We start from the raw sequence: 57671 nt of genomic DNA on the forward strand, positions 1-57671 counted from the left end.
TATCAGCTATCAGCTATCAGCTATCAGCTATCAGCTATCAGCTATCAGCTATCAGCTATCAGCTATCAGCTATCAGCTATCAGCTATCAAAAGCTTAAAAAAATCGAGAAATGAATGTAAAGCTACTTCAGTTTATTAACACAAATAACTGAACCTTCATCTTGATCAGCTAAAAACTGACGGCTGAAAGCTGAAAGCGCTAAAACAAAAAACCGCTGTAGAGACCAAGCAACTACAGCGGTTTTTATGAAATCAAAGCCGTTTAGAATTAATGCTCTTCATTAACGATATTGAGATTGTACTTTGGTATTTCAACCACTAAGTCTTCATCTCTAATAACTGCTTGGCATCCTAAGCGTGATTCTGGCTCTAAGCCCCATGCTTTATCTAACATGTCGTCTTCTAGCTCGTCGCTTTCATCTAGTGAGTCAAAGCCTTCGCGAATTACTAAGTGGCACGTGGTACATGCACACGATTTTTCACATGCATGGGGAATACTAATGCCATTTTTAAGGGCCACATCAAGGACTGTTTCGCCCTGTGGCGCTTCTAGTGCTGCACCGTCAGGACATAATTCCGGATGGGGAAGAAAAATAATTTGTGGCATTCTAACCTCTTTAAACGTTGTCTACTGACTGCCCTGTAAGGGCTTTTTTAATTGATGCATCCATTCTGCGCGAGGCAAAATCGCTGCTAGCGTTATCTACTTTTTCAATTGCGGCTTTAATATCACTTGGTTGTGTCGCTGTTTCGCGCACCTTAGCAAGCTCGCTTATTTCAGCTCTTAAATTTGCAAGCTGAATATCATCAAGCAAATCACCATCCGTCGCAAGTGATGCTTCTAGCGCTTCTATAACACGAAGAGCTTCAACTTGCTGCTCTTTAAGCATGCGTGCTTGCATATCGTCTTTAGCATTGCTCATTGACTCTTTTAGCATGTTAGCCACTTGGTCATCAGATAAGCCAAACGAAGGTTTAACTTGTATTTCAGCTTGCACACCTGTTGATTTTTCCATTGCTGATACACTCAGCAAGCCATCGGCATCCACTTTAAAGGTAACACGAATATGTGCAGCACCTGCAGCCATAGCCGGTATGCCTTTTAAACTAAATTTAGCGAGCGAGCGGCAATCGTCAACCAGTTCGCGTTCACCTTGAAGTACGTGTAAAGACATAGCTGTTTGGCCATCTTTAAACGTAGTAAATTCTTGTGCTCGAGCCACAGGAATAGTGGTATTACGCGGAATTATTTTTTCAACTAACCCACCCATCGTTTCAAGTCCAAGCGACAGTGGCAATACATCAAGTAATAGCATGTCAGAATCAGGCTTGTTGCCCACTAATACATCAGCTTGTAATGCGGCACCTAATGCCACAACGCGATCAGGGTCGATAGATGTAAGCGGTTCTTTTTCAAAAAAGCTTTCCACTTGGCTGCGAACCAGTGGCATACGTGTTGAGCCACCTACCATTACAACCTGCAGCACTTCTTCGTTTTCAATGCCAGCATCTTTTACCGCACGGCGACACGAACGAAGCGTTTTTTTAACAAGCGGCATAGCCAACTCGTCAAAAGTCTCGCGTGTAACTTCTACGGTGTGTTTTTGCTCGTCAAATTCAAGTACTACATTCACTTTTGCGTACTGGCTCAGTGCTTCTTTACAGGCTTTTGCTTTATTTATAAATAAGCGCAGCACAGAAGGCGATAATGTAGAAATACCGGTTTGCTGCTTAAAGTAGTCCACCAATAACGCATCGAAATCATCACCGCCTAAGCTTGAGTCACCGCCGGTAGCCATTACTTCAAACACACCTTGGTGCAAACGAAGTATTGAAATATCAAAGGTGCCTCCACCTAAATCATAAACAGCGATAATGCCTTCTTGGCCTGAATCTAAACCATAGGCAACTGCCGCAGCGGTTGGCTCGTTTAATAAGCGCAATACGTTAATGCCCGCAAGCTCGGCTGCATCTTTAGTGCTTTGACGTTGTGCATCATCAAAGTAAGCCGGTACGGTTATGACAGCACCTAAAATGTCTTGGTTACCAAAACTTTGCTCTGCACGTGCTTTTAATGCTGATAAAATATGGCTAGAAGCTGTTACAGGGCTTATTTTTCCAGCTTCTGTTTGAATAGCTAGTGAACCGTTGTCTTCACAAAATTGATAAGGTAGCTGGCCATAACTTTGTTCAATTTCAGCTTGGGTTTTACCTAAAAAACGTTTAACTGAAATTAGGGTGTTTGCTGGGTCTTGTGTTGCTGCTTGTGCAGCTTCAGTACCGACTGTTATACCACCGGCTTGATAGCGTACAACCGATGGCAGCATGGCAGCACCAAGCTCATCTGTTAATGTACGGGCTTCGCCACTTTGTACCGTTGCTACCAATGAATTTGTGGTGCCTAGGTCAATTCCTATAGCTAATTTATGTTCATGTGGTGCCGCGCTCTGCCCCGGCTCAGCAATTTGCAATAATGCCATAATGCTCTTTTAACTCGTGTTGCTCGCTTTACAGCAAGTAATTAATCGTCAAATAAACTGTCTTCAATGCGCTCAAGCTCGTCTTTCAGTTTATATACAAACTTTAATTTGCGAATATTATCAGCAGCTTGTTGATATTGCGCCTCATCGTTACTTGCAAGTTGCTCGGCAAGTTCATTACTGTACTGGGCTTTTAATTGTTTTATTTGTGATTCAAAATTAGCAATTGCGGTATCAGGGTCACTCGCCGATGCAAGCTCTTCAAGCTCTTCACGCAGCTCCATTTGCTGCATTAAAAACATTGGATCTTGCAGTGTTTGCTGCTCTGCACGAATATCAACACCTAACTCACTTAGCATATATTCGGCCCGTTTAACTGGGTGCTTAAGTGTTTGTAGGGCATCGTTAATTTCAGCCGTGCTTTGTACAGCCATCAACTTATCGCGACTACTCGCATTAGCCTGACGATCAGGGTGCACTGCGCGTTGCAGCTCAAGGTAGTGCTTATTTATTGTGGCCATGTCGATATTATAATCAACAGGTATCGCAAATAACTCAAAATAACGCATAACTTCAACCAATATAATTCACAAATAATAAAGCCCTACAATTACTGGCAGGGCTTATAAATACTACAAAGGTAGTTGAGCTTAAACGGTAAAACTTTCGCCACAACCACACTCATCGGCTTGGTTAGGGTTATTAAATTTAAACCCTTCATTTAAACCTTCTTTGGTGTAGTCAAGCTCTGTGCCATCGATATAAACCAAGCTTTTAGCATCCACAATTAATGTAACGCCTTTAGCTTTAAAGGTTTCATCGTCTTCGTTTAGCTCATCAACAAACTCAAGTACATAAGCAAGACCTGAACAGCCCGTCGTTTTAATGCCAACGCGCAGGCCTAAACCCTTACCGCGGTTTGCTAAAAATGATTGTACGCGGTTTGCTGCCGCATCTGTCAATGTCACTGCCATGAGTATCTCTTACTTCGCTTGTTTGCTTTTGTAATCAGCAATTGCTGCTTGAATTGCATCTTCAGCTAAAATTGAACAGTGAATTTTCACTGGTGGTAATTCAAGCTCTGCACTGATATCAGTGTTTTTAATGGTTGCTGCTTCGTCTAGTGTTTTACCTTTCACCCACTCTGTTACCAGTGACGATGAAGCAATTGCACTACCACAACCGTATGTTTTAAATTTAGCATCTTCAATAACGCCTTCAGACGATACTTTAATTTGCAATTTCATTACGTCACCACATGCTGGTGCGCCAACCATACCCGTTGCCACTGACGGATCGTTTTTGTCAAGAACGCCCACGTTACGTGGGTTTTCTACGTGGTCGATTACTTTATCACTATAAGCCATAATTCTATCCTCATTACCTGCTACGGTAGATGCTCACACGTATTAGTGGTGAGCCCATTCAACTGAATCTAAATCAATACCTTCTTGATGCATTTCCCACAAAGGAGACATCTCGCGTAGGCGACCGATAGAGTTTTTAATTAATTCAACGGTGTAATCAATTTCTTCTTCGGTAGTGAAACGACCAATACTGAAGCGAATTGAACTGTGTGCTAGTTCGTCGTTGCGACCAAGTGCGCGCAATACATATGAAGGCTCTAAACTTGCTGATGTACACGCAGAACCAGACGATACCGCTATATCTTTTACTGCCATAAGTAGCGACTCACCTTCAACAAAGTTAAAGCTGATATTCACAATACCTGGAACAGATTGGTCTTGTGCGCCGTTAAAGTATACTTCGTCCATATCAGCCATAATGCCATCAATTAGGCGCTTACGTAATGCACTGATATGTGCGTGATCTTTTTCAAAATCTTGCTTAGCAATTCTAAATGCTGCACCCATACCTACTAGCTGATGCGTTGCAAGTGTACCTGAACGCATACCACGTTCGTGACCGCCACCGTGCATTTGCGCTTCTAAGCGAGCACGTGGTTTACGACGCACATAAAGTGCACCAATACCTTTAGGACCGTATACTTTGTGAGCAGAGAACGACATAAAGTCAACTTTAAGTTGTTGCACATCGATTAGTACTTTACCTGCGCTTTGTGCTGCGTCTACGTGGAACATTATCTTACGTTCACGACACATTTCACCAATGGTGTTAATGTCTTGAATTACACCTAGCTCGTTATTTACGTGCATAATGCTTACAAGTACAGTGTCTTCACGCATTGTTTCTTCAAGCTTTTTAAGATCTAGTAGGCCGTTCTCTTCAACGTCCATGTAGGTTACTTCAAAGCCTTGACGCTCGAGCTCACGACACGTGTCGATTACTGCTTTGTGCTCAGTTTTAGCGGTAATAACGTGCTTACCTTTCTTTTTGTAAAACTGCGCTGCACCTTTAATTGCAAGGTTATTTGATTCTGTAGCGCCCGAGGTGAAAACAATTTCACGTGGGTCGGCATTAATTAAATCGGCAATGTCAGTACGCGCTTGGTCAACTACTTCTTCAGCTTGCCAACCAAAACGGTGCGAACGTGACGCAGGATTACCAAAATTACCGTCCATTGTCAGGCATTGCATCATTTCTTTTGCAACACGCTCATCAACAGGCGTGGTCGCTGCGTAATCTAAATAAATCGGTAACTTCATTTCTCTCTCCGCTGCAGGTCAACTTTATAGTTGACAGCTTACTTGAATGTTTTCCAACTGCTTAATTGCATTATTGATGCTGTTATCTTGGCGAGATGCAATTTCTTTTACATCTGACTTTTCCACCAATTCAGCTAAGGTAATATTATTTAAAAACTCTTCGATGCGTGCGCTTAAATCAGACCATAAGCTGTGAGTTAAACACCGCATACCACTTTGACACCCGGTATCGGCACCTTGGCAGCGTGTTGCATCTACCGATTCGTCTACAGCGCTAATAACGTCGCCAACAGAGATAACCGTGGCTTCTCGACCTAGCAAATACCCCCCGCCAGGACCACGAACCGAGCTCACTAGGCCATTCTTACGTAAACGGGCAAATAATTGCTCAAGGTAAGACAAAGAAATTTCTTGTCTTTGTGAAATATCAGCAAGGGCTACAGGGCCTACACTCGCATGTAGTGCAACATCCAGCATAGCTGTTACGGCATATCTGCCTTTTGATGTTAACTTCATAACGCCCCCCGCACAAAAGAGTGCAAATTTTAATTACCAGAGTAAAATAGTCAAGTATTATCACTTGATAAAAATTTGATTAAGAACCTTGTTCTATTAACAAATTTTTAATACTTGACCTTTTTGGTCAAGTATTAGGTGTATTGTAATTACCTGAGTGTTTTAGTCAAGTATTAGCTCGTTATTTACCCGCAGGTTTTTATAACCAAATGCTATACCTTACTTAGGAATAGATTTATTAATTGAGGTAAGAATACCGCGCAGTATGTTTAGCTCAGCCTCTTCTGGGCGAGCTCGGTTAAACAAACGACGTAGCTTAGTCATCACTAAACCTGGGTGCTGCTTAATAATAAAACCAGTGTTATCAAGCGTCTGTTCTAAATGCTCGTAAAATAACTCTGTTTGTTTTGAACTAGGATAAGCAGTCTCATCGTCTGCTTGCTCTGCCTTTGGCTGCTGATTTAAAAACGCCATACGCGTTTCGTAGCTTAGTGTTTGCACGGCCATAGCTAAATTAAGCGAGCTATATTCAGGATTTGCAGGAATGCATACATGGTAGTTACACAGTTGTAGCTCTTCGTTGGTCAATCCGCTATTTTCACGACCAAATACAAGTGCTACTGGGCCATTCGCCGCCTCAGCAACTAGCTTTTCACCGCACTCACGCGGCTCGACCATAGGCCAAGACAACGTGCGCGAGCGTGCGCTTGTGCCAATTGTTAATGCACAATCGGCAATGGCATCAGCCACGGTATCAACAATAACCGCATTGCCTAATACATCGGTAGCACCGGCTGCAAGCGCGCTTGCATGGCTATCTACTTCACAAGCAGGGTCTACTAAATAAAGCTTTGATAAGCCCATGGTTTTCATGGCGCGGGCCACCGAACCAATGTTGCCAGAGTGTGAGGTGTTAACTAAAACGATGCGAATATCATCTAAGATCATTGCTGTGCTACTTTTCTATGCCAAAAAATTGTGCGAATTCTAACATAAAACAGCAATAAGATCCTAGATCCTTAAAGCCCGATCAACACGCTAAATGCCGTTAAACCATGGCCGCTTTTACATACACATCAAAACGGTTCTTTTTTGTTTTAATTTGCATGCTGGGTGTTTTGTCATTTAAAAATGGGGCGTAATCGGGGCGCTTTACAACAACACGCTTACTAGCAAGTGGATAGGCAAAATCAAGTAGATCATCTGCGTCGGTGTCTGCGCCAACAAGCTCTTGAAATACGCGCATTTCTTTTTTAACTAGCGCTGATTTTTCACGGTGTGGAAACATAGGATCTAAATACACTACATCGGGCATGCTCTCGCATTGCTCTAACAATGTATGGCTTGAGCCAAACACTAAGCTCATATTTTGCTGCATCCAAGGGCCAATTTCAGCGTCGTCGTAGGCACGTTTTAAGCCATCAAACAATAAAGCAGCTACCACAGGGTGACGCTCGTGCAGTATTACTTTGCAACCAAGAGAGGCCAGCACAAAGCCATCTCGTCCAAGGCCTGCGGTGGCATCAAGTACAACAGGCGTTGCGCCTTTATTTAGGCCCACCGCTTTAGCTATAGATTGCCCTTTTCCGCCACCAAATTTTCGCCTGTGCGCCACAGCCCCCGTTACAAAGTCTACGTTTATAGCGCCGAGCTTAGGTTCATCAGTTTTTAGTAGGTTTAGGCCTGTTTCGTCAAAATATAGGCTAAAACCGCTACAACTTTGCGCCCATTGGGTTAAGTTAAAGCGCGTTTCTAGCTCATTTAAATACGGGCGACACTCTTTAAAAGCACACTGAATAACCACTACACTCTCCGACGAAAAATTTCGGCTGCAGTATAACAAGCGTTAACGCACTAAAATAGCTCTATATCGCTTTGATGCGCAAGACTATGTGAGCTGGCCTCTTCTACTTTACTACGCAGGTTACACAATAATTCGTTGCGGCTCTCGGTCACTTGTTTAAGCTGGTATTTTATAAACGCTAGATCACTATTTGCGGTTACTAACAGCTGCATCGTTTCGTCTAATTGAGACATGTATAAGGTTAAATCTGCAGGGTTTGCCTGTGCTTGTGTTTGTTTAATAGCGCAGTTTAGTTCATGCAGCTGCTCTATAAACTGCCTGGTGTAGTCATTTTGTACAACATTTTGGCTGGTAAGTTGCTTTACGATATCTTGCAAAGCAGTGCTAATTTGAGTGGCTTGCTCAAAGCTATTTTCGTTTCTTTCCATAGCAACGACCTTTTCGTTTGTCACCTCGAGTATGTGCGGGAATAAGTCTTTATAGCGGCCGTATAAAGCACGATTATCAGCCGGCATATTTTTAATTAATAAAGATATTTTGGGGTAGTTAATAATGGTGCTACTACCAATATCAACAAATCGATTAGCATTGCGATGCTGCTCTAAAAGCTCTTGCTCGAGTGGGCATACACCACTTTCTAAACTATAAAAATAGCTTCCCCCTTGATACCAAAATACAATGACCACATCTAAATTAAACGGGGTAAAAAAAGCAAGTAAGTGCTCGCTTAATGACTGAAAGTTATGACAGTGATAGCTTTGCCCTACAAACCTTACTATACGGCCCATGTCTCCCGATTCAGCTAAGGCCATTGCCGCTGTGTTTTGTGCTTTAGCGACATCATGTTTAAGTTTTACGCATTGCTGTCGGTACTCATAAAGCACTTTAATACGCGCCATAAGTTCTTCTGTATTAAAGGGTTTGATGATGTAGTCAGACGCGCCTACACTGTAGCCTTTTACTCTATCGTTAAGCTCCACCTTAGAGGACAAAAACATAATAGGTATATCGTGTGTTGACTCATCTGCTTTTAATGCTTGGCAAATTTCATAGCCTGATTTACCGGGCATTTCTATATCGAGTAAAACGATGTCGGGCGTGTGCTTTTTGGCTAGCTTAAATCCTTGTTCACCATCTTTAGCGTGAATAAGCTTACAAAAGCCTGCTAAAGCCTCTTCAATAATTCGATGAACATACAAATCGTCATCAATTGTCAGTACCAACTTGGCCATGCCCTAGTCCATTTTGCTATGTATATACAAAGCATAGTACGGGTGCTTAAAATTACTAAAAACAATTGTCCAATATATTAAAAAATATAAAAAAAGCGCCATATAGGCGCTTTATAAGGTTAACTAATTGTTTATGCAGCTATACCACTGTGACGCAGTAACGCATCAACGTTTGGCTCGCGCCCGCGGAACTTTTTAAATAACGCCATAGGCTCTTCACTGCCGCCTTTTTCTAAAATATTTTCTAAGAAGGCTTTGCCTGTCTCGGCATTAAAAATACCGTCTTCTTCAAATTTAGAAAATGCATCTGCAGAGAGTACTTCAGCCCACTTGTACGAGTAATAACCAGCACTGTAGCCGCCTGCAAAAATATGACTAAAGCCATGTTGAAAACGGTTGAATTCAGGCGGATTAACAACCGATGTACGGCTGCGAACGTCGTTTAAAATCGCTTGAATTTGGCACGCCTGATTTGCTTGGTAGTCGTGGTGAATTTTAAAATCGAACAATGAAAACTCAATTTGACGCAGCATTTGCATACCCGAATTATAGTTTTTAGCAGCCAGTAGTTTATCAAGTAATTCTTTTGGTAATGGCTCACCGGTTTCAAAGTGGCCTGAAATAAAGCTCAGTGCTTGTTCGTCGTAACACCAGTTTTCTAAAAATTGGCTTGGTAGCTCAACGGCATCCCATGCAACGCCGTTGATACCCGCAACAGGCGCGGCATCAACTTGGGTAAGCATGTGATGAATACCGTGGCCAAATTCGTGGAATAATGTGGTTACTTCATCATGTGTAAATAGCGCCGGTTTATCACCGACTGCTTTGTTAAAGTTACACACTAAATACGCCACTGGCGTTTGTAGCTCACCACTGGCTCGCACTTTGCGGCCCATGCAGTCGTCCATCCAAGCGCCGCCGCGTTTGCGTTCGCGTGCATATAAATCAAGGTAAAAACGACCGCGCAATGTATTGCTGCTATCAAAAATTTCAAAAAAGCGCACATCGCTATGGTAAGTGTCAAAATCGCTGACTTCTTTTACCTGAATACCAAAAAGGCGATTAACGGTTTCAAATAAACCACTCAGCACTTTGTCCGCAGGGAAGTAAGGGCGTAATACTTCATCTGAAATGGCGTATTTTTCTTGCTTAAGCTTTTCGCTGTAGTAACCAAAATCCCATGCTTCTAGTTCAGCTATACCATGCCTTTTCTCAGCATAGGCTTTTAACTCTGCTACTTCTTGCTCTGCTTGAGGTTTAGACTTAGCTGCTAAATCTTCTAAAAAAGAGAAAACTTGCGCAGGCGATTCTGCCATTTTAGTTGCTAATGATTTTTCAGCATAGTTATTAAACCCTAACAGCTGCGCTAGTTCATGGCGCAGCGCAAGCTCTTCTTTCATAATGTCTGAGTTATCAAACTCACCTGCATTAGGGCCTTGATCCGAAGCGCGCGTACAAAACGCCGTGTAGGTTTCTTTTCGTAGTTCACGATCATCTGCATAGGTCATTACCGGTAAGTAAGACGGAAAATCAAGCGTAAATACCCAGCCATCTAAACCTTTGCTTTTAGCTGTTTCGCTGGCAAGCGCCAAGGCCGACTCTGGCAAGCCTGCCAATTGGCTTTCATCGGTAATATGCTTATGCCATGCAAGCGTAGCATCCATTACATTATTACCAAATTTAGAGGCCAGTTCAGATAAACGCGTGCTAATTTCGCCGTAACGCTTTTTGTCATCTGCTGATAGGGCAATGCCTGAGAGTTTAAAATCACGTAGGGCGTTGGTAATGGTTTTTTGCTGTGCAGTGCTCAGTGTTTTAAATTCATCGCTGTTATAAAGTGTGTTATACGCATCGTACAGACCTTGATGCTGCCCTACAAACGTTGAGTACTCAGATATAAGTGGTAAACATTGCTCGTAGGCTTCACGTAATTCATCGTTATTCATGACTGAATTTAGGTGCGATACCGGTGAGAACATACGCGAGAGTTTATCGTCCGCTTCTTCAAGGGGTAATACTAAATCGTTCCATGTAAACGAGCCTTTCGCTAGCACCTCATCTATAGCTTTACGACATTGCTCTATACCGTGCTTTAGTGCCGGTACTACGTACGCTGGCTTTATTTTTGAAAACGGGGGTAAGCCTTCTAGGCCAATGAGTGGATTTGTTTGTGCTTCGCTCATGAATTTTCTCAATTTAAATGACTATGAATTTGAAGTTGGGGCAAAACGATGAAATACAAGCCTCCATTAATGGGTCTAATATAGCTTAGAATGAAACTGATCCGCATAATAAACAATTTCGTTTGTTGTATTTATCAGCTTTTTAGCGCGCCGCGCTGGGTGACTTGCACTTAGCATATGCTATCATCGGCACATTATAGTTAAATATTTTTTTGAGGATAAAACATGGCTCAGCATTTTGATTACATTGCGATTGGTGGTGGTAGTGGTGGTATTGCCTCTGCTAACCGTGCGGCAATGCGTGGCGCTAAAGTAGCACTTATCGAAGCAAAACATATGGGCGGCACCTGTGTTAATGTAGGTTGTGTGCCTAAAAAAGTAATGTGGCATGGCGCACAAGTTGCTGAAGCAATTAATTTATATGCACCTGATTACGGTTTTAACGTAGAAGTAAAAGACTTTAACTGGGGCAAACTCGTTGAAAGCCGCGAAGCCTACATTGGTCGCATTCATAAAGGGTACGACAACGGTTTAGCTAACAATGGCGTAACCGTAATTAACGGGTTTGCTAAATTTGTTGATAGCAAAACCGTAGAAGTAAACGGCGAGCATTACACGGCTGATCATATTTTGATTGCAGTAGGTGGCCGTCCTCACACACCTAATATACCCGGTGCAGAATACGGCATAGACTCAAATGGCTTTTTTGAATTAACAGAGCAACCTAAACGAGTTGCAGTTATTGGCGCAGGCTACATTGCTGTAGAGCTTGCCGGTGTATTGCATGGTCTGGGCACTGAAACCCATTTATTTGTACGTAAACATGCGCCACTTCGTAATTTTGATACGCTACTGGTTGATACCCTTGTAGAGATCATGAAAAAAGAAGGCCCGACACTGCATACTGAGTGCTCGCCTAAAGAAGTGGTTAAAGAAAGTGATGGTAGCTTAACCATACATTTTGAAAATGGTTACAGCCAAAACGTTGACCAAGTAATTTGGGCTATTGGCCGTGAGCCAAGCACTGATGTTATTAACATTGCAGCAGCAGGGGTTGAGCTAAATAGCTCTGGTTATGTAAAAGTAGATGAATATCAAAACACCAATGTACCTGGTATTTATGCTGTAGGCGATATTATTGAACACGGTATTGAACTTACACCTGTCGCTGTTAAAGCCGGCCGTACCCTATCAGAGCGCTTATTTAATAAAGATCTCCCTGATGATTTAAAAATGGATTACAGCCTTGTACCTACCGTGGTATTTAGCCATCCACCTATTGGCACTATTGGTGAAACCGAGCAAGAAGCCATTGCTCGCCACGGCGAAGAAAACGTGAAAGTGTACAAGTCGGGCTTTGCCGCTATGTACACAGCTGTTACGCAACATCGCCAACCGTGTGCAATGAAGCTGGTATGTGTAGGCCCTGAAGAAAAAGTTGTTGGCTTACACGGCATTGGCTTTGCTGTTGATGAGATGATTCAAGGCTTTGCAGTAGCAATGAAAATGGGCGCAACTAAAGCTGATTTTGATGCCGTGGTTGCGCTGCATCCGACAGGCTCTGAAGAGTTTGTAACAATGCGCTAGGCATATCCGGCCTATAACATTAAATGCCCTTACTCTGTTTGCGTAAGGGCTTTTTTATACTTGCATGCTTATACGTATATTGATCAATTAATCAACTCATAGCGTTACAAATAACACATCATAAATACACAAAACAAACATCCAACCCATTAATTTAACAGTAAAAAATTTAGACAGATAAATAACGTAAAAGTTTCGAGAATGCTTTGGCTTTTGTCCATTTTTGCAATTAAACTGCCGCGCATTGTTCTCAAATTAGGTTTTTATATGTTCTTATTGCGATCGTTTATTTACTTACTATGCTTAGCAGGTGTGGCTTTTTTAATTCAACTTGAAGGCTTTGATTTACAGCAAAACGCACTTTACAGTGAAGAAACCCTAACCGAACACATGCAAGATATTTTAACCTTGTTGAGTTGCCTGCTTTTCTTCTACGCCTCACGCATTCACTCTGAGCTTAAAATAGCCGCTTTGTTACTGGCTGCATTATCAGCTGCTATGTTTGTCAGAGAATTTGATACTTACCTAGATATGTATGTGTTTGATGGCGCGTGGCAAACTATCGTGTACACGCTGTTAGGGGGCGTAATATTCTATTTAAAAACCCAGCGAGGCTTTATCTACCGCTCCTTAAAAGCTTATGCGCAAACACCGAGCTATGGTATTTGCCTATCTGGCTTAGTGACCTTACTCGCATTTTCGAGAATGATGGGTAAGGGCGAGTTTTGGCACTCAGTGATGGGAGAACACTACGTTCGGGTGGTTAAAAACATTATTGAGGAAGGCATAGAAACCCTAGGATATACACTTATTTTTATCGCTGCTATTGAGCTTGTATTGTTTTGCCTAAAACACGCTAAACACGCGCAGGTCTCTATTACACAGCAAACAGCCTAGCTGCTAAGTATTAGCAACTAAATTAAATATTTAGTCATTTAGGCGTGCTAAATAAAGCGCTAACGGCATTATAAGTATCTTAAGTAGAGTAACTACATATTAAAATTTATGCCTGTTATCACGCTATTTGCCTGCTGCTATAAATGACTCATAACCTAACACAATTGGTATACGTTATTTTATGTAGGTTAAATTTGCTAATTGGATTGATTACTCAATATACTTAGCGTGCATATCCCTTCTCCTATTTGGACGTTATGATTAAAGACATACTCATGCACCCTTTTTTAGTGTCGCTATTCGTGCTTGCCATTGCCTTCGTACTTAAAGTACTGGTTGATAAACTGGCAAGAAACCGCGCTGAAAAAAAAGAAAAAGATATTCGTTACATCACTCATAATATTAAGCACTTTATTAATTTTGTTATGGTGTTGTCGCTGCTATTTGTATGGTCGACCGAAATACAAAATTTTGCGCTGTCTATTGCTGCGTTTGCGGTGGCTATAGTGCTTGCAACTCGCGAGTTTATACAGTGCGTTATCGGCTTTTTTTACCTTGTTACGACGCGCCCATTTAGAGTGGGTGACTGGATACAAGTAGGTGATTACTTTGGCGAAGTGGCCGAGACTGATTGGATAAAAACCACCTTACATGAAATTGATATTCACACTTATCAATTTTCACGTAAAACTATATACATCCCCAACAACAAGCTTATTACCAGCTCTATAATAAATTTAAACTTTGTAAAACGTTTTGCCACCCATCACTTTGCAATAGTAAGAAGAGAAAGTTTTAACCCTTACCCTATTCACGCACCACTCACCGAAAAAGCGAAGCAATACTGTGAAGAGTTTGAAGAAGTAGCAAGCCGTTACAACTCAATGATAGAGCGTAAGTTAGATGCTAAAATTTCAGGACCTGAACCTGTAATACATTTTAGCACTACAGAGCTTGGGGAGTTTAAAGCAAACTTTACGCTATTTTGCCCAACTAATAAGGCCCTTGAGATTGAGCATAAGTTAACTGAGAGCTTTATGGATTTGTGGTACGAAGAAGCGAAGAAAAATAAAGAAGATCAAAGCGAGACGTAAACCTCGCATTGCTAACCTATAAAGCGCGAATTGCTTCGCGCTTTATTGTTTTATGCGGTGCCACCTACTGTAAGTTGGTCTATTTTAAGGCTTGGTTGACCTACCCCTACAGGAACGCTTTGGCCATCTTTACCACAGACACCTACGCCTTTATCAAGGGCTAAATCGTTGCCTACCATAGAAATATGCTGCATAACCTCTGGGCCATTACCAATTAGCGTTGCGCCTTTAATTGGCTGGGTAATTTTACCGTTTTCAATTAAATACGCCTCTGATGCGCTAAATACAAACTTACCTGACGTAATATCTACTTGGCCGCCGCCAAAGTTTGGTGCAAATACCCCTTTTTTAACTGAGCTGATAATATCGGCTTGGCTATGCTCGCCCCCTAGCATGTAGGTGTTAGTCATACGTGGCATAGGTAAATGCGCATACGACTCACGACGTGCATTACCGGTTGGGTTTACGCCCATTAAACGCGCATTGAGCTTATCTTGCATGTAGCCTTTTAATATACCGTTTTCGATAAGTACGTTATAAGCTGCAGGTGTGCCTTCATCATCAACGTTAAGTGAACCACGGCGATCGGCCATGGTGCCATCATCAACTACAGTACACAGCTCAGACGCTACTTTTTGCCCCACTTTACCGCTAAATGCCGACGCGCCTTTACGGTTAAAGTCGCCTTCAAGACCATGCCCTACCGCTTCGTGTAGCAACACACCTGGCCAACCATTACCAAGTACAACTTCCATTGTGCCAGCCGGTGCATCAATTGCCTCTAGGTTTACTTTAGCCTGGCGTACGGCTTCTTCTGCAAAGCCCATCCAACGTGGCTTGCCTTCAACTAGCTCTTTAAAGTAACCATAATCTAAACGTGCACCGCCCCCTGCGCCACCACGTTCACGGCGACCGTTTTTTTCAAGCAAAACGGAGCAGTTTAAACGAATAAGCGGGCGTATATCAGTAGCAAACGTGCCATCGCTGGCAGCAATTAATACCTCTTCATATACCGCCGACATTGAACTAATTACTTGCTGCGCATCAGGGGCGAGTTCGCGAATGTAGTTTTCAAGCTCACGCAATAAACTGACTTTATCGCTGTCACTCATGCTTGATATTGGCTGATGCGGGGCAAATTGCTCTTTTGCTTTCACATCACTAAATACTTTAATGGTTTTATCTTCGCCTGCATCGGCAATGCTACGAGCCGCCGTTGCGGCTTTGTTTAACGCTTCAAGGTTAATGGCATCAGAGTAAGAAAAACCTGTTTTTTCACCACTAACGGCACGTACACCTACGCCACGCTCTACATTGTAAGAGCCTTCTTTTACTAAGCCATCTTCAAGCACCCATGACTCATGATGGCTTGATTGAAAGTATAAATCGGCGTAATCCACTTTGTGCTGATGAATATACCCGAGCGTTTTTTCGAGTTCTTCTCGATTTAGCTGGCTGTCGTGTAATAAATGCTGTTCAACCGAATTCATAATAAATGCTCTCTAAATCGTTGATGAGATTGCACGGGCATATCTCTTCTAATTTTATTTAATTGGTTTAGGTCGGCGTAACCGCTTATAAACCCTACCCCACTTTTAAGCGTTGCTATTTGCTCGCCCCACGGTGAAATAATAATACTGTGGCCGTATGTTTGGCGGCCATTTTGATGCGTTCCATACTGCGCCGCTGCAATAACGTAACATTGCGTTTCTATTGCACGTGCCCTTAATAAGGGTTGCCAATGTGCTTGCCCGGTAGGGACTGTAAATGCACTGGGCACTAAAATTATTTCTGCCCCTTGGCGTACAACTGCGCTAAATAATCCACTAAAGCGCAAATCATAACACACTGTTAAGCCAATTTTACCAAACGGTGTAGCAACCACTACCACATCGTCGCCTGCCTGGGTAAAGTCTGACTCTCGGTAGCTAGCGGTTTTATCGGCCACATCAACATCAAATAAATGCATTTTATTATACGTGGCTACGCATTCACCTTGGCTATTAAATAAGTGCGAAGCCGCAAAGTATTTATCATTTTTATGTGGCTCGGGGATAGTGCCCGCATTTAACCAAATATTATGCTTTTTACACAATGCACTAAGTTGCTGCTTGTAGTGTGTAATGCGTTTAGCAACCGCTAGCGTATCATAGCCACTTTTACTAAATACTAAAAACGCCTCGGGTAAACACACAAGCATTGGTCTCGTTGCGGGTAGTTTATTTAAGGCATCAGCGAGGGTTGCTAAGTTTTCATCAGGGTTAGTGCCTGAGCACATTTGCAAAGCAACAATATTGGCGTTTAGTGTACTCATTGTGTTGCTGTTACCGCGGCATCTTTAAGCTTGAGCGTACTGGCTGCTTGGGGCTGATTTTGTGCAGCTTGCGGTAAGGTCACTTCTTTACTTTTACGATCAAGCTCTTGCACTACTGGATCGTTCATTTTACCGGTTACTTTAAAGTTAATTTCAGATATCACCCTTGCTGAGTGAATCACTTTATCTAGCGCGAGTGCAGCAAGCCCCGTAACAGGATTAACCATCCAAGCCACAATAACTGGAATGCTGGATGTTACTTGCGGTGCCACTGCTAAATCGTAATCTATTTCAAGGGTGTTTAAATTAGCATAGCCGTTAATCGTTAAATCGGCAGGCACGCCATCCATTTTGGTATTTTTAGTGTAGGCTATGCCTTTATCTAGCTGCATAGAGCCTTGTAAGCTGTTATAAAAAAAGCCTTTTGAGAATACGTCTCTAAAATCGAGTTTTAATTTACGCACTAGCGAGTCAAGGCTAAGTAACGAAAATACGCGCGCGCCCCCATCGCTTATTTCAGCAATGTGACCTTCGCCTAAATCCCATTTAACTTCACCGCCTAAACTTGGTATATCAAAGTCATACGGGGCACCTTGCCAAGCAAGATTATAGTTAATATCGGCTTTAGAATCTTTTATGGCGGTGGTGATATCAAATTCATCAAATAGCGCGCCTATATCGTCACTTTTAAGCTCACCATTAAATTGCGTAAAGCCACCTTGCCATTGCCCTTTGGTACGTAAAATATGATCGCCCTTATCAACCACAAGCTCAGAAATAGTAAGCTTGTCGCCTTCCCCGACCAACGAAGCGCTCACTTTATCAAGCTGGTAATTGGCCACTTTACAATCTGCACATTCAAATTCAATAGCAGGGACTGTGTTAAGCCACGCTAGGTTTTGCTCTGGCAGTACATCGGTGATCTCAAGATTGTCTTCTGCTTTAGGTGCAAAGTTAAGTCTTAAGTAATCGCTATTTATACGTATCGGCTGGCTTGGTTGAGAGCTGGGAATAAACACGCCAGCACGCAGCTCTTTGGCATTAAGCTTTAAATATAAGTCGTTTTGCTGGGGTGCTAAGCGCATTTCAAAATCGTTAAAAATAATGTCGCTAGCATTAACTTTGTCAATATGCGCAACCACTTCATTTAATGGCGGCATAATACCCTTAGACTGCTGGCCAGGCTCCGTTTGAGCAGCTTTAATTATTTGGTCTATTAATTCAAACCATGCTTCGAGTTGCGTTTGTTCAAGATTGATATTAACGCTTAAATCTTTTTGATTTAGCCCTAAATCTTGCTCGCCAAGTACAATATGCATATTACTAAATTGCGGCTGACCGTTTTCTAAAATCGCATTAAAATAGAGCTGCTGATTAGCATTAGCCGTAATAAGATTTGAAATATCATCGCCTTGCACAACGCCCGTTAACGGCCAAACCTGCTCACTTGTTTTGCCATAAGGCGCAGGTAATGTGCTCGTCAAGCCGCGTAGCTCTGAGCTAACCTGAGCGCGATAATTAAAGCCTTGCTCGGTAAAATTAAGGGAAAGGCCTATATCAACTTCACTTTGCCCACTTAGGTACCCTTTCAGCACGCCTTGCGCCTGGGTTGTTAGCGTATCTGCGTTTAACAGCGCCGTTATATCAATATTAGCGGCGTACTGCTGAGCTTCGCTTGCACTATTATAGTTAATGCTAAGCGGCATACCCAACCATGTAGCACTGGCGTTTTGCATGCTAATTGTATCGTTTTCAAAACTAAGCTCGCCGTTTAGTTTTTCAAGCGCAATACCTGGGGCTGCAATATAAACAGGTAAATCGTTTAGTTTAACTTTACCGCTTACACTCGCTCCACCTTTAAATTTAGAGCCAATTAAAAGTGTTACGCTTGCATCAGCTTGACCTTTACCCTGTACCACCTCAAAAATATTAGCCAGAGGGTTTGCAATCGGCGTGGCGGCAAAAAAGTCATGCAGTTTTTCCATTTGCGCGCGTTTATCTATTTGTACAATAAGCTCATCAGCATGCATTAAATCGGCAATACTAACGTGCACGCTATCGCCTACTTCTAAATTAACTAACTGGCCTTGCTGGCTGTAAATATCCATTCGCTCGTTAGCAAAATGCAGTTGCACATTAGCATTACTCACCGCTGGCCACTCAGGGTCAAACGCGTAGGTTGCATCGTCTATTTGCGCAAGTACATCAAACTGGCCGCTGCCATCAGTAAAAGGAAAGCCAGATAACGGGCCTGCAAATAATACTTGCGCTTTAGCTACTTCGCCCCCTTTTATTGCGCCGTTTAAGTAGCTTACAAGTTGAGAGCTCATAGCCTTTAAAGGAAAGTAGTGACCGGCTACTGTTGCATCCTCTGCATAGGCTTCTGCGTAAAGATCTAAACGCGGATCGTCGCTAAGGCTTAGATTAAGCTCCGCAGCTAAAGTAACTTCGTTATTATCAAACCAAATATTATTACTGCTTACAGACCAGTAATTATCTGTTTTTGCTAAATCCAGATCGATATTAATTTGGTTGTAATCAATGTTTTTACTGAAACTATCGCCGGTTATTAAAGTGCCGTTTTCGCCAAATAGCTGCACTCGCCCACGCTGCTGATTTATAAGCCCCGAGACTCTAAGTGCCTGCGCTGCGGGAATACCAGAGACTTCTTGCCAGCCAATTTTATTAGCTGAAAACCATAACTGCCATTGCTCATCAGGATTAAGTTCTAGGTAGGCTTGATCGATGAAACCACTTGGTTTGCGGTTTAAAAGTGGCTGTAATGCTTCAAAATTAGTTAACGACGCCAAGTTACTCAGTAAAGAAAGATCAACCTGCTGCAGCCACACCTTATTTTGCTTACCTAAGTTTGCCTCAAATTCTAGACTGGGCCAGGTTGTGTCGTTATTACTAAATGTCAGACCCGTGCTTTTTAAGTGCCAAGCATTTGCCTCAGGAAATAAATGAAATCCCCCTTCGCTTAAGCTCACTTGCTTGGCTTGCTGGTTATTTTGCCAGTGCACAAAACTCGGTAACCACTGCATTTTTACATCGCTGATAAACCCATTTTCGAGCTTAAGCCAAGACTTTAAGTTTATGTCGGTGTAAAGCTGTTGTTTTTCAGTATTAATATATTGCGCTAACCAGTTAGATACATCTACGCTATTTGCTTGTACGTAAATATCACCTGCAATCTGCTCTATAGTTTTGCCACTAAGCGCGATACGTGCGTCAAAGCTACCCACACTAATACCTGGCAAAGCCAGGCTGCCGCTGCCTAAGTGTTGTTCATCTTGGTTTTGCCATACTATGTTTTCGAGTAATAATTTACGCTCTCTACCATCTTCTAAAATAAAATTAATACTCGAATTTTCAATAGCGAAATGCCCTGTATCTCCTAAAAACAACTCTTCAATTAACTCTTTTTGCTCAAACGAGACGTCATCGTTGTTGGTGTTATTAAATAAATTTTGAATATTTACACTGGTATGAAAGCCATTAATAACAAAATAATTAGACTTTACCTGAAAGGCTTTAATGCTCTCCCATAAGTTAAGTTCTAGGCTTGTTTTGGCAATAGTAAGCGATATGGGCGCTGTTTCGTTATCCTTAAAGGACAGATCTTCTAATACCAAGGCTGGGCCTGCGCCATGCCAGCTGGCAGAGATTGCGCCTATAGAAAGACTAATGGCAAATTTATCGTGCAGGTAGGTTTCTATGTCGCCTTTGTAGTCGTTTGCATAAGGTAAGGTGTACTTTAAAATAGAAACAATTACGGCCAGTAATACTAAAATTATGGCGCAGGTTTGCCATAACTTTCTAAAACAAAAAAAACAGACCGCTTTTGTTTTCATTACATCATTACCACATCAAACTGCTCTTGGCTGTATAGGCTCTCTGTTTGGATATTGACCTGTTTACCAATGAATAGTTCAAGTTCGGCTAGGTTATGGTACTCATCGTTGAGTAAGGCTTCACTTACTGCAGGCGCTGCATACACCATAAATTTATCGGCATCATAGGCACGGTTAACACGCACTATTTCGCGCAGTATTTCATAGCATACGGTTTCAACTGTTTTTTGTGAGCCACGCCCAGAGCAAGCAGGACATACATCACACAGAATATGCTCAAGGCTTTCGCGAGTGCGCTTTCGGGTCATTTCTACTAGTCCTAATGCGCTTAAGCCATTTATGTTGGCTTTTGCACGGTCTTTTGATAACGCCGATTCTAGTGAATGTAATACTCTGCGTTTGTGATCTTCGCTGATCATATCGATAAAATCGATAATAATAATACCACCTAAGTTACGCAGTCGTAGCTGCCTAGCAATGGCTGATGTGGCCTCTACATTGGTGTTAAAAATAGTTTCTTCTAAATTACGATGCCCTACAAATGCGCCGGTATTTACATCAACTGTGGTCATCGCTTCGGTTTGGTCGATAATTAAATACCCCCCCGACTTGAGCGTAACCTTGCGGTGCAATGCTTTTTGAATTTCGGTTTCAACGTCAAATAAATCAAAAATAGGACGCTCACCAGGGTAGTACTCAAGTGCCTGCGAAAGCAAAGGTACAAATTCTTCAGTAAACAATTTTAGTTCTTGGTAGGTTAGCTTAGAGTCAACTCTTATGCGCTCCATATCCTCACCTACGTAGTCACGAAGAGTTCTAAATGCAAGCGTTAAGTCTTCATGTAATATACTGGCTTTATTAGTTTTTTGACGACGGGATACAATTTTTTGCCACAGTTTTTGTAAAAATTCAGCATCGTGTCTTAGCTCCGCTTCACTGGCCCCTTCAGCTGCAGTACGGACAATAAAGCTACCGTTGTCGTCGCCGTATTCTGCCACTATTTTTTTAAGCCGCGCACGTTCTTCTTCAGTTTCGATGCGTTGGCTTACACCTACATGCGTTGCATCTGGCATAAACACTAAATAGCGAGAAGGAATAGTGATATCGGTGGTAAGCCTGGCCCCTTTTGTACCTAGTGGATCTTTAACCACTTGCACCATAATGTATTGGCCTTGGCGTACTAGCTCACGTATGTCTTGAACCTTTTTAATTGGCTCGTCATCTACACCCTCAACGATAGAGGCGCTATTAACTATGTCTGATGCATGCAAAAAAGCAGCTTTTTCTAGGCCTATATCAACAAAAGCTGCTTGCATGCCTGGCAATACGCGGCTTATTTTTCCTAAGTATATGTTGCCAACAATTCCTAGGTTACCTATGCGCTCTAGTTGAATTTCTTGTAATACACCGTTTTCGATTAGGGCAACACGGCTTTCACTTGGCGTGACATTTATTAGTAATTCTGTACTCATGTTACCTTCTTAAGAATGCTTGTAATAATTGTTCGGTCTCGTATAAAGGTAAGCCTACAACAGCAAAATAGCTACCCGCAATGTGTGTAACAAAGCGACCACCTAAGCCTTGAATGCCATAACCGCCGGCTTTATCTTGTGGCTCACCAGATTCCCAATAGGCATTTATTTCTTCATCGCTGAGGGTTTTAAACGTTACATCGGTACTTACTACACAACTCAGTACATCTGTTTGTGTAGCAAAAGCAACCGCCGTTAGCACTTGATGTGTATTACCAGATAAACGTTTAAGCGTTGTAATAAAATCGTTTTTGTCGCGTGGTTTACCCAGCGATTCGTTATCAATAACAACTACAGTATCACTACCCAGCACTGGGCGGTCTGTGTAACCAAGCGCTACGCCTGTTTGCGCTTTTAAGCGGGCTAAGCGCTCAACCAATGCATGAGGCTGCTCATTTGCAAGTGGGGTTTCGTCTGCATCTACACTAAATTGTTCAAACTCAATGCCTAACTGACTCAATAACTCTTTACGTCGAGGGGAAGCCGATGCCAAATATACTGCGGTTGTCATTACCTGATCCTAAAATGTCTACGGTATTTTCGAAGAAGTAAAAAGACCCAAAACCAACTAACCATACCGGTTGCCACTGGCCACAGGTATTGTGGATTAAAGTAAACACCTAATAAAAAGTGGTTTAGCCAAAATTGCATTAAGTGATACAAGGTTAAAAATAAACCCACTAATAAGCTTTGTTGCCAAAGCGAGAAGTTACGTATTTTTTGAAAGTTACTTGCAGTCACGAATATGCAAATAGAATACGTGAGTGAGTTTACTCCTAATGGCGAGCCTAAGGCTAAGTCCATTAATAAGCCAACAACCCACGCGGTACCAATATTTAATCTATGTGGCACTGCCAGCGACCAGTACATTAATACCAGTAACACCCAGTCGGGTCTGAAGGGTTCAAACGAAAAAGGCAATGGCATTAATGCCATAATTAAAGCAAAAAAGATGCTTAGGGCAATTAACAATGAATAACGATTAATCATCGCTGATTTGCTCCTGTTGATTGCGCCATAAAATAACCAACAATCGAATGCGGTCTAGCTGTGCAATTGGCTCGGCAAACACTTGGGCAAATGGGCGTCCTTCATCACGGTTTATCTCGGTGACAACCGCCACCGGATACCCTTCTGGAAACGTACCGCCAAGTCCTGAGGTCACAAGTACATCGCCAATGCGAACATCAAGGCTATGAGGTACATGCGAAAGCTTTACAACGTTAATTTTACCTATGCCTTCAACTACAGTGCGTACGTCGTTTCGTAATATACGTACCGGCGTGGCATGGGTTGTGTCGGTCATGAGTAATACGCGTGATGTGGTAGAGCCTACTTTTGTTAACTGGCCAACAACCCCCATTTCATCAATTACCGCTTGGCCTTCGCTTAGGCCGTCGGTGGTACCGCGGTTAATAACTACTTGATGACTATAAGGGTTTGAATGTACAGAAAGCACCTGGGCTATTTTTTTACGATTAGATTGCTTAGCCGATGAGCCAAGTAACGCGCGTAGCTTTTGGTTTTCGCGAGCTAAAAATTGGTATTGCTGCAATTGCTCGCTTTGTAGCATTTGCTTTTTTTTCAGTGCTTCGTTTTCGCTCAGTAGCTGGTCGCGAGTGTGTAGGCTTTTAGCGCCTAAGCTAAATATTTCGTAAGGTAGGTTGGCAACGTAAATTAATGGGCTGACAAGTGTATTAAGGCTTGTACGCACAACCGTGCCGCCTTGTGTAAACTTATCGCCCGCAATGAGCACTATGCTCAAAAGCACTGCGACAAAAAGTCGCAGTTGCAAAGAGATGGTTTGTCCAAACAGTAATTTCATTAATCGTAACTAAAAACGTCACCACCATGAACATCAATCATTTCAAGTGCTTTACCGCCGCCACGTGCTACACACGTAAGTGGGTCGTCGGCAACAACCACAGGAATGCCTGTTTCTTCCATTAATAAACGATCTAAATCTTTTAATAGCGCACCACCGCCCGTCAAAACCATACCGTGAGCTGAAATATCTGATGCAAGTTCAGGTGGAGACTGCTCCAGTGCAACCATTACGGCACTTACAATGCCCATTAGTGGCTCTTGGAGCGCTTCTAAAATTTCGTGCGAGTTAAGCGTAAACGAGCGAGGTACACCTTCGGCTAAGTTACGACCGCGTACTTCAATTTCAATTGGCTCGTCTGTTTTAAACGCAGAACCAATTTGATGCTTGATATTTTCAGCCGTTGCTTCACCTATTAGGCTGCCAAAGTTACGGCGCACATAATTAATAATGGCTTCATCAAACTTATCGCCACCAATACGCACAGACGATGAGTAAACAACCCCATTTAATGAAATAATAGCCACTTCGGTAGTACCACCACCAATATCAACAACCATAGAGCCGGTTGCTTCTGATACGGGTAGTCCTGCACCGATTGCTGCGGCCATTGGCTCTTCAATTAGGTACACTTCACGCGCGCCAGCACCCATTGCTGATTCGCGGATTGCGCGCTTTTCTACTTGGGTAGCACCGCACGGTACACAAATAAGTACACGCGGGCTTGGGCGCATAAAGTTATTGTTGTGCACTTGTTTTATAAAATGCTGTAACATTTTTTCGGTTACATAAAAGTCGGCTATTACGCCATCTTTCATTGGGCGAATCGCTTTAATATTACCCGGTGTACGCCCTAGCATTTGTTTGGCTTCTGTACCCACAGAAGCGACACTTTTAGGTCCACCAGCGCGTTCTTGACGAATAGCGACTACTGAAGGTTCGTTAAGTACGATCCCTTCTTCTTTTACATAAATAAGGGTATTGGCTGTACCCAAGTCGATCGATAGATCGTTTGAAAAAATACCACGGAGTTTTTTAAACATGAGGCTGGATGACCTTTGAAATACGTTCTTATGTTAGCTGCACTCACTTTAACATGCCTAATTAGATGAGCAATATAAAGCGCAACTACCTTTGTTAATTTGTGAAAAAAGGAAGCTAGGCTTCCTTGGTTAAATGCTATCGTTCGCGGACTAAGCGAAAGCCAATGTAGTTAGATCTAAAATCTGGCGCTAAAATTAATCGTGTTGAAGCACGTGCAAGGCTAGGCGCAAAGTTCCACGCACCGCCTCTTACTGCCACATCAGATTCACCTGACTCTTTAGCAGTCCATTCCCACACATTGCCTACGGTGTCGTATAATCCAAATGCGTTAGGAGAAAAAGAACCTACCGGTGCTGCACGTTTGTTTGACCATTCGCTACCACACCAACCACAGTTAGCTAAGTTTTTACCTATTTCGTTACCCCAAGGGTATTCTGTTTCTGTCCCTGCGCGAGCAGCGTATTCCCATTCAACCTCATTAGGTAAACGGTATTGCTGTCCGGTTTCACCAGAAAGCCATTCTGCATACGCTTTCGCGTCATTAAATGTTAAACACACAGCAGGAAAATCACTACTTTGCTCAAAACCTGGGTTACGCCAGTTTAAATTAGCTTCCCATACGGGTTCGCCATTTAAATAATACGCACAGCCTTTGCTTTGCTCTGCTTGTGTTTTATAACCGGTGCTGGCAACAAACGCTTCATAGGCACCTACGGTTACCTCTTTGGTTTGCATAGCAAATGAACTGGCTATTACTTTTTCAATAACAGGGCGCTCATTTGCTAAACCATTGCCGTTAATATCGCCCATTTTAAATTTACCCGCGGGCACAACTACAACATCGTTTTGTACATTCGTAGCACGGTTAGTGCTTGCTGTACGTGTTACAGGCTTTGGTTGCTCGCGAGTGTAAGCCGGTGCAGCAATCGACTCAGACTTTTTTACTAAGTTAGCATGAATAGTCTGTGCTTTAGTTAGATCAACTCTTACTTTGTAAGGCTTATAACCTAGTTTACGTATTTCTATGTTGTGCACACCACGCGGCAAACGTGTAACTAAACGCGTAGAACCAAAACTCACCCCGTCAATAAACACTTCATCATCGTAAACATTTGAACGTAAAGTCAGCTCAACTTGCTGATTTTGTTCTTTATTTAAAATTGATGGATAGTTTTTTTTTGTAGGTGCAGCGTTAACTGAATAATCGCGCACAGGCTGTTTATTCAATCGCGATACAGACACAGTGTCGGTATTATCCGCGGTGTTGCTGAATGTTAACTGACTATCAGAGTAAGTTGCGCCATAACCTGGTTGATACGTTGTTGCCAGTGGTGAGCCATATTCAGAACAATAACGATTATCTACACTTAGTAAGTTACATAAGCGGCTGCTGTTTACTTCGCCACGCATTGTTACGCTTAAGTTAACGTTATAATTACCTTGTCCGCTAAATGCACTATTAACCACATGGCTACTTAAAATTTGTACTTGCGCGCCTGCCATGTTGCGTTTTGGTTCAACAATGCGCTCTTCTGTTAAATTAGCAAATATTTGATCAACAAAACGCTTAGTCGCTTTTTGTAAGCCCATTTGCTGGCCGCGTTGCTCACAGGCTGCGAGCGTTTCGGTACGCTTACAGTTAATTGTGTGGTTTACTTCAAGTGTCCCTTCACGGGTAAACTCATTACGTAAACGTTCAACTCGGGCTGTGGTTAATTGCTCTTTTAAGCTCTCTAGCGTATTTAAAAGTGTATGTTTTGCAACACGAATTTGCTCGATATCTTTACGGTGAGATGCAATTGCCGCCAACTGCATTGAGATGTCGTCTTTGTTTTGCTTATGATCAACCACGGCTTTTTGATAGCGCGATTGGGCGGCGCTAATATCAAGCGTAGGGTCATCAATCATGCGGCGATACATTTCGTTCATCGCATCAAGTGCTTGGTTTTTCTCTTTGTCTAGCTCTGTAGAGCGAGAGCGAAGTAGTTCAAGTTGGTTTTGTAACTGACTTTCTTCTTTTAAGTGTTTTTCGAGTATTTGTGTCGAGTTATCGTATTCTGTTTGTTTAATACTAATCTCTGATTCAATTCCGGTTACTGTTGCTGTGTCTTGTGCAAATGCACTACTAGCTAACAAACTAGCGGAAATTAACAGAGATAAAGGAGCAATTCGCATATATTCCAGTCCCAAAAAGCGGCAATTATTTGGTCGTTATTATTGTTTATTAGAGTGTACTCACTTTTGAAAGCTGAGCAATTTTCAACCATCAAAAATCAATACACCCAATGCCTTATGCTATGTACTTGAAGCACAAAACACAAGCTTTGTTCAATTATTATCTTAGTTTACAACTATTCTCTTGTTTCACGCCAGTAAATAACCCGATCATTTCCTCTAAAGCGGCCAAATTGCAAAATAGCATGGGGATTTTGCTGTGAGTTATCGCCAAGCCAATCCCACTTTAACCAGTTTTCGGTTTCGTATTCTAATGTAAATGTACCACTACCATTTGGTGTAGCATAAATTGCATTGTTTGTAGGGTAGCTGCCAGCCTCTAATGCACCTGCTCCTCCTGCGCTATATTCATAGCTTAATATTGGCGTTGATGGCGATATTTGCGATAACTGCGGGTGCTCAAATACGCTGCAGTTATCTTCGGTATTTAATACAAACTCGGTTCCATTAAAATACTGAGCCTGCATAGGTACGCGTAAGGGATCTAAATCTGAACCAACATTGTTTCCTAACACTAAACGTCCAAATCTAAAATCTATTGGTACATCATTTAAACGTACACTATTGCACTCGTTACCACTGCAGCTGGTTTGCGTGTTCGGTTCATCATTTGCATCGATTAATGTTGCGCCTTCTGTATTAGTGACAGTGGCCATTAAATTAACCATAGTAAATGGACCGTCGGGGTTATTTATGCCTAATCGCGTTAACATGGCTGTGCTGTCACTCATTTGCCACTGTCCATCAGTTAAGGTGTTCCAACTATTACTCGTTATATTGGCTAACCTGCTGGTTAACGTTGATGCGGGTACATAATTTCCGGTCTGATTGTTTTCGGCATTTATTTGTACTTGAGCTTTTTCAAAACCTTGCTTGTAATTCGCCATTAGCTGGTTGTTATGATTAAGTGCTTGCAGAGTAAAGCCAAGTTCAAATGGCTGATCTAAATACGTTAGATTACTACCTAGTTGTGTACACTGCGCAGCAGCTTGAGCACCTAATACCTGATAGTGTGACGGCGCAAACCGGCCTACGTTGTTTAACTGCCCTTTTACATCGCCCACCCCAAAATAATCGCCATCTTGTAAACCCGCAAACACGTTTATAATACCTACTTGGTCATAAGCGTACTGCGATATGGATTCACTCAAGCTTCCCGTATCAGCAAACGCATTAGTATTTAGCGCTTCAATTTGCCCCTCATTACCAGAGCTCGGTAATACTAAGCTATGTGTTACTGTAGGGGACTCACTAATGAAGTGTTTGGCAATGGGGTTGCTATGAATAGCGCTGTAGTTATCTGGTATGCCATCGTTGTTATTGTCTTGCCCTGCTCGCCACTGTACTGCATTCATTTTTAAATCAAATGACTCACCTGTTAATCTAAATAAACTATCGCTTGCTGTTTGAGCATAGCCGTCACTTGCAACTTGCATTGCTAATCCAAAGGGCTTAACTACATATTCGTTAGAACTACCGGTTAATCTTTTTGATAGATTAGTTATTGGGTCTAATACAATTGTTGCCCGTGCATTTAAACTTAATTTAGCGGCATCAGGGTAGTTAATAGCAATAGGCGCTTTTGAGTCTTGATCGAAGGTGAGCGAAAAGGTTTGATATGCTTGCTGCACACTATACGTATTGGCATTATTACTCAGTTGTACTGGGCCTGAACATATAGCGCCGGCGCTGCAGGTATACGCTAAATCTAAATCAACTTGACCACCTGCAGGGAACGCGGCTTCGCATACGCCTGTGGTAGTATTTGTTTTAACCGCTTGAATAGATAACTCGGCGGCATTAAAACCTTGGCTAGAGGGTTTACCAGATAATTGAGTGGGGATACTCGCTGTATTGGCTGTGTCGTTATTAAAAATAAACCCCGCATCAGAAAAAACCACTTTGCACCCGCCCAGTCCTACGTTATTGCCATTAATATAACAACGCAGCGGTGCTGATGGGTCGGCGGTATTATAACCAAGCGTTACGGTACCGGTGGTGCGCTTTGCGAGGGCCACTGTGGCAGAGCCTGTAAAGGTAATATTTTCACCGCTTACCCAGCTTTGTTGACCATTGTTATCGGGAGAAAGGTCAAGGGCAGAAGGTTCATCATAGAGTAAATCACATGCATCGTTTGCACAGGCGGTTAACGTCATTTCTTTTGCTTGGCAGGTTAAACCTTGGTTATCACTCATTGATATGCGGTAGTGATCAAGCAAAACCGGCGTAAAAATACCGCAAAATCCAGGAATACTCTCAGGGACCTCTAGCGCATCAAACGTAGAGCTGCCCTCGGTTATTACTTGTGTTGCAGCAGTTATTGAGCCTTGGTAAGTAACATTTTGGGCAATTCTTACCTCCCCCGTTGCGACGATATATGCAGCAATATTTGCATCGGCGGCAATGGCAACATCACCATCTACGTATATGGCTAAATACGCCCCTTCTTCAACCGCTATATTTGTTTTACCTATGTTTAAAAATGCGCTAGAAATTAGCGATGTCGTATCTTTTAAAAAGATACGGGTGGGCGCTGTTACCTTGTAATCATCTTCTAATAAGTTAAGTGTTAGTTCGTCATAAAAATAATCGCCAGCTAGCATTATAGGCACATCACCGGTAGAGCTTCCATCGTTTGTGACCGTGGGGACTTGCGCAGCTTGATTTGGCTCTAGGGAGTTATACCCAGTTGCCACACAGCCTTGGCCATTACATAGAGGTGGGTTAGTTAGCGCCGTTGATATTAAATTAGTGGTAGTAATAAATTGGGCATTGCTATCGGTTATTTCCACGCCTTGAACAAGCTGCACTTGTCCATCATTGTAGGTAGAAATAGCGCCAGGAAATAAAGTATCGCAATCTAAAATGTCACCATTAAATACAAACGTACTGGTCATGGCCAATATAGAGGCTTCTTCCTTTACGTGGTTACGCTCTCTATCGCCATCACGGTCCTCATCGACAACCAACCCTAACCTATCCGCTCTTAAATTACAGCTACGCAACCATCCACCATCGTCCTCAAGCCGGGAGTTCTTACTTGCCACTACCAGCGGCGCTTCGCTAAAGTTATTGTTAAAATTAAAGTAATTACATCCATCACTCCAGCCATCAACTTCGAACCCTGTAAAGAAAGTTTCCCACAACACTTCGACCCCGTTGTCATCAGTAAAGGTGCGATTGCTGCCAGGCTCTACGGCCATGTAGGCCACAGTTTCACTTTGAATAACACCTAATGCGGTTTCGGAGGCCTCTAACGCTATATTTACTCCACCTGTAGATAAAGAACCGCTTTGTACGGCAACCGTTAAAAAGGGCACAAGCGCTTGAGATGGCGGGTTACTATCTAAACTATTAAGTGTTTGTAACGAGTGAAAAAAGTTGGGTCTAACAGTAAATGGTTTATCAAAAGTCAGGGCTTTATAACCTTTCGGTGTGATGGGGGCAAATCCCGACTTAGCACCATATTGCAGCTCAAGGCGTAGGTCGGTGCTCCCTACTTCCATAATGGTACCATCAGGAAATTCATGCACTCCGTATTCTACCGCTAAATAATGCGCGCCCATGGTTATATGCTCGCCATCTTCTCCTGATGGCTCGAGGGGAAGTGCCTCAAACCCTGTGGTTGTTACATTGCGTATTCTCACTATAGCGGGGTTACCGCCTTGATTAGTTGACAACATAAATACCGCAGGCGGTGTTATATATTGCTGCTGAAAGTTTATTTTTGTCCAAATGGGTGAAGTGTAAGTGTCTTGTAACTCTATAAATCGCCCTTCAATTTTTGGCGGTACAGCCATAGCGTATCGGCTTAGTAGCAAACTTATTAAACATAAAATACAGAGGGTATATTTGCTCATGGTAATGTTTTAGCCTCCACACTTAGAGTACGTTGGGTTTGCCAATATTCTTTTTGACACGCTGCACCGGCAGCACAGTCATTGGCGGCGCACGTTGCTGAGCTTTGTAAATAGTAAATATTAACCGTGCCAGAGCGGGTGCTACTATCGGGCAAGTCGATATATTCACTACAACTCAATTCAACCTCACAGTTGGCTAAATAGAGGGTGCTAAAATTCCTATTAGTGGTTACAGCACTGCATGTTTGTGCTGTGCTATTTAGTGCAAAAATTTCACTTAAACCAGTTTCTAACCCGCTTTGCGCTGCCATATAAGCACGCGCGCCGTAATACTCAATGGTATTTTGTTGCGACGCCCCCGATAACACTTTTGAAAGTGCCAGCCCCAGTGCCAGCATAGTGACGATGATCACCAATGTAATTATGAGCAAATTGCCTTGCTGTTTTTTAGCTAAAGTGATGTTTTTTATCTTAGGGAACATTAGGCACATGCACCTCATGGCTAATACTTATTTGTTCGGTGTCGTTAAACCCCATTTGCGCAAACACATTAACAACCGCGCTGCGCTGCAGTGTAACCTCACTCAATATAAAAAAGGCGCTGCTCGTTAAGTCATTTGAAATATAATTACTCATTAAATCGCGTTTAACGCCGGAGCTAACCTGTAAGCTGGCAGCGTTTAATTGGCTTGTAGTAAAGCCGTAATTGCTATAGCGATACAGTGAATTGCCCTCTACACAAAAGCTAACGGGCTGATCTAATAAATAAAGGCGCTTACTCGGTGACTCTTGAGCAAATGCTTTGCTAAATTGCCATGTATCGAGCTCACCTGTAACAGCGCTATAGCCGATGACTTTTAAACGCTTGTTTTGACTTTCATCGTATATATCGCTGCTATTTAATGGGTAGACACTTGCCCAATCGTTTATTTGTGGCTCAGTTAAATTATTAAGTGCAAAATTCACGGCGGTAATCTCAAAAGGAGCGCTAGTGGGTAAATAACCGGTATAGTGAGTGGCAGATAAAAATGGTGTAAATTCTAAACATTGCTGCGTGCTACACGCTCCATTGCTGGCGTTGTCGCAATTTAAGCGCAACGAATTAGGGGTTGCGTGGCGAAGCTCTTTACTTAATCGGGTTAAAATAAAGCGACTTTGCGCCACCGCTTCTTGGCGCTTTACACCTTGGCTATAAATATTAAATCCAGCGCTGATAAACGAAAATGACGCCACGGCTAAAATGCCAATAATTACTATGACAAGTAATAGCTCAACTAAGGTAAAACCCTGTTTTTGCTCTGCTCTATTCATTAATAATTACCTTTGTATGCACTAAAGCCGTACACTTGCCCCAAGGGTGAGGTTACTTCAATGGTAATTCGTTTAAAGGCAACGCCATCGTTATTGGTTGCCTCGTTTAGGTCGCTGTCGTATTGCACCTTCACAGCCAGTGAAAAATCGCTGTATTGCGCTAATGTATTCCCTAAACTATCACTAATAGGCTGCCCGGTGAGCGCAATATAATCATCAACATCGTTAAAATTTGTCCGTGTTTCTCCACTGTCTGCACCCAGTTCAGAGCTAGTACTACAAGGCTGTGCACCTAAGCTGGTCTCAGAGCAGCGCCTAAATGGTGGCGAACGTTCGCTATGTTCATCAAATGATTTAGCTAATATTTCGTTCATTAATGCTTGCCCAAGCTCTGACGCTCTCAGCGCGACAATAGGCTCAGCGCTTTGCTTTGCTTGCGGTGCTATAAGCGCTGTAATAATGCTTAGCGCAATAGCAAACATGACAATGGCTATAATCAGTTCTATTAAGGTAAAGCCTATTTGCTTTTTAGGGGCAGGCATAAATAAGCCCTTCACCGCTAATGCATACAGCTGCAAGGCCGAGATCAATTTTACAAAACACTGCGCAATTTTGATCAGCCCTTCCAAGTGGATCAAAGTTTATTTGCGAAAACGTATTGCCATTGCTATCTAAAGCATTAAAACGTACGTCACTACGCCCAGTGTTTATTTCGACAACTAAATGCTCGCTATTTTTGGTACTTGGGCCGCCCGCACAGGTTTCTGGCTCTGGCCCCGCAACCAAGGTAGGTGAAATATACAGTTTGTGGCAGCTGCTTGTTGCAGTATTTTGCATTGCACGTAATTGTACGGTGCGCAGGGCATTTAATACCCTATCTCTGTATGAGTATGCTTGCTCTGTTGAACTGCCCAGAAACTTGGGCACTGCCGTTACCGACAGTATGCCCAAAATAACTAAGGTAATAATTAGTTCAACAAGGGTGAAGCCACGCAATCGTTGATTACTACTGCTATTCATTTATATAAATTAACACCCACTCGTGATAAGCGTAACAGTAGGAGGCGTTACAGATACTGGCGGCGTGCCGCTGTTTGCATCTGCAGCTTGTGTATATTCAATACGGCAATCATCAGTTTGCACGTAGCTATTAGGGAAAATAATTGCTTTTTCATCAGCGGCAACCTCTACAAGGTTAAAATCAGCTGAGTCGTCAGATGCAAATGTAACATCTAAAAAAGCCTCAAAGGCTGCTTCTGTTGCCGCAGGGTAGCCATAAACAGTCGCTACTGCATCACCAGTATCAACGGTCACCGTGGCTGTCGCTTTTTTATGATCGCTTGCGATAATGGATTTACCATTAACGATGTTCATGCCGCTTCGAATTGAGCCTTGTAAACCTTCGAGTGTAGAAGCATTAGCATCACCTTGCAGGTTTAAAAAACGAGGGGCAGCGGTCACCGCTAAAATACCTAAAATCACGATTACAATTATTAGTTCAACAAGCGTGAAACCTGCTTGCTTATTCATTGGTTGTTTTAATGACTGCATTTTCATAAGTAAGCCTCTTTATTACTTAGTTTTTAAAAATTTGCACTTTGCCTGTAGTTGGAAAGTACGAAAACCCTACGTTTTTTGCTATCACAGCGCCATCGGTAGGTAAGTTGTTAGTGTTTAAATTATGTGTTAAATAATAAATACACTGGTTGTTTTTAGCGTTATAACGCACTAAATAACTCACCTCGGTTATTGCAGAAACCTCGGTACTTAATGTGCTTGTAGGCGCATCTTGTAAAATTACCTTTAATACTTTTTGGCATTTCAGTGCAGTCATTGCGCTGGCCCGCGTATCAGTATTAGTCGTTTTATCACCCGTTGGTGTGCCCCTATTTCCATCGACACCAACAATGACACCTCCGTAGTTAATATGTGTTGTATTATTAACGCCTTTCGGGCGCCCCGATAATTCCCAGTGACTTCTTATCATCGTTACCGCTGAAGCAAACCCACCAGCGACTACATCGACACTCGCGTTATGAGCCTGATTTTTAACCCCTATGTATTGAGGTATAGCAAAAGCCATAATAACTGCCAGTAAAACAACTACTAAAATCAACTCAAACAATGAGAAACCTGTTTCATGAGCGCGCCAGTTATTCACAATGGCTACCCTTTAATAGCCGACATCATGTTCCACATCGGCATAAATATGCCCAGCGCTAAAATAAGCACCATAATGGCAACAAACACGGTCAAAATAGGTTCTATTTTCGCGGTTAAACTGCGTAAATCGTAATCAACTTCTCGCTCATAAAAGTCGGCCGCCTCTTGCAGTAATTCATCTACTCGGCCCGTTTCTTCACCCACAGCCACCATTTGCAGTACCAGTTGTGAAAATAGCTCACTACTTCGCGAAGCACGCAGCAAACTGTCGCCTTTTTCGATATCTTGGCGCATAGTGATAATGGCTTTCTCCATGTAGCTGTTATCAACTGCATGGGCCGTTAACGACAGCCCTGTCGTCATAGGGACGCCGGAGCGAAGCACCATAGCTAAACTTTGGCTATAACGTCCAAGCAAGGTGCGCTTTAAAATATCGCCGACAAAAGGAATTTTTAGTTTGTGGTGATCCCACTTAAAACGTCCAGCCGAGGTATTTATATAGCGACGCCAAGCAAAGACTCCACCAATTAACATCAGCGCCAGCAGCCACCAATAATTGACAAAAAAGTTACTGGTACCGATGAGAACTTGGGTCATTAAAGGCAGCTCTGCATCAAATTTTTCGAACATGCTGGCAAAGGTTGGGATCACAAAAATATTTAAAATGATCATCGCGACTAAAAGCGCCAAAATAACAAACGTGGGGTAACGCATAGCGGCTTTTATTCGTTTACGCGTCTCTTGTTCTTTTTCAAAGTAAATAGCCAGTTGATAAAACGCATCTTCTAATCGCCCTGACCCTTCACCAACCTTAACCATAGAAATAGTTAAGCGGCTAAACACCTTATTGTGTATGGCCAAAGCACTCGATAATTCGCGGCCTTGCTCAAGTTGCCGGGTGACTTCAAGTAATACACTTTTAAACTCTTTATTTTGCGTGGTATCAGCCAAGCCTATCATTGCTCTAATGATAGGAATACCCGCTTTAAGTAATGAATACATTTGCCGTGAAAACATGATCATGTCATCAAGGGTTATTTTTTCACTAAACAAATTATCGAATAACTTAATATTGTTTTTTGTTTCAACCAATGAAATTGATATGGGTATGTATTGACGCTTTAGTAAGCTATCGGCTACACCAGCCTCGTTATTTGCCTCAACACGCCCCTTAACCAGCGCGCCTTTGGTGTCTTTGGCTTTGTAACTATATAGCTGCATCGTCACCACCTACTACTTCAGGCACATATTCAGCCACTTTAAACACCTCATCTAACGAGGTAATTCCTTGCTTTGCATACGTTAAAGCCATATAAGATAGCGGTGCAAAATTAGCGCTACATTTAGCCGCTTCGGCAAAACGTTGCGTGTCGTTAATACGCAGAGCATCCATCATAGCGTCGTTCATTTCTAGCAGTTCAAAAATCCCCACCCGGCCTTTATAGCCACTATGGCTACAGGCAGTGCAGCCTTCACCTCGCCAAAACTGTGTGCTGTTAGCATCTTCACCTAAGTAGGTAAGCCAACTTTGTTCTTGTTTATCTGGATGGTATGGTGTTTTACACTCATTGCAGATGCGCCTAACTAAGCGCTGAGCAATAATAGCCCGTAGTGAACTGGCGACTAAATAAGCTGGCGCCCCCATATCAATTAAGCGCATTGCACTTGATATGGCATCGTTGGTATGAAGTGTAGAAAGCACTAAGTGACCCGTTAATGCAGCTCTTAGCCCTATATCTACGGTTTCTTGGTCACGCATTTCGCCAACCATAATAATATCGGGGTCTTGGCGTAGCGTGGTTCTTAGTACACTGGCAAAACTTAAACCAATTTTGTTGTTTATTTGCACCTGATTTACCCGCCCAATGCGGTATTCAACCGGATCTTCTACGGTAATAATTTTACTTTCTTGTTGGTTAAGTTCACTTAAAGCGCCGTACAAAGTGGTGGTTTTACCTGAGCCTGTAGGCCCAGTGACTAACACCATGCCATGCGGGCGTTTTATAATGCTGCGCAAGCGTTTTAAAATATGCACCGGCATGCCTGTTTCATCTAACGATAAAAGCCCTGCAGATTGGTCGAGCAACCGCATCACAACTGACTCACCATATTGCACAGGCATTGTCGATAAACGCACATCAATGCTGTGCGCGTGTACTTTTATATTAAAACGGCCATCTTGCGGTAAACGCTTTTCCGATATATCTAACCCCGACATAAGCTTGAGCCTAAGCACTAAGGCTGAGGCTATTTTTACTTGATTTAGTATGTGCTCTTGTAATACACCATCAACGCGTTGGCGAATGCGTAATAGCCTTTCATCGGGCTCTATGTGGATATCTGAAGCGCGTACTTGCACTGCATCTTCAAATATAGATTGCAGTAGTTTTACCACGGTGGCATCAGAGGTTTCATCTGCTAAGGAATTAAGATCAAACTCTTCTACGTCTTCGTATTCTTCGTGTAGCTTTTCAGCAAAGTTAGTAATATCTTCTGTTCGGCGGTACACATTATCAAACGCAGCCATAAGTTGGCTTTCTTGCACTACAGCCAACTCAACTCGCTTAGGGGCTAGCATTGGCGCTAGCTGATCCAACGCTCTCAAATCTGCGGGGTCACTCATCCCGACTAAAACTGAGTCACCATTGTCCTCTATGACTAATGCTCGGTAACGCCTAGCATAAACCTCAGAAAGTAGCTTAGATACATCTGAAGATATTTTCCGCTGCGAAATATCTAAAAATGGTATTTGTAATTGTTGAGCTAAAAAGCGTAATAATTGCGGCTCACTTATAAATTCAAGCGCAATTAATGTAGCCCCTAACTTACGCCCTGACGCGGCTTGCACATTAAGTGCTTCACTTAGCTGCGCTTCGGTGATCATTTGCTCATGAACGAGTAAATCCCCTAAACGCATTTTTAAACTGGGTCTCATAACGCCTCCTTCAATGCAACTAAACGCTGTAGTGCATGTTGCGTCATTGCGGCATTTAAACCGCCTAAATCGAGTGCAACTTTATAAAGGTGCTTTGCATCAGCAAACTCTCCCAACGCATCTTTTGAAGTTGCTAACGCCAGCCACCATTTAGCCTGCTGAGGCTGAAGCTGTGTAAGTTGTGTAAAACTCGCAAGCGCTATTTGATGTTGCTGCGTATTTTGTGCTGCAGTGCCTTTTAATACCCAAAACTCCAAGTTTGCTTGCGGCTCAAGTTCGGTTATAAGCAGTTTAAGCACGCCTTCGTACTCTTGTTGCATAATTAAAATTTTACTGAGCATTACGCGCCACTGCACAACCTCAGGGTTTATTTTTATGCCAGCAACTAATAACTGCTGAGCCATAAGTACATCTTGTTGCTGAAAGTAGGTTGCCGCGAGTAAGTTTCGCGCTTCTACATGCTCAGGTTGTGTTTGTAAAATAGCGGTTAAATCGTTAATCGCATCATCATATAAAGCAAATTCCAACGCTTGTTTAGCACGCTTTAATTGCTGTGCTATGCGCTGGGCTTTGCTTTGCTTAACACTGGCAGTTTTTACTAATTTATTTTCAACGGGTGGCTGCTCAGCCTGTGTAATACTTTTTACTGGTGCACTGCTTTTTGCTTCAAGTGGGGCATTTATCTCTGTACTAGCGGCTACTTTTACGCTTGTCTCTGTGGGGCTGGTTTTTTTGCTTAGTAGCGTGTCTTTCTCTACAGCGTGTTGCTGTATTACTTCGTCTTTTGCCTGCTTAAGCAACGCGTTATTGCTTTGCTCCTGCGCCAGTTTTTTTTGCGCAACTGCAGGAGTGTAAGCCGCTTCAGCAGCTGTTCTCTCTTCGCTTAATGGTTTTAAAGGCTTAATTACTGGGGTAATTTTAGCTTGAGCAATTTCAACCGGCTGGCTGCTATTATTAACAGCATGGGCTTTTTCAGCTGTGTCGCTACTCGTTTGAGGGGCTTGTGCAAAAGGCAAATAAAGGTAGGCTGTAAAAATAATTACAATCGCGAGTAACACACTCAATACTTTAAATAATACATCATGGTAGTCGCGTACGGGGGGAATAGCGACCCCAGCAATTTGCTGCTTACGCTGAGCATTTTGGCGCTGGTCGATGTTTTTGAGCATGTTATTAATCACACTCATAGCCATTGCCTCCATAACCACATAACTGCAATAGCAAACACACTAATAGCTAATAAGCTGTAAGCCAAGTAATGGTTAGCATGGTGCTTTTTGCAATCTTCGGTGTCTGCAATGGCAAGATGTACATGGCGCGGTGTTACTTTATTAAGCCCTTCGCCGTATGCTTGCAGTAAAGCTTTGTGGCATAAAATATTGACCAACCGTGGAATGCCTCGACTTGCACGCGCTATTTTTAATCCTAATCGATTAGTAAATAGTAGTGGCTGATTAAAACCCGCCACCTGTAAACGGTGATTAATATAATAAATAACCTCACTGGCGGTCATTGCACGCAATGAGTATGAAAAACTAATACGCTGGCGTAACTGCCTCACCTTACTATTAGCTAGCTTTTCATCTAATTCTGGCTGGCCAAATAGCACCACCTGAATAAGCTTTTCGGTTTCGGTTTCTAGGTTTGTAAATAATCGAAGTGCTTCAAGTGTATCCCAACTCAGGCACTGTGCTTCATCTATTAATAACACAACCCGTTCGTTATCTTCTTGTAGCTCAAGTAAGTAATGATTTATTTGCTGACTTAACGATTGCTGATCTAGCGTTTTATCTACCTCCATACCAAGCTCTACAGCAATAGCCCAGCGTAACTCTTCAGGGCTTAAATAAGAATTAGGTAAATAAGCCACGAAATAGTCTTCTTCAATTTGATTTAAAAGTTTTCTGCATAGTAAGGTTTTGCCTGTCCCTACTTCCCCTGTTACTTTTATAAACCCTTCACCCATTTCTAGCGCAGTGGTCAGCACTTGCATGGCTTCGTGGTGTGGTTCAAGCGCACAAAAAAACTCAGTGTTTGGGGTTAAGGTGAAAGGCATTTCACTTAAATTAAAAAAGCTTAAATACATAGTTAGTTCTCATACCATGTATTTAATAGCGCGCGACTATGAGCCTGTTGCTTTTTCCATGTGTCGGGCATCACCACCGTTGGCTTGATTAAAATAACGAGCTCTTTTTTCTCTTGGCGCTTACTAATACTTTTAAACAAGTTACCTAATATTGGCACATCGCCTAAAATCGGTGTTTTCGACTCTTCATCTTCCGTCGTGGTTTGCATTAGCCCACCTATTACGACTATTTCACCACTTTGAGCGCGGATCACCGTATCAGATTCACGAATATTGCTTTGTGCAAGCGGCAACTCAAAACGCTGATCATCTAATGTAATCACCTTTAGCTGCTCTTCTGTTTCGGTTACCGAAGGATGAACATGTAAAATAACTGAGCCATATTTATCAATTTGCGGTGTGACATCGAGCGCAATGCCCGAAAAAAACGGCGTTAGGTCTATTTCTGGTGACGTAGTCGTTGAGGTACCCGTTACCGTTGTGCTCGAAACATTAGTAACAAAGTACTCATCTTGTCCTACTTTAATCACGGCTTTTTGATTGTTTGTAGCCGTTACACGGGGGTTAGAAAGCATTTGTAGGTCACCCTGGGTTTCAAGCAAGCTAATTACGCCGCTAAAGTCGCCTTTTTCAATCGTTAACGAGGAGACCCCTCCTAAAGTAGCTGAAATAGAATTACCTATGCTGCCTGCTGTTGTTGCAAACGACACCCCACCTTCTAACCCTCTAGAAATTCGCTCCCAGTTAACTCCTTGTTGGTACTCATCTTTTAGAGTTATTTCGACAATTTTAGCTTCAAGAATAACTTGTCGCTGAAGGTTTTCTTGGCTTTGGCGTAAAAAATCTTTTAATTGGTTTATTTCACTTGGCAAGGCATTAACCGTAACTAAGCTTGCCTGCGGGCTGGCAACTACATAACGTCCATCGTTTGAGCCAATAAGCGATTTAAGAGCAAGTTCAAGCTCCTTCCAAAAGTCGTTTTGATTAATTGTTTGGATGCGAGAGCCATTTAACTCAGTATTCTGATTATCGCTGCCAAACTGATTATTTTGGCTCGAATTATTGCTGCTGTATGAGTTTGAGTTTGAACTTGAGTTGTTTTGTGAGAACTGGCTTACCCCACCTGCAACAACACTTACCGTTGATTGCCCATGGCGCTGCATCATTAAATAATTAACCGGTATAGTTTCTGTGCGCATAATTGCAGGTAGCACCTGTACAATACGCCCTTCTTGAACAATATCTAATGGGTACATGCGTTTAATAACCGCTATCACTTCTTCAAAGGTTACGTTTTTTAAATTTAAAGAAATAACACCGCTTACCTGTGGGTGTACTGCAACGCTGTATGGCGTATCAGCCGTTAAGCCATTAAAAAATGAGCTTATTTCTACCTCTTTTGCGGCTACATCAAAACGTTTTACAGCTAACTCATTGGTTAGGCTTTGCTCACTATTAAGTGATGAAAGTAGGCTTTGTGTTAGCGCACTACTTACCTCTACCGGTGCCACACTTTTTGCTTTGTTACTGACAGGCGCAAGCTCTTGAGCAATATGTGGCTGAATCTCTTTTCCGGGCTTAAAACTATGGCACGCCGTTAAAAAAGGCGGTATTAAAATAAGCGCAAGCCATGGCTTTGTTGTATTATTTTTTAATTTCATAGTCGTATAATTCTAATTTTATTTGCTTATCATCATTTGCTAACAGCACTGAATTAGCGTTTATTGTTAGCACCCGAAACTCACCTACTACATCTCCTGGCTTATATACCTGCTTAGAAATAATCGCTTTGTATTGCTTTTCGGTTTTAATAATTGACTGTAACAACAGCGCTGTATTACTTACTGCTGCGCCATTTATTATTGGTGTTTTGCTAGGTTGTGTAGGGTCGCGCAGTATTTCAGCTGAACTAATAACAGGGAAAAAACATATGCAAATCACACACAAACTATAAAGCAATAAATTTTTCATTGGCGCTCACCGTGGCTATTTGTAATGTTAACTCTGCATTAGGGTATGTTTTCACTTGATAATTAAATTGCTGTATAAGCAGCTTTTGTTGGCTTGCTTTAAGGCCTTCTAAGTATCCTTGTAAACTAAAATAACGTCCCTGCAATGTAACCACCATTTGGTGCTCAAAAAACAGCGTTTGCGTATCGTGTTCACCCAGTTTTTCTACATCAATTGCTTTTGCTGGGTTTACCCTAAAGCTAACAACACGCACATCCGGTGTGTTTACGAATAGATCCCTTAATACAGCGGGTACTTTGTTAGCCGAAATAAAACCTTGGCTAAACATACTTAGCTTATTATTTATCTCTTCTAACTCGCGCTGTGTTTGCCCAACCTGATTTCTTAGTACTTTTGTGTAGTCATGCTCTAATGCCTGTGTAAGCATAGAAAGCTGTGCTTCATTTTGGTTTATTTTTTGCCATAATTCATTTTGCTTAATGCGTAAATTGTTTACTGCATCTTGCTGTGGGAACACTACAAACCATAATCCCAAGTAAACAATCAGAAATAAGCCAACAAATAGCACTGAATACTTTTCGCGCTGCTGCAACGTTGCGAATCTTGTTTGGTATTTAACAAATAATGGCCAGCCTTTTTTTTCACTTTGCTCACTCATTGCGTTACCTCACTTGAACTAAGTTCTGTAGCCACATTAAACTCGCTCACGCCATCTCTGCTCGACAGTTCCAGCACTGAAAACTCCTTCCCTTTGAAAAAGCTCGAATGCTTGAGATTAGCAAGCCAAATAGGTAAAAATTTGGCTTGCTGAGTACGCCCTTTGAGCATTACTTTTTGACCTTCAAACTTTATCTGATCGAGCCAAATTTGCGGCTCGTGGTACGCGGCCAAATCATGCATCACATCTGCGTAATCTGTTTTGGTATGCATAGATGTGTTTTCTAAATAATCAAACACCTGTTGTTTATGCAATATCTCTTGTTGCAGTACTTTTAGTTCATCAATCAAATGCGATTTATTTTGTTTATCAGCTAAGCGCTGCTTTACCACACTTAATTGCTGTTGTGTGTGTGTTAAATAGGCCTCGCTTTGTGTTACTAATTGCAGACTTTTATGCTCTTCGTATAAATAAAAAAGCCAAGTTAATGCAACTACACATAAGGTAGCTAGCCAAAGTACTAGCATGCCTTTAAAAGGAACGGGGTCGCGCCTAACCCTAATCGCTTTTTGGTAAAAGTTAATCCGTGTTTTCATAGCACTGAATCCGGACTGGTTAATTGATACGCGGCCCCCAATGCGTAATAGAAGCTTGGCTCAAGATCTTGGGCTAGATCGATATTAGGTTTGAAATCAACAACTTTTACTTGTAAAAATTCTGCAAGGCCAGCCCTTAAAGTCAAAGACGACAGGTCATCACAGTGCAGCTGAATACTTCTAATAGGAGGCTGCTTTAATTGGCTTTCAAAAAAGTCCATTGATCTTTGAATCTCAAGACCAAGGGCTTCTACTAGCCCGTGTGTACGCTCTTTATCCGAAATACCTAAAAACCCGTTCAATCGTCTAGCTAATAAAAGCTGACCATCGCGAATAATTAAAATACGTGGCTCGTGCCCTGCGTGTTGCACTATAAGCATGTGTGCACTTTTATCTTCACCAAACAAGGTTACTAAAATCATCTCTTCCGAGGTCATTGCCCTGAGGACAGGCTTTATTTTTGAAAAGCTATCGATAAAAGGCAGTAACTGAAGTTTATTGGTAATAAACACATTCATTTTACTGCTTTGCATAGGCTGAACGATTGGGTAATCGATAAAATCGGCAACAATGTTCTCTGGCGGAATATCAACTAAATCTTTTGTTGTCCAAGGTAAGGATTGAATGATTTCTTCGTCACTCAACATGGGTTTATCCATTTGCACTATTTGATAAAAATAGTGAGGCACCACTAAATTTACTGGGCACACCTCTGCACAAACTTCATTTGTGCAAGTTGCAATAGCAGCTGTATAATCTGTGAGGTCTTCAACATTCACGCTATATGAGTTATGAACGTACCACTGCCCTTGATTTTTTTTTAAACACACTGCTTTTACAGTATCTGCATAAGTAGCAATACCAATTGATGTGCTAGAGTCTAAACTGCGATTTAACCAAGATAACAACGAAAACAGCTTTTTTTTCATACAGCTACTATTGTTAATAAGAGATTAACTAAGTGTCGTACAAGATTGTTGGTTTGCAAGTATAAACACGAGAAATAATGCTTAATTTATTTAATATTGAAAAAGAAAGCCCAATACAACAAATAGATAGCAATTGTCTAAAAAAAAGAAACATACGCTTAAGCATTAAAAGAGATGACCTGCTCCACCCACTTATTAGTGGTAACAAATGGCGTAAACTAAAATATAATTTACAGCACATGCAAGCCACCAATAAAACACAGTTACTCACTTTTGGAGGCGCGTTTTCTAATCATATTCATGCCTGCGCTGGGGCGGGTAAATTATTTAATATAAAAACCCACGCCATCATTAGAGGACCCCATTTAGACACCCAAAACCCCACAGTGCGCTTTGCTAAACAATGTGCAATGGACTTACATGTGGTTACGCGTATTGAATATAAGCAGCGCCATGACCCAGATTACTTAGCTCAGCTGCAAGCACAATTCCCCTATGCATACATAATTCCAGAGGGTGGAAGTAATACACATGCCTTGCCAGGGTGTGCTGAGCTTGCTAAAAGCTTACCTAAGCATGATTACTTAATCTGTCCCACAGGCAGTGGCGGGACACTTGCAGGTTTAATTGAAGGCAGCTTTGAGGACACACAGCTGCTAGGAATTGCGGTATTAAAGCAAGCCGAATACCTTAACAAAGAAATTACAATACTTAGTAAAAAAGCCGCCCAGCAATCAAATTGGCAACTACTTACAGAGTTTCATGGTGGCGGTTATGGTAAGTTTACCAATGAATTGTGGCAGTTTTGCCAACGCATGCAGCAGCGCCATAACTTACCCCTTGAACCTATATACAGTGGTAAAATGATGTATGCATTATGGCAGCTGATCGAACAAGACTACTTTGCTGCTGGTAGTCATATAATGGCTATTCATACAGGCGGTTTACAGGGGCTCAATGGTTTAAAGTATCGTGGCTTGATTTAGTAATTATTCCTAATAAAACGTGGCATGTGTGTACTCTTGCAGAGGCTCAGAAAAGTAAAAGCCTTGTGCCGCAACTACACCTAGTTTAGCCAACATAAGTAGCTCTTTTTGGGTTTCTACACCCACCGCATACACAGGCATATTGAGCAACTTGCTTTGCGCTACAATATTTTTAACCTGTTTTTGTTGTTGAGCCTTTTCATCCACATTATGTACAAGCGCGTAGCCTAGCTTTATAGCACTGGCTATTGGTTGAGAAGCTATTTGGTCAATATGTTCAACACTCTGTACATTATCAATCACCACTACACTTTTTAGGGCCGTGAGTTTTTCAAAAGCGTAGGTCAATTTTGTTTGGTATTTAATAAAGTCAGCTTCACTAATTTCAAATTGTAGCTTACGCTCTTTTGTGAACGCCTGCATATTGGTTACAAACCAATCCCAAAACTTTTCGTTAAACCAATTACTTATATGTAAATTAATACTCACTGCAAGCTCGTTAGGCTCTGTCAAAATCAGCTTTTTAACCTGCAGGAGTACCGCTTTATCTAGCTCAAATGCCTGAAGATTATCAAAGCCTTGGTTAATAAAGTAACGTGCTGCTAATAAACCATGTGGCTGCTGCCTAATTCTGATTAACACCTCATGTTGTACAATATCGCCACTGGTGATCATAAATAATGGTTGAAAAAATAAAATAAACTTTTTCTTTTTAATATTTTCAATAACTTGGCCACAAGATATTAACTTCTCTTGATCGTGCTGCAAAGTAAGCCTATGCCAATGTTGGATCACGTTTTTTTCTGAAAAAAGCAAGGCAGACTTAGCTAACTTAAAAATAACAGGTTGCTCGGCTGCATACCGATAATCACACAAACCAACTTTTATGTTTTTACGTTTTACAGTACTTCGATAGCGCCTACAAATTTGATAAACGCATTCATGAAGATTTTCACTGTATGTATCTAGCTTTTCTACCGGAATATTATTTAAGGTGATAGCGACATTATTTGCATCAAATAAGTTTACAGATACTGAGGGGAGCTCTTTAAAATACTTTGCTATCATTACCTTAAAACTTGCTTGTATATCGGTATTTTCATCAAATACACAATCACACTTCACAATTGCGAATAAACTATGCCTTGCTGTAGTAGCCCCATACATAGATTTTACTTCGCAATTTAGCGTAGCTATTTGAGTTGAAGGTTTTTTAGCTGCTTTAGTCTGAGTGCGCGGTAGTGGTATGTTGGCAGTTGGCTTATTGATGATTACTTTCCACCATCTAACCCACCAGCTGGCAGCGCCCAACATAATAAGATTTAATAATAAAAATAAGTACGCTTGTTCAACCCAAGCGGGCCAGTGATATAAACTTATGCTAAGTGTTTTATAGCTAAATACATCGTGTTGTATATTGACTAAGTATTTAAAATGCTCTGCATTAGAGTGTGCAGTTAGCATAAAGCCCTTACTCTGCACTAAAGCCTGCACTATTTCTTTATCAGCATTAGCGTTAATTTGCAGCTCATAAATTTGCTGTGTTAACTGCTGGCCATTTTTGTGGATTTTTTTATGGAGCGTATTATTTAAAAGCACATTAAAAATAATGACTACCAGCAAAAAACTCGTTAAGTACATTATTTTTTTTTGCTTACCAAGTTTTATAAAGGCTTTATGCATAGTGCTCTCTGTGGCAACGCGACTATTTAAAGTGTTGTTCAAAATAGTCATTAGCACAAGCAGACTAAGCAAGTTTAAATGTTTATAATTTTTCTAAACAAAAAACCCCGTGCAAACGGGGTTTTGGCAAATAGTTTATTAATTTTTAGGTTGCTCGCCCCGCGCGTTTAATATCATTTCGCCGTCTTCCTTGTATAGCTCGCCTTTAGGCCATTGCGCTAACAGCGTTAAAACGTGCTCACTAGGGCGACACAGTTTAACCCCTTTTTCGGTGCACACTATAGGTCTGTTAACGAGTACTGGGTGCGTAAGCATGGCCTCTAAAATAGCTTCATCTGTTATGTTTTCATTCAACAAACCAAGTTTTTTAGCAGGCGATTTACTCACTCTCAACGCTGTTTTTGGTGTTAAATTTGCTGCGGCAAATAACGCTAACAATTGAGATTTTGTCCAGCCTTCTTTAAGGTATTCAATAACAATGGGGTCATAGCCAGCGGCCTTAATAACCTGCAATACATTGCGCGATGTACCACAATCGGGGTTATGATGAATAACAACCATACCGCTCTCCTAGTTAAACCAATAACGCGTTTTATTAGCAAAATAAACTAAGCTAAGCATAACAGGTACTTCAACAAGCACCCCTACAACGGTGGCAAGCGCAGCGCCAGAGTGTAAACCAAATAATGAAATAGCCACGGCAACAGCCAGCTCAAAAAAGTTAGAGGTTGCAATCATGCAAGCAGGCGCTGCAATACTATGAGCTAGGCCCATTTTTTTTGCAGCTATATAAGCTATTGCAAAAATACCATACGTTTGAATAAGCAACGGAATAGCAATCAATACAATGGCTTCTGGTTTATCTATTAAAGTTTGAGACTGAAAACCAAACAAAAGCGCCACCGTTGCCAGTAAACCAATGATGGAATATGGTTTCATTACCTTTAAAAAGTGATTTAACCGTGTGTGATCTTCACCTTTATCCAACTTTTTGCGGGTAATAGCGCCTGCTATTAATGGAATAAGTACATACAAAACCACTGAAAGTAATAACGTGTCCCACGGTACCGTTATGTCTGTTACCCCTAGTAATAAGCCTGCAATGGGCGCAAAGGCAAAAATCATAATAATATCGTTAATAGATACCTGCACTAACGTGTAATTAGCATCACCTTTTGTTAATTGGCTCCACACAAATACCATTGCAGTACATGGTGCTACACCTAATAAAATCATACCGGCTATGTATTCTGTCGCTGTTTGTGGGACAACAAAGTCTGCAAAAATACCTTTAAAAAATAACCACCCTAGTAAGGCCATGGTAAAGGGCTTTATGAGCCAATTGATAACAACTGTCAGCACTAAGCCTTTAGGCTTTTTACCTACGTCTTTAATGGAGGAGAAGTCAATTTGCACCATCATCGGGTAAATCATAAACCAAATAAGTACAGCGATAACAATATTTACATGTGCATATTCTAAGCTTGCAACAACACTAAATATATCGGGTATCGCGTAACCAGCTATAATGCCTACCGCAATTGCCAGCGCTACCCACACCGATAAAAAACGCTCAAATAACCCCACAGTAACCTCCTAAATGTCTTTTTGATTTACGCGTTTGCTGAGCTGCTCTGCTGTTTCTACTCGTTCAGAATACCTATCAACAAAGTGTTCTTTTTGGTCACGCATTAATAAAGTAAATTTTACGAGCTCTTCCATTACATCCACAATTCGATTGTAAAAAGCGGAAGGCTTCATTCGGCCACTCTCTTCAAATTCTAAAAACGCTTTAGGCACAGATGACTGATTAGGTATTGTTACCATGCGCATCCAACGCCCTAGTACGCGTAACTGATTAACCACATTAAATGACTGCGAACCACCACAAACCTGCATTACAGCCAACGTTTTACCTTGCGTAGGCCTCACTCCTCCTAAGCTTAATGGGATCCAATCAATCTGATTTTTAAATACGCTTGTCATAGCACCATGACGTTCTGGCGAGCACCATACTTGCCCTTCAGACCAAAGCATTAAATCACGCAACTCTTGCACTTTAGGGTGCGTCTCATCTTCACTATCTGTTATGGGTAACCCCTCAGGGTTAAATATTTTAACCTCAGCACCAAAGTGGGTTAGCAAGCGCGCACTCTCTTCTATAACCAACTTGCTATATGAGCGGGCTCGCAGCGATCCGTATAACAATAAAATTTTAGGCTTATGAGATGAAAACGTTCGTGTGAAATCCTTAACGCTAGGAGGAATGCTTTGTGAGAGTGCTAAATTAGGTAGCTCGTGCTCAATTGATTTACTCATAACCTTTAACCTTATAGCTCTGTAGCGAACTAAACACATATGAAAAAACAGATATATGAAATTTCACATATGAAAACATCAGAGTCAACTCTATTTATACCCATCCGCTTAATTAAGTGAGCTATTTGGGGGATGGAAAAACGTGTTGATAGCTTGGCAAAAAATTCGCTATTTAGTTTCTCTCGGCAATTGCTCCTGCATTGCTCTACCTTCTGCTTCCATGCAGTTATAAATGAGAATTTTTAAACACTGATAGCGACACTTTTAGCCCCTCAAAATGATGAAGCATTATTGCGGACAGGTATGAGATTGGCATTTAACTTTCGATCGTAAAAAATGCTCTCTGGGCAGTGGTTGTCTGTAAGTAAAAACTAAAAAAGCCGCTTAGTAGCGGCTTTTAAGATTACATTTCAACATTTTTGTCTTTGTCTAAAACGGAATGTCATCATCAAAATCTATTGTTGGTTCCATAGGATTTGATGCGCCGCCTTGTGGGGCATTTTGCGGCTTAGGTGCAAAACCACCTTGCTGCTGTGGTGCACTATTTTGCTGTGGAGCGAAGCCGCTGTTGTTTGATTGCTGGTATTGGTTATTTTGCTGTGGTGCAGCCGCTGCAGCCGGACGCTGTGCTGGAGCCGCCTGCTGTTGTTGCCCATAGCCACCGCCTTGCTGACCTTGGTTATTTTGGCCATAACCACCGCCTTGCTGATTATTCTGGTAACCGCCACCTTGTTGGCCGCCTTGATTACCTTGATAGCCACCACCTTGCTGATCACCACCACGAGCGCCTAGCATTTGCATTTGACCTGTAAAGCCATCAACGACAATTTCAGTTGTGTATTTTTCTTGGCCTTGCTGATCAGTCCATTTACGTGTCTGTAGTTTACCTTCTACGTAAATTTGTGAGCCTTTACGGCAGTATTCGCCAACAATTTCAGCTAATTTGCCAAAAAACACGACACGGTGCCACTCAGTTTTATCAACCATTTGGCCAGTGTTTTTATCTTTATAGCTATCTGACGTTGCTAAGGTAATATTTGCTACACCATTGCCATTAGGCATGTAACGAACTTCAGGATCTTGTCCTAAATTACCAACCAAAATTACTTTGTTCACACCGCGTGCCATGGAACCATCTCCTATAAACGTTAGATTAAACCAGCTACTTTACGTGCTTGGTCTAGGTCGAATTCTTTATCATTAATCTTTAAATAGCTGCGGCTTTCGTCGCGTACTACTGTTGCTTCTATTACGCCAGGTAAAGCAACTAGCTGAGAAGCAAGTTCTTGAGCTTGCTCTTCAGAACTTAAATTGGTCATTAAACTAATAACTTTACTTTTCGGTGGGACTTGCATTTTCCACGCAATAATAAGCCATATTAACCCAACAAGTGCCGCTGCCGCAAACACAGCTTGTGTACTTGTTGTTTGTGCTACGTAACCCCCTAAAATACCACCTAAAAAAGCCCCTAAAAACTGGCTAGAGGAATACCCGCCCATCGCCGAACCTTTTTGGCTTGCAGGGGCTATACGCGATACAAGCGCAGGCATAGTCGCTTCCAAGAAATTAAATGCGACAAAATAAAGCAGCATACAAATGGCAATGCCAACCACACTATTTACCCAAATAGACATGGCAAACATACTGACCGAAAGCAGCGCAATTGAGCCAATAAAAGCCTGTTTTTCTTTTTCTTTTTTAATGGCAATAATCATCATTGGCACCATTAAAATAAACGCTAGCAGCAACACCGGAATATATAAATACCAGTGGTGGTTGGCAACTAAGCCGTCTTCTATTAGCTGGCTTGGTAGTACCACAAAAATAGTGGTGAGTGTTAAATGTAGCAGTAACACACCAGCATTTAAGCGCGATAATTGCGGATGCTTAATTAATTTTTTTATGTCGCTAAAGCTTGCCAAGGTATCGCCTTTAGGCGCTTTATTAACGGCATTAGGCACTAAAAATAAAATAATACCAATACCAAACACGGCAAGGATTGCTGTTAACCAAAATACCCCTGCTACGCCCCACGACGCTGCAACTATGGGCCCAAGTAACATAGCAAAGGCAAAGCTCATGCCTATGCTCATGCCAATTACAGCCATTACTTTAGGGCGTTGTTCGTCGCGGCTTAGATCGCTGGCAAAAGCAAGTAATGCACTGGCTATAGCGCCCATACCTTGTAGTGCTCGACCCAATGTAACCATTTGAATAGATTCAGCAAGGGCTGCAATAACAGAGCCCAACGCAAACACAACTAAGCCACCAACAATGACTTTTTTACGGCCTATTTTATCTGACAAACGCCCCATGGGTATTTGCAGTACTGCTTGGGTTAAACCATAAGCGCCAATTGCAAATCCTATCCACATAGGCGAAAACCCATCAAGCGATTGGCCATAAATAGCCAATACAGGCATCAGCATAAACAAGCCGAGCATTCTAAATGCAAACACACTCGCCAGCGATACTGCGGCGCGTTTTTCTCGTGAATTAAGTGAAGATGCGGTCATTATCTGCGTAATCTTACGATATGAAAAATTTAGGCTGGGATTCTACCACAAGCTTGGCAATAATTAATCGCCTATAAGTAAGGATTTTTTCGTTGATCATTGATTAATAATGTTTCGTATTATGCGATACTGGACAAATAATTTTGGTAATAAACGAGATAGCATGGAAAACATTGAAGTCCGAGGCGCCCGTACGCACAATTTAAAAGACATCAGCCTAACCATCCCACGTGATAAATTAATTGTTATCACAGGCCTATCTGGTTCGGGAAAATCATCACTGGCATTTGATACTTTATATGCAGAAGGACAGCGTCGTTATGTAGAGTCACTTTCTGCCTACGCAAGGCAATTTTTATCGTTAATGGAAAAGCCTGACGTTGATCATATTGAAGGCCTCTCTCCCGCCATTTCTATTGAGCAAAAATCTACATCGCACAACCCTCGCTCAACAGTGGGTACCATTACCGAAATATACGATTACTTGCGTTTAATGTTTGCCCGTGTGGGAGAGCCACGCTGCCCAACTCACGACTTACCCCTTGCAGCTCAAACAATTAGCCAAATGGTTGATACCGTTTTAGCACTGCCAGAGGGCACTAAGCTAATGCTTTTAGCCCCGGTAGTTAAAGACCGTAAAGGCGAGCATGTTAAATTACTAGAGCAGCTCTCAAGCCAAGGGTATATTCGTGCTCGTATAGATGGCGAAGTATGCGACTTATCCGATCCACCAACGCTTGAGCTTCATAAAAAACACACTATTGAAGTGGTTGTTGACCGCTTTAAAGTAAAAGATGGCCAGCAGCAGCGTTTAGCCGAATCATTTGAAACCGCACTAGAAATGTCTGGCGGTGTAGCAAATGTAGCCTACATGGACGACAGCACAATAGAAGAAATGCTGTTCTCGGCAAATTTTGCCTGCCCTACCTGTGGCTATGCAATGACCGAGTTAGAGCCACGTTTATTTTCGTTTAATAACCCTGCGGGGGCATGCCAAAGCTGTGATGGTTTAGGCGTACGCCAATATTTTGATCCTAACCGTGTGGTGCATAACCCCGAGCTAAGCTTGGCCGGTGGTGCTATTAAAGGCTGGGATAAACGCAGTTTTTATTATTTTCAAATGCTACAAGCGGTTGCCGATCACTATAATTTTGATTTAGATGTGCCATTTGAAAAACTTGCTAAAGAATCACAAAAAATTATTTTAGAAGGCTCAGGTAAAACAAAAATAGCCTTTAACTACCGTAACGACAGAGGCGATTTAATAACTCGTAACCACGAGTTTGAAGGCGTGTTAAATAACATGAACCGTCGCTATCGCGAGACGGAGTCAAACTCGGTACGTGAAGAGCTCGCTAAATATCAAACTAGCCAAGCGTGCCCTAGCTGTCATGGCTCACGTTTACGCCAAGAAGCACGCCACGTATTTATAGGTCAAACAAACCTGCCTGCTATTACTAATATGAGTATTGGCGAGGCAATGGACTTTTTTGAAGGGTTATCACTCACCGGTCAGAAAGCCCAAATAGCTGAAAAAATCCTGAAAGAAATTCGCGACCGTTTATCGTTTTTAATTAATGTAGGCCTTAACTACTTATCGCTTGAACGCAGTGCTGATACCCTCTCTGGTGGTGAAGCGCAGCGTATTCGTTTAGCCAGCCAAATTGGCGCGGGCCTTGTAGGTGTAATGTACGTACTGGATGAGCCATCAATTGGTTTACACCAGCGCGATAACGACCGTTTATTACAAACCTTGGTGCATTTACGCGACTTAGGTAACACCGTGATTGTGGTTGAGCATGATGAAGATGCCATTCGCGCAGCCGATCATATTATTGATATTGGCCCAGGCGCGGGTGTACACGGCGGGCATATTATTGCACAAGGTACACGAGACGATATTTTAGCGACCAAAGACTCGGTAACGGGCCAGTTTTTATCTGGCGTGCGTAAAATAGAAGTACCACAAGAACGTAACCCAACAGGCGACAAATGGCTTGAGCTGTTTGGCGCCACAGGTAATAACCTTAAAAATGTAGACTTAAAAATTCCATTTGGCTTATTAACCTGTATTACAGGGGTATCGGGCTCAGGTAAATCAACGCTCATTAACGATACACTTTTTAAGCTTGCGCATACTGAACTTAACGGTGCCACCACAGCGGAAGCCGCACCTTACAAGTCAATTAGTGGCCTTGATCATTTTGATAAAGTGATTGATATTGACCAAAGCCCGATTGGCCGTACACCGCGCTCAAACCCTGCAACCTACACAGGTATTTTTACCGGTATTCGTGAGTTATTTGCAGGGACACAAGAAGCCCGTTCACGTGGCTATAAAGTAGGTCGTTTTAGCTTTAACGTAAAAGGCGGGCGCTGTGAAGCTTGCCAAGGCGATGGCGTAATTAAAGTAGAAATGCACTTTTTACCTGATGTATATGTACCGTGTGATGTATGTAAGGGTGCGCGCTATAACCGCGAAACCTTAGAAGTACAATACAAAGGTAAAAACATTCACCAAGTACTCGAAATGACGGTTGAAGACGCGCACGACTATTTTGATAAAATACCCGCAATAGCCCGCAAGCTTAAAACCCTTATGGATGTTGGTTTATCGTATATTCGTTTGGGGCAAGCTGCTACCACGCTCTCTGGTGGTGAAGCTCAGCGTGTAAAACTGGCTCGTGAGCTATCTAAACGCGATACAGGTAAAACTCTTTACATACTTGATGAGCCAACAACCGGCCTTCACTTTGCCGATATTGAACAACTACTTGTTGTATTACATCGTCTGCGTGATCACGGTAATACCATAGTAGTTATTGAGCATAACTTAGATGTGGTTAAAACCGCAGACTGGGTGGTTGATTTAGGCCCTGAAGGCGGTGCTGGCGGCGGTGAAATACTCATTGCAGGCACACCTGAAGAGGTCGCTAAATGTGAGCGCTCGCATACTGGGCATTACCTAAAGCCATTACTTTAAGGTAGATAATAAAAAGTATTCATTAAAAGGAAAAAATGCCGCTAAATTTAGCGGCATTTTTATTTACTTATACTAGTAAAGCAATTTATGTACGAGGAATAAATCCGAGCGCATCGTATACCGATTTAAGTGTTTTTTCTGCACGTACACTGGCTTTTTCTGCCCCTGATTTCATGATGCTATCAAGTAGATTTTGATCTTCTCTGATCTCTTTAAAACGTGCTTGGATTGGCTCAATCATGCTAACAACTGCATCGGCTGTGTCTTTTTTCAAGTGGCCATACATTTTATCTTCGTACTCTGGCACTAAGTCTTCAATTGAGCGCTTAGTGGCTACGCTTAATAAAGTAAGTAAATTAGAAACGCCTGGTTTTTCAGTGCGGTCAAAGTAAATACGTGCTTGCTCGTCTGAATCGGTTACTGCTTTTTTAAGCTTTTTCTCAATCTTTTTAGGCTCATCTAATAGCATGATGTAGCCGTTAGGGTTTTCATCAGACTTAGACATTTTTTTAAGCGGATCTTGAAGGCTCATTACGCGTGCGCCAAATTCTGGGATATAAGGCTCAGGTAATTTAAATACATCACCGTATAAATTATTAAAGCGTGTAGCTATATCGCGCGTTAACTCTAAGTGCTGCTTTTGATCGTCCCCTACCGGTACTTGGTCTGCTTGGTATAATAAAATATCCGCTGCTTGCAATACTGGGTACGAAAATAAGCCGACGTTTACATTATTAGCATGTTTAGATGACTTATCTTTAAACTGAGTCATGCGGTTAAGCTCACCCATTTGCGCATAACAATTTAGCACCCATGCTAACTGCGCATGCTCTGGCACTTGTGACTGTAAAAATAAGGCTGATTTTTCAGGGTCTATGCCACACGCCGCGTACAAGGCTATACCATCTAATACTCGAGAGCGAAGAAGTTCAGGCTCTTGACGAACAGTAATCGCATGTAAATCAACAAGCATAAAGAAACTTTCGTGGTCTTCCTGTAGCTTTAGCCACTGGTTAATAGCGCCAACATAGTTGCCTATTGTCATACCACCGGTTGGCTGAATGCCACTTAAAACTACTGGTTTACTCATGATTTTCCTTTAGTGTTGTTTAGTTAATTAAAAATTTTAACGCTGTGTTAGTGTTGGTATTATATCTAAGAAGTTCTCGCATAGGTACTGTGGATTAAAGTCGCTTAGGTTTTCGCCTTGGTTATAACCATAATCCACCGCTATGACATCAATTTTAGCGGCATGTGCTGCCAATATATCGCTTTTTGAATCGCCAATCATAATAGCCTTACTCGGCTCAACATTCAGCTTTTTACATGCATACAGCAAAGGCGCTGGCGACGGCTTTTTAGCCATATCGTCTCCACACACGATTACTTCAAAGTGGCGCGTAAGGGAAAGCTTATCAAGTAGAATTTCGGTAAATATGCGCGCTTTGTTGGTAACGAGGGCTTTAGGCATACCACTGAGCGCATTAAGCCCTGTTTCTACATGTTGATATAACACGCTATATTCGCCCACTAGCTGCTCATAATGTTGATAGAATAAAGCAATGGCTTTTGCACTAAGCGCTTCATCTAAATGTTCGCTAATTTGCATATCACCACTGAGTGCACGCTTAACTAGGGTTTCAATACCATTGCCTATCCAGCTTTCAACCAAGCTTTGGCTAACAATAGGGAATGCTAAATCACTCAGTGTTAAATTTATTGCTAGGTATAAATCGTAAACGCTATCAACAAGTGTGCCGTCAAGGTCGAACAAAGCTACATCATATTTCATTACTTTACGTTTCCTAACTGCTCACGCATTTGATCAATAACCACTTTATAATCAGGCTCATTAAAAATAGCAGACCCTGCTACAAACATGTCGGCACCTGCTTGCGCTGCTGCGGCTATATTATCAACCTTAATACCGCCATCAACTTCTAAGCGAATATCACGACCCGACTCAACGATGCGCTGCTTAGCTTGGGCTAGTTTTTCAAGGGTGTGGGGGATAAAGCTTTGGCCGCCAAAACCTGGATTTACCGACATTAGTAAAATAGTGTCTAACTTATCAATAACGTGATCGAGATAGCTCAGGCTAGTGGCAGGATTAAATACTAAACCGGCCTTACAACCATGATCTTTAACAAGTTGTATGGTGCGGTCTATGTGCTCGCTCGCCTCAGGGTGAAAGGTAATTATTGATGCACCGGCCTCTGCGAACTGAGGGATTATACTATCTACAGGCTTTACCATTAGGTGTACATCGATAGGGGCCGTTACCCCGTAATTTCTAAGCGCTTTGCACACCATAGGGCCTATTGTGAGATTAGGCACGTAGTGATTATCCATGACATCAAAATGTACTACATCAGCACCTGCAGCGAGTACCTTATCTACATCTTCACCTAATTTTGCAAAGTCAGCTGACAAAATAGAAGGCGCTATTAAGTATTTTTGTTCAGGGTTTAGCATAGTAATCCGTCAATCAATAAAATATGCCTTAATGTACCGTAAATACTGGAGTTTCCCAAGTAATACACGGCAAATTGGGTATAACTAAAATAGCAATTTAAATACATAAGAATTTATTTATATAAAGCTTTAACTATCACAAGGAAATATTAGTTTGTTATTTATACAGCTTTTGTTATTATTAAAGGAGTAACTTACTTTTAGGCTAATATTATGCGTGCTTTTAAAACAGGGATCTTAATTGCGTCGGCATTGTTATTTATTGGGGCATTTAGTTTTGCGCCAAGTTCTGAGCAAGATTTAAGCTTAGTTAGTAACTGTCACCATCAGGCGAGTAGTAATAACACTCCAAGCGCCCTAACGTGTACGAAAGTAGAAGAAGATTCGTCGTGGTTTTCGTGGCTCACAGGCGATAGTCGCAGTGCGCAATTTCATTATTTAGATTTACTAGAGCTATTAACTAGCTCAGAAGACGCTAAAAATACGCCTTCAATAAAACCTCTATTTTAAATAATGCTGCACTTTATTAGCGCGTTGCAAAGTGTGCTAGCAGCATTTTTTGGTGTGCAATCAGAGCACAAACGCCAAGCCGACTTCCAACAACACTCCCCTCTTTTTATTATTGCTTTAGCTGTGCTGTTTTTCGTTATTTTTGTAGTGACAATTTATGCAGTGGTTGCTTGGGTGCTAAATACATAGCCATTAACTCGTCAACTTTATTGCGTGAGCCACCTTTAGGGCTGATAGTACGTTTTACCTGAATTTTACCAAGCGTAGCTTGGCTATAAATTTTTCGCGTCCACACGGTATCGTGGTTAGATATAAGCACTGGGGTATTGTTTTCAAACGCAGCTTGCTCGGCTAAGTTTGCTAAGTTTGCTTGATCGTCTAAATTAAACCCGCCTTTAGCATAAGAGGTAAACGACGCTGTTTTACTTAGCGGCACATAAGGCGGATCGCAATAAATAACCGCGTT

53 protein-coding genes (1 of these 53 running past the window's edge) are annotated in these 57671 nt (G+C 42.0%); 7 read left to right on the forward strand and 46 right to left on the reverse strand.

Translation table 11 applies throughout. The features are described 5' to 3' along the window. Positions 1 to 268: 268 nt before the first annotated feature. The 11 genes from fdx to prlC all read right to left on the reverse strand — a co-directional run bounded on the left by fdx (position 269) and on the right by prlC (position 10842). Complete coding sequence (fdx, locus tag AN389_RS06705; RefSeq protein WP_055017755.1) at positions 269 to 607, reverse strand: ISC system 2Fe-2S type ferredoxin; 339 nt, start codon at positions 605 to 607, stop codon at positions 269 to 271. A gap of 10 nt (positions 608 to 617) precedes the next feature. Continuing rightward, positions 618 to 2480: a Fe-S protein assembly chaperone HscA gene (hscA, locus tag AN389_RS06710; protein ID WP_055017756.1), complete on the reverse strand. Its 1863-nt coding sequence runs from the start codon at positions 2478 to 2480 to the stop codon at positions 618 to 620. 41 nt (positions 2481 to 2521) lie between these two features. Next, complete coding sequence (hscB, locus tag AN389_RS06715) at positions 2522 to 3049, reverse strand: co-chaperone HscB (protein WP_055016626.1); 528 nt, start codon at positions 3047 to 3049, stop codon at positions 2522 to 2524. A gap of 81 nt (positions 3050 to 3130) precedes the next feature. After that, complete coding sequence (iscA, locus tag AN389_RS06720) at positions 3131 to 3454, reverse strand: iron-sulfur cluster assembly protein IscA (RefSeq protein WP_004585773.1); 324 nt, start codon at positions 3452 to 3454, stop codon at positions 3131 to 3133. Between the two features lie 9 nt (positions 3455 to 3463). Then, complete coding sequence (gene iscU / locus AN389_RS06725) at positions 3464 to 3847, reverse strand: Fe-S cluster assembly scaffold IscU (protein ID WP_055016627.1); 384 nt, start codon at positions 3845 to 3847, stop codon at positions 3464 to 3466. 42 nt (positions 3848 to 3889) lie between these two features. Beyond that, positions 3890 to 5107: an IscS subfamily cysteine desulfurase gene (locus tag AN389_RS06730; protein ID WP_055016628.1), complete on the reverse strand. Its 1218-nt coding sequence runs from the start codon at positions 5105 to 5107 to the stop codon at positions 3890 to 3892. 24 nt (positions 5108 to 5131) lie between these two features. Beyond that, on the reverse strand, positions 5132 to 5623 hold the full coding sequence (gene iscR, locus AN389_RS06735) for a Fe-S cluster assembly transcriptional regulator IscR (protein ID WP_055016629.1): 492 nt from the start codon (positions 5621 to 5623) through the stop codon (positions 5132 to 5134). Positions 5624 to 5842: 219 nt separating this feature from the next. Continuing rightward, on the reverse strand, positions 5843 to 6571 hold the full coding sequence (trmJ, locus tag AN389_RS06740) for a tRNA (cytosine(32)/uridine(32)-2'-O)-methyltransferase TrmJ (RefSeq protein ID WP_055019494.1): 729 nt from the start codon (positions 6569 to 6571) through the stop codon (positions 5843 to 5845). A 100-nt stretch (positions 6572 to 6671) separates the two neighbouring features. Then, positions 6672 to 7427, reverse strand: a complete 756-nt coding sequence (locus AN389_RS06745; protein WP_055014635.1) for a class I SAM-dependent methyltransferase — start codon at positions 7425 to 7427, stop codon at positions 6672 to 6674. Positions 7428 to 7477: 50 nt separating this feature from the next. Then, on the reverse strand, positions 7478 to 8659 hold the full coding sequence (locus AN389_RS06750; protein WP_055014634.1) for a PleD family two-component system response regulator: 1182 nt from the start codon (positions 8657 to 8659) through the stop codon (positions 7478 to 7480). Positions 8660 to 8790: 131 nt separating this feature from the next. Next, positions 8791 to 10842 carry an oligopeptidase A gene (prlC, locus tag AN389_RS06755; protein WP_055017757.1) on the reverse strand — a complete coding sequence of 684 codons (2052 nt, stop codon included), beginning with the start codon at positions 10840 to 10842 and terminating at the stop codon, positions 8791 to 8793. 225 nt (positions 10843 to 11067) lie between these two features. Here prlC and gorA point away from each other — a divergent pair, with 225 nt between their 5' ends. From gorA to AN389_RS06770, 3 genes are all read left to right on the forward strand, one after another. Next, positions 11068 to 12429 (forward strand): glutathione-disulfide reductase, encoded by a 1362-nt coding sequence (gorA, locus tag AN389_RS06760; RefSeq protein ID WP_055017758.1) that lies wholly within the window; start codon positions 11068 to 11070, stop codon positions 12427 to 12429. 267 nt (positions 12430 to 12696) lie between these two features. Further along, on the forward strand, positions 12697 to 13326 hold the full coding sequence (locus AN389_RS06765) for a hypothetical protein (RefSeq protein WP_055017799.1): 630 nt from the start codon (positions 12697 to 12699) through the stop codon (positions 13324 to 13326). Positions 13327 to 13583: 257 nt separating this feature from the next. Then, entirely contained in the window at positions 13584 to 14420 is an 837-nt protein-coding gene (locus AN389_RS06770) for a mechanosensitive ion channel family protein (RefSeq protein ID WP_055017759.1), read from the forward strand. Positions 14421 to 14470: 50 nt separating this feature from the next. Here AN389_RS06770 and tldD read toward each other — a convergent pair whose 3' ends face one another. The 25 genes from tldD to AN389_RS06895 form a co-directional block, all read right to left on the reverse strand. Continuing rightward, positions 14471 to 15910 carry a metalloprotease TldD gene (gene tldD / locus AN389_RS06775; protein WP_055014630.1) on the reverse strand — a complete coding sequence of 480 codons (1440 nt, stop codon included), beginning with the start codon at positions 15908 to 15910 and terminating at the stop codon, positions 14471 to 14473. Beyond that, positions 15907 to 16734, reverse strand: a complete 828-nt coding sequence (locus tag AN389_RS06780) for a carbon-nitrogen hydrolase family protein (protein WP_055017760.1) — start codon at positions 16732 to 16734, stop codon at positions 15907 to 15909. Before AN389_RS06780 ends, tldD begins: the two co-directional genes overlap by 4 nt. Continuing rightward, complete coding sequence (locus tag AN389_RS06785; protein ID WP_055019495.1) at positions 16731 to 20588, reverse strand: YhdP family protein; 3858 nt, start codon at positions 20586 to 20588, stop codon at positions 16731 to 16733. The genes AN389_RS06780 and AN389_RS06785 overlap by 4 nt, the downstream gene beginning before the upstream one ends. Further along, positions 20588 to 22060, reverse strand: coding sequence for a ribonuclease G (gene rng, locus AN389_RS06790; protein WP_055014627.1), 1473 nt, complete (start codon positions 22058 to 22060; stop codon positions 20588 to 20590). The genes AN389_RS06785 and rng overlap by 1 nt, the downstream gene beginning before the upstream one ends. A 1-nt stretch (position 22061) precedes the next feature. Next, on the reverse strand, positions 22062 to 22631 hold the full coding sequence (locus tag AN389_RS06795) for a nucleoside triphosphate pyrophosphatase (protein ID WP_055014626.1): 570 nt from the start codon (positions 22629 to 22631) through the stop codon (positions 22062 to 22064). Further along, positions 22631 to 23110 (reverse strand): rod shape-determining protein MreD, encoded by a 480-nt coding sequence (mreD, locus tag AN389_RS06800; RefSeq protein ID WP_004585757.1) that lies wholly within the window; start codon positions 23108 to 23110, stop codon positions 22631 to 22633. The genes AN389_RS06795 and mreD overlap by 1 nt, the downstream gene beginning before the upstream one ends. Further along, entirely contained in the window at positions 23103 to 23945 is an 843-nt protein-coding gene (gene mreC / locus AN389_RS06805) for a rod shape-determining protein MreC (protein WP_024032490.1), read from the reverse strand. The genes mreD and mreC overlap by 8 nt, the downstream gene beginning before the upstream one ends. After that, positions 23945 to 24988, reverse strand: a complete 1044-nt coding sequence (locus AN389_RS06810) for a rod shape-determining protein (RefSeq protein WP_002958401.1) — start codon at positions 24986 to 24988, stop codon at positions 23945 to 23947. The genes mreC and AN389_RS06810 overlap by 1 nt, the downstream gene beginning before the upstream one ends. 136 nt (positions 24989 to 25124) lie before the next feature. Further along, the gene (locus AN389_RS06815; protein ID WP_055017762.1) at positions 25125 to 27164 is read right to left on the reverse strand and encodes a formylglycine-generating enzyme family protein; all 2040 of its coding nucleotides are present in this window, start codon (positions 27162 to 27164) and stop codon (positions 25125 to 25127) included. 176 nt (positions 27165 to 27340) lie between these two features. Beyond that, positions 27341 to 31024, reverse strand: a complete 3684-nt coding sequence (locus tag AN389_RS06820; RefSeq protein ID WP_235575957.1) for an H-type lectin domain-containing protein — start codon at positions 31022 to 31024, stop codon at positions 27341 to 27343. A 56-nt stretch (positions 31025 to 31080) separates the two neighbouring features. Then, positions 31081 to 31566: a hypothetical protein gene (locus AN389_RS06825; RefSeq protein ID WP_055014623.1), complete on the reverse strand. Its 486-nt coding sequence runs from the start codon at positions 31564 to 31566 to the stop codon at positions 31081 to 31083. Further along, complete coding sequence (locus tag AN389_RS06830; RefSeq protein WP_055014622.1) at positions 31556 to 32395, reverse strand: type II secretion system protein; 840 nt, start codon at positions 32393 to 32395, stop codon at positions 31556 to 31558. Before AN389_RS06830 ends, AN389_RS06825 begins: the two co-directional genes overlap by 11 nt. Next, positions 32395 to 32937, reverse strand: coding sequence for a type II secretion system protein (locus AN389_RS06835; protein WP_055014621.1), 543 nt, complete (start codon positions 32935 to 32937; stop codon positions 32395 to 32397). Before AN389_RS06835 ends, AN389_RS06830 begins: the two co-directional genes overlap by 1 nt. Continuing rightward, a complete protein-coding gene (locus AN389_RS06840; RefSeq protein WP_055017765.1) occupies positions 32924 to 33415 on the reverse strand; it encodes a Tfp pilus assembly protein FimT/FimU in 492 nt (163 codons plus the stop codon). Before AN389_RS06840 ends, AN389_RS06835 begins: the two co-directional genes overlap by 14 nt. A gap of 9 nt (positions 33416 to 33424) precedes the next feature. Beyond that, a complete protein-coding gene (locus AN389_RS06845; protein WP_055014619.1) occupies positions 33425 to 33952 on the reverse strand; it encodes a prepilin-type N-terminal cleavage/methylation domain-containing protein in 528 nt (175 codons plus the stop codon). A gap of 19 nt (positions 33953 to 33971) precedes the next feature. Beyond that, positions 33972 to 34556: a prepilin-type N-terminal cleavage/methylation domain-containing protein gene (locus AN389_RS06850; RefSeq protein ID WP_055014618.1), complete on the reverse strand. Its 585-nt coding sequence runs from the start codon at positions 34554 to 34556 to the stop codon at positions 33972 to 33974. 5 nt (positions 34557 to 34561) lie between these two features. Then, complete coding sequence (locus AN389_RS06855) at positions 34562 to 35779, reverse strand: type II secretion system F family protein (protein WP_055019497.1); 1218 nt, start codon at positions 35777 to 35779, stop codon at positions 34562 to 34564. Then, positions 35766 to 37493: a GspE/PulE family protein gene (locus AN389_RS06860; protein WP_055014616.1), complete on the reverse strand. Its 1728-nt coding sequence runs from the start codon at positions 37491 to 37493 to the stop codon at positions 35766 to 35768. The genes AN389_RS06855 and AN389_RS06860 overlap by 14 nt, the downstream gene beginning before the upstream one ends. Continuing rightward, positions 37490 to 38680: a M48 family metallopeptidase gene (locus tag AN389_RS06865; protein WP_082430542.1), complete on the reverse strand. Its 1191-nt coding sequence runs from the start codon at positions 38678 to 38680 to the stop codon at positions 37490 to 37492. The genes AN389_RS06860 and AN389_RS06865 overlap by 4 nt, the downstream gene beginning before the upstream one ends. Beyond that, a complete protein-coding gene (locus AN389_RS06870) occupies positions 38677 to 39579 on the reverse strand; it encodes an ExeA family protein (RefSeq protein WP_055017769.1) in 903 nt (300 codons plus the stop codon). The genes AN389_RS06865 and AN389_RS06870 overlap by 4 nt, the downstream gene beginning before the upstream one ends. Before the next feature lie 2 nt (positions 39580 to 39581). After that, positions 39582 to 41240, reverse strand: a complete 1659-nt coding sequence (gene mshL / locus AN389_RS06875; RefSeq protein WP_055014613.1) for a pilus (MSHA type) biogenesis protein MshL — start codon at positions 41238 to 41240, stop codon at positions 39582 to 39584. After that, positions 41224 to 41550, reverse strand: coding sequence for a hypothetical protein (locus AN389_RS06880; RefSeq protein ID WP_055014612.1), 327 nt, complete (start codon positions 41548 to 41550; stop codon positions 41224 to 41226). Before AN389_RS06880 ends, mshL begins: the two co-directional genes overlap by 17 nt. After that, positions 41528 to 42208 (reverse strand): hypothetical protein, encoded by a 681-nt coding sequence (locus AN389_RS06885; protein WP_055014611.1) that lies wholly within the window; start codon positions 42206 to 42208, stop codon positions 41528 to 41530. Before AN389_RS06885 ends, AN389_RS06880 begins: the two co-directional genes overlap by 23 nt. Further along, entirely contained in the window at positions 42205 to 42804 is a 600-nt protein-coding gene (locus AN389_RS06890) for a PilN domain-containing protein (protein ID WP_055014610.1), read from the reverse strand. Before AN389_RS06890 ends, AN389_RS06885 begins: the two co-directional genes overlap by 4 nt. After that, a complete protein-coding gene (locus AN389_RS06895; protein WP_055014609.1) occupies positions 42801 to 43733 on the reverse strand; it encodes a hypothetical protein in 933 nt (310 codons plus the stop codon). The genes AN389_RS06890 and AN389_RS06895 overlap by 4 nt, the downstream gene beginning before the upstream one ends. A gap of 77 nt (positions 43734 to 43810) precedes the next feature. Here AN389_RS06895 and AN389_RS06900 point away from each other — a divergent pair, with 77 nt between their 5' ends. Next, positions 43811 to 44719 (forward strand): 1-aminocyclopropane-1-carboxylate deaminase/D-cysteine desulfhydrase, encoded by a 909-nt coding sequence (locus AN389_RS06900; RefSeq protein WP_055014608.1) that lies wholly within the window; start codon positions 43811 to 43813, stop codon positions 44717 to 44719. 9 nt (positions 44720 to 44728) lie between these two features. Here AN389_RS06900 and AN389_RS06905 read toward each other — a convergent pair whose 3' ends face one another. From AN389_RS06905 to AN389_RS06930, 6 genes are all read right to left on the reverse strand, one after another. After that, on the reverse strand, positions 44729 to 46402 hold the full coding sequence (locus AN389_RS06905) for an EAL domain-containing protein (protein WP_055014648.1): 1674 nt from the start codon (positions 46400 to 46402) through the stop codon (positions 44729 to 44731). A 138-nt stretch (positions 46403 to 46540) separates the two neighbouring features. Continuing rightward, positions 46541 to 46963, reverse strand: a complete 423-nt coding sequence (gene arsC / locus AN389_RS06910; RefSeq protein WP_055019499.1) for an arsenate reductase (glutaredoxin) — start codon at positions 46961 to 46963, stop codon at positions 46541 to 46543. Between the two features lie 9 nt (positions 46964 to 46972). Beyond that, positions 46973 to 47989, reverse strand: a complete 1017-nt coding sequence (gene arsB, locus AN389_RS06915; protein WP_055019500.1) for an ACR3 family arsenite efflux transporter — start codon at positions 47987 to 47989, stop codon at positions 46973 to 46975. A gap of 9 nt (positions 47990 to 47998) precedes the next feature. Beyond that, positions 47999 to 48721 (reverse strand): arsenical resistance protein ArsH, encoded by a 723-nt coding sequence (arsH, locus tag AN389_RS06920; protein ID WP_055014605.1) that lies wholly within the window; start codon positions 48719 to 48721, stop codon positions 47999 to 48001. Between the two features lie 429 nt (positions 48722 to 49150). Beyond that, the gene (gene ssb / locus AN389_RS06925) at positions 49151 to 49849 is read right to left on the reverse strand and encodes a single-stranded DNA-binding protein (RefSeq protein ID WP_055014604.1); all 699 of its coding nucleotides are present in this window, start codon (positions 49847 to 49849) and stop codon (positions 49151 to 49153) included. A 20-nt stretch (positions 49850 to 49869) separates the two neighbouring features. Continuing rightward, positions 49870 to 51237, reverse strand: coding sequence for an MFS transporter (locus tag AN389_RS06930; RefSeq protein WP_055014603.1), 1368 nt, complete (start codon positions 51235 to 51237; stop codon positions 49870 to 49872). A gap of 163 nt (positions 51238 to 51400) precedes the next feature. Here AN389_RS06930 and uvrA point away from each other — a divergent pair, with 163 nt between their 5' ends. Continuing rightward, the gene (gene uvrA, locus AN389_RS06935) at positions 51401 to 54220 is read left to right on the forward strand and encodes an excinuclease ABC subunit UvrA (RefSeq protein ID WP_055019515.1); all 2820 of its coding nucleotides are present in this window, start codon (positions 51401 to 51403) and stop codon (positions 54218 to 54220) included. Between the two features lie 85 nt (positions 54221 to 54305). On the opposite strand, the gene trpS is transcribed toward uvrA, so the two are convergent. Genes trpS through rpe form a run of 3 tightly spaced genes read right to left on the reverse strand, consistent with a single transcriptional unit; the run spans position 54306 to position 56695 of the window. Beyond that, positions 54306 to 55310 carry a tryptophan--tRNA ligase gene (gene trpS, locus AN389_RS06940; protein WP_055019501.1) on the reverse strand — a complete coding sequence of 335 codons (1005 nt, stop codon included), beginning with the start codon at positions 55308 to 55310 and terminating at the stop codon, positions 54306 to 54308. Between the two features lie 36 nt (positions 55311 to 55346). Then, entirely contained in the window at positions 55347 to 56012 is a 666-nt protein-coding gene (locus AN389_RS06945) for a phosphoglycolate phosphatase (protein ID WP_055014602.1), read from the reverse strand. Continuing rightward, positions 56012 to 56695, reverse strand: coding sequence for a ribulose-phosphate 3-epimerase (gene rpe, locus AN389_RS06950; protein WP_055014601.1), 684 nt, complete (start codon positions 56693 to 56695; stop codon positions 56012 to 56014). Before rpe ends, AN389_RS06945 begins: the two co-directional genes overlap by 1 nt. A gap of 213 nt (positions 56696 to 56908) precedes the next feature. Between rpe and AN389_RS06955 the strand changes: the two genes are divergently transcribed. Together AN389_RS06955 and AN389_RS20155 are read left to right on the forward strand one after the other, a co-directional pair. Beyond that, positions 56909 to 57205 (forward strand): hypothetical protein, encoded by a 297-nt coding sequence (locus tag AN389_RS06955; RefSeq protein ID WP_055014600.1) that lies wholly within the window; start codon positions 56909 to 56911, stop codon positions 57203 to 57205. A 3-nt stretch (positions 57206 to 57208) separates the two neighbouring features. Beyond that, positions 57209 to 57394 (forward strand): DUF2970 domain-containing protein, encoded by a 186-nt coding sequence (locus AN389_RS20155; protein WP_024032525.1) that lies wholly within the window; start codon positions 57209 to 57211, stop codon positions 57392 to 57394. Here the strand turns inward: AN389_RS20155 and AN389_RS06960 are convergent. Continuing rightward, positions 57342 to 57671, reverse strand: the 3' portion of a protein-coding gene (locus tag AN389_RS06960; RefSeq protein ID WP_055014599.1) for a Dam family site-specific DNA-(adenine-N6)-methyltransferase. Its footprint extends 537 nt past the window's final position; the window shows 330 of its 867 coding nt (coding positions 538-867); its start codon lies beyond the right edge, outside the window — the gene reads right to left on this strand; it ends in the stop codon at positions 57342 to 57344. The genes AN389_RS20155 and AN389_RS06960 overlap by 53 nt on opposite strands.

The organism is Pseudoalteromonas sp. P1-7a, from assembly GCF_001401855.1.
Classification (GTDB): Bacteria; Pseudomonadota; Gammaproteobacteria; order Enterobacterales; family Alteromonadaceae; genus Pseudoalteromonas.

Bases quoted from the DNA above. Each gene is read 5' to 3' on its own strand.
- fdx (WP_055017755.1), bottom strand. From the start codon at position 607: ATGCCACAAATTATTTTTCTTCCCCATCCGGAATTATGTCCTGACGGT.
- hscA (WP_055017756.1), bottom strand. From the start codon at position 2,480: ATGGCATTATTGCAAATTGCTGAGCCGGGGCAGAGCGCGGCACCACAT.
- hscB (WP_055016626.1), bottom strand. From the start codon at position 3,049: ATGCGTTATTTTGAGTTATTTGCGATACCTGTTGATTATAATATCGAC.
- iscA (WP_004585773.1), bottom strand. From the start codon at position 3,454: ATGGCAGTGACATTGACAGATGCGGCAGCAAACCGCGTACAATCATTT.
- iscU (WP_055016627.1), bottom strand. From the start codon at position 3,847: ATGGCTTATAGTGATAAAGTAATCGACCACGTAGAAAACCCACGTAAC.
- AN389_RS06730 (WP_055016628.1), bottom strand. From the start codon at position 5,107: ATGAAGTTACCGATTTATTTAGATTACGCAGCGACCACGCCTGTTGAT.
- iscR (WP_055016629.1), bottom strand. From the start codon at position 5,623: ATGAAGTTAACATCAAAAGGCAGATATGCCGTAACAGCTATGCTGGAT.
- trmJ (WP_055019494.1), bottom strand. From the start codon at position 6,571: ATGATCTTAGATGATATTCGCATCGTTTTAGTTAACACCTCACACTCT.
- AN389_RS06750 (WP_055014634.1), bottom strand. From the start codon at position 8,659: ATGGCCAAGTTGGTACTGACAATTGATGACGATTTGTATGTTCATCGA.
- prlC (WP_055017757.1), bottom strand. From the start codon at position 10,842: ATGAGCGAAGCACAAACAAATCCACTCATTGGCCTAGAAGGCTTACCC.
- gorA (WP_055017758.1), top strand. From the start codon at position 11,068: ATGGCTCAGCATTTTGATTACATTGCGATTGGTGGTGGTAGTGGTGGT.
- AN389_RS06765 (WP_055017799.1), top strand. From the start codon at position 12,697: ATGTTCTTATTGCGATCGTTTATTTACTTACTATGCTTAGCAGGTGTG.
- AN389_RS06770 (WP_055017759.1), top strand. From the start codon at position 13,584: ATGATTAAAGACATACTCATGCACCCTTTTTTAGTGTCGCTATTCGTG.
- tldD (WP_055014630.1), bottom strand. From the start codon at position 15,910: ATGAATTCGGTTGAACAGCATTTATTACACGACAGCCAGCTAAATCGA.
- AN389_RS06780 (WP_055017760.1), bottom strand. From the start codon at position 16,734: ATGAGTACACTAAACGCCAATATTGTTGCTTTGCAAATGTGCTCAGGC.
- AN389_RS06785 (WP_055019495.1), bottom strand. From the start codon at position 20,588: ATGAAAACAAAAGCGGTCTGTTTTTTTTGTTTTAGAAAGTTATGGCAA.
- rng (WP_055014627.1), bottom strand. From the start codon at position 22,060: ATGAGTACAGAATTACTAATAAATGTCACGCCAAGTGAAAGCCGTGTT.
- AN389_RS06795 (WP_055014626.1), bottom strand. From the start codon at position 22,631: ATGACAACCGCAGTATATTTGGCATCGGCTTCCCCTCGACGTAAAGAG.
- mreD (WP_004585757.1), bottom strand. From the start codon at position 23,110: ATGATTAATCGTTATTCATTGTTAATTGCCCTAAGCATCTTTTTTGCT.
- mreC (WP_024032490.1), bottom strand. From the start codon at position 23,945: ATGAAATTACTGTTTGGACAAACCATCTCTTTGCAACTGCGACTTTTT.
- AN389_RS06810 (WP_002958401.1), bottom strand. From the start codon at position 24,988: ATGTTTAAAAAACTCCGTGGTATTTTTTCAAACGATCTATCGATCGAC.
- AN389_RS06815 (WP_055017762.1), bottom strand. From the start codon at position 27,164: ATGCGAATTGCTCCTTTATCTCTGTTAATTTCCGCTAGTTTGTTAGCT.
- AN389_RS06820 (WP_235575957.1), bottom strand. From the start codon at position 31,024: ATGGCTGTACCGCCAAAAATTGAAGGGCGATTTATAGAGTTACAAGAC.
- AN389_RS06825 (WP_055014623.1), bottom strand. From the start codon at position 31,566: ATGTTCCCTAAGATAAAAAACATCACTTTAGCTAAAAAACAGCAAGGC.
- AN389_RS06830 (WP_055014622.1), bottom strand. From the start codon at position 32,395: ATGAATAGAGCAGAGCAAAAACAGGGTTTTACCTTAGTTGAGCTATTA.
- AN389_RS06835 (WP_055014621.1), bottom strand. From the start codon at position 32,937: ATGCCTGCCCCTAAAAAGCAAATAGGCTTTACCTTAATAGAACTGATT.
- AN389_RS06840 (WP_055017765.1), bottom strand. From the start codon at position 33,415: ATGAATAGCAGTAGTAATCAACGATTGCGTGGCTTCACCCTTGTTGAA.
- AN389_RS06845 (WP_055014619.1), bottom strand. From the start codon at position 33,952: ATGAAAATGCAGTCATTAAAACAACCAATGAATAAGCAAGCAGGTTTC.
- AN389_RS06855 (WP_055019497.1), bottom strand. From the start codon at position 35,779: ATGCAGCTATATAGTTACAAAGCCAAAGACACCAAAGGCGCGCTGGTT.
- AN389_RS06860 (WP_055014616.1), bottom strand. From the start codon at position 37,493: ATGAGACCCAGTTTAAAAATGCGTTTAGGGGATTTACTCGTTCATGAG.
- AN389_RS06865 (WP_082430542.1), bottom strand. From the start codon at position 38,680: ATGAGTGTGATTAATAACATGCTCAAAAACATCGACCAGCGCCAAAAT.
- AN389_RS06870 (WP_055017769.1), bottom strand. From the start codon at position 39,579: ATGTATTTAAGCTTTTTTAATTTAAGTGAAATGCCTTTCACCTTAACC.
- mshL (WP_055014613.1), bottom strand. From the start codon at position 41,240: ATGAAATTAAAAAATAATACAACAAAGCCATGGCTTGCGCTTATTTTA.
- AN389_RS06880 (WP_055014612.1), bottom strand. From the start codon at position 41,550: ATGAAAAATTTATTGCTTTATAGTTTGTGTGTGATTTGCATATGTTTT.
- AN389_RS06885 (WP_055014611.1), bottom strand. From the start codon at position 42,208: ATGAGTGAGCAAAGTGAAAAAAAAGGCTGGCCATTATTTGTTAAATAC.
- AN389_RS06890 (WP_055014610.1), bottom strand. From the start codon at position 42,804: ATGAAAACACGGATTAACTTTTACCAAAAAGCGATTAGGGTTAGGCGC.
- AN389_RS06895 (WP_055014609.1), bottom strand. From the start codon at position 43,733: ATGAAAAAAAAGCTGTTTTCGTTGTTATCTTGGTTAAATCGCAGTTTA.
- AN389_RS06900 (WP_055014608.1), top strand. From the start codon at position 43,811: ATGCTTAATTTATTTAATATTGAAAAAGAAAGCCCAATACAACAAATA.
- AN389_RS06905 (WP_055014648.1), bottom strand. From the start codon at position 46,402: ATGCATAAAGCCTTTATAAAACTTGGTAAGCAAAAAAAAATAATGTAC.
- arsC (WP_055019499.1), bottom strand. From the start codon at position 46,963: ATGGTTGTTATTCATCATAACCCCGATTGTGGTACATCGCGCAATGTA.
- arsH (WP_055014605.1), bottom strand. From the start codon at position 48,721: ATGAGTAAATCAATTGAGCACGAGCTACCTAATTTAGCACTCTCACAA.
- ssb (WP_055014604.1), bottom strand. From the start codon at position 49,849: ATGGCACGCGGTGTGAACAAAGTAATTTTGGTTGGTAATTTAGGACAA.
- AN389_RS06930 (WP_055014603.1), bottom strand. From the start codon at position 51,237: ATGACCGCATCTTCACTTAATTCACGAGAAAAACGCGCCGCAGTATCG.
- uvrA (WP_055019515.1), top strand. From the start codon at position 51,401: ATGGAAAACATTGAAGTCCGAGGCGCCCGTACGCACAATTTAAAAGAC.
- trpS (WP_055019501.1), bottom strand. From the start codon at position 55,310: ATGAGTAAACCAGTAGTTTTAAGTGGCATTCAGCCAACCGGTGGTATG.
- AN389_RS06945 (WP_055014602.1), bottom strand. From the start codon at position 56,012: ATGAAATATGATGTAGCTTTGTTCGACCTTGACGGCACACTTGTTGAT.
- rpe (WP_055014601.1), bottom strand. From the start codon at position 56,695: ATGCTAAACCCTGAACAAAAATACTTAATAGCGCCTTCTATTTTGTCA.
- AN389_RS06955 (WP_055014600.1), top strand. From the start codon at position 56,909: ATGCGTGCTTTTAAAACAGGGATCTTAATTGCGTCGGCATTGTTATTT.
- AN389_RS20155 (WP_024032525.1), top strand. From the start codon at position 57,209: ATGCTGCACTTTATTAGCGCGTTGCAAAGTGTGCTAGCAGCATTTTTT.